Genomic DNA, 55,958 nt, shown 5'->3' with positions numbered 1-55,958 from the left:
TTTCGAAGAAGCCGCGCATCAGCTTGCGGTTGTTCAGCTGGATGTTGAAGTCACCGATGCGCAGTTCCGAGAACACGGCGTGGATGACCGCCAGCACTTCGGCATCATAGCGAACGCTCAGGCTGTCCTTGCCGATCACGTCGATGTCGCACTGGTAGAACTCACGGAAACGGCCGCGCTGGGCGCGCTCGCCGCGGTACACGCGCTGCATCTGGTAGCGACGGAACGGGAAGGTGAGTTCGTGTTCGTGCTCGGCCACGTAGCGTGCCAGCGGCACGGTCAGGTCGAAGCGCAGCGCCATTTCCGGCAGCGAACGGTCGCCCGATTCGGCCGCATTGGCCAGCGCACCGGTGGACTGCACGAAGTACACCTGGCGCTCGGTCTCGCCGCCGGACTTGGTCAGCAGCACGTCGGACAGTTCGAACACCGGCGTCTCCACCGGCAGGAACCCGAAGCGCTCGTAGTTGCGGCGGATCACGTCCAGCATGCGCTGGAATGCAATCTGCTCGCGCGGCAGCAGTTCAAGGGTGCCGGGCGGGGTACGGGGCTTGATCACGGGCGGAACTCCTGCTGGAACGGGACGTGGGAGGGGGCGACATTCTAGCGCCCCCGCCTCGGGCAGGGTCGAACGGCCGCTTGAAGTATCATAAGGCCCTCCCCGCCCGCGATACGCCCCCGCAACATGTCACGGCCTTCCGGCGCTCCGCCCGCCACCAACGATCCCGCCTCGCCGTCCTGCAACACGCTGGACTGCCTGCACTGCTCGGTTCGCCACCTTGCGGTGTGCTCGGCGCTGTCGCCCGATGAAGTGCAGGCACTGGAACAGGTCACCGTTTCCCAGCAGGTCGGCATGGGCAGTACCCTGGCCCGCACCGGCGAAGAGCGCGACCATGTCTATACATTGACCGCTGGCGCACTGCGACTGGTACGCACCCTGGCCGACGGCCGCCGCCAGATCAACGGTTTCGTGCTTCCCGGCGACTACCTCGGACTGAGTGGCAGCGACCATCACCGCTACGACATCGAAGCCATCGCCGACAGCCGCGTATGCCGCGTCGCGTTGCCGCAGATGAAGGCGCTGCGCAGCCGCTTCCCGCACCTGGAGCGCAAGCTGCTGCAACGTGCCTGCCAGGAACTGGATGCCGCGCAGGACGCTGCACTGGCGCTGGCACGCCTGCAGCCGGCAGAGAAGCTGGCTGATTTCCTGCTGCGCCTGGCCGCGCGCGAGGCCAGGCTCGGTGGTGACGGCCTGCGCGTATCGCTGCCGATGGGGCGTGGCGATATCGCCGACCACCTGGGCCTGACCATGGAAACGGTCAGCCGCACCTTCACCAAGCTGCGCCAGCAGGGGCTGATTGCCCTGCCCCACCTGAACGTGGTGGAGATCCTCGACGAGGACGGGCTGCGCACGCTGGCCGGTGAAGGGTTGATCTGACCGCATCGCGGTTGGCTGGGTTGCCGGCCAGCGGCCGGCACTACCCGTTTTGCGCGAAGGGCATTGTAGAGTCGAGCCATGCTCGACTCATCGCGCCGTGCGCGAACAGCAGCCGAGCATGGCTCGGCTCTACATGGGAGCCAACACCTCACGCAACGCCGCGTAATCGGCGGCCAACGGTTCGGCGTGCGCCGGCCGCTGCAACAACGCATCCAATGCAGGCGGCACGGCCACGGGTTCGCCGATCAACGGTTCGACCACAGCCTCGAACTTGGCCGGATGGGCGGTAGCCACCACCGCCCAGTCACCCTTGGCACCACGCGCCCGCAGGTCCTGCAGCACCTTCACCGCTGTGGCCGTATGCGGGCAGAACAGTTCGCCGTTGCTGGCGTGCGCCGCCGCAATCGTCGCGCGGATGGTCACGTCGTCCACCGCGAACGCACGGAACGCAGCGCGCAGTTCGGCATCATCTCCGTGGTAAAGCCAGCGCAGGCGTTCGAAGTTGCTTGGCGCCCCTACGTCCATTGCATTGGCCACGGTGGCCACACTGGCCTGCGGCTGGTAGTCGCCGCCGCTGAAGTACGCTGGCAGTACCACATTGGCATTGGTGGCCAGCACGATCTGTCCGATCGGCACACCCAGCGCACGCGCCAGCACCGCAGCCATTGCGTTGCCAAGGTTGCCGGTCGGCACCACCAGGTTGAGCCGGCGACGGGTTTCAGCATGATGGGTCAGTGCCGCATGCGCGTAGTAGCTCATTTGCGGCAGCAGGCGGCCCAGGCTGATGCTGTTGGCCGAGCTCAGCGGCACCTGTGCCTGCAGTTCGCGGTCAGCCAGCGCCTGCTTGACCATCGCCTGGCAGTCGTCGAAGGCACCGGCCACGCGCAGGGCCTGGACGTTGTCACCGAAGCAGCCGAGCTGGTGCGCCTGGCGCGGTGACACGCGGCCATCCGGATACAGCACCACCACGCGTACGCCGGGCTGGCGATGGAAGGCCGCGGCAACGGCGGCGCCGGTATCGCCAGACGTGGCGACGACGATGGTCAGATCACGGTCCTTGCCGGCCTGCAGCCGCGACAGCGTACCGGCCAGGAAACGCGCACCAATGTCCTTGAACGCCGCCGTCGGCCCATGGAACAGCTCCAGCACATGGTCACCGCCGCCCAGTGGACGCAGCGGCACCTGAAAGTCGAACGCCTCGCGGCAGATCGATGGCAACGCAGACTCCAGCGTGTCGCCAGAAAAGAACGGCGCCAGCAGATCGGCGGCGGTATCGGCCAGCGTTGCGCCGGCCCGCAGCTCACGTGGCGCCGGCAGCACCTGCGGAACATACAGCCCTCCATCGGGCGCCAATCCTGCAGCGATCGCCGCACTGAGGCCAACGGCCGGGGACTGACCCCGGGTCGAAACAAATTGCATGGGTTCGGTATCCAGTAAAGGGGAAGGATTCAGCACAAGCGGGCTCCCGGTGCATCCAGCGGCGACACCCAGGCATCGCTGTCGAAACCGGCGGCGGCAAATGCGGCCTGCACCGGTGCGGCAGCGGCGCGGGCCTGGTCGGCGTCCTCGAACCAGGCGAACACGCTGGGTCCGGCACCGGAGATGCCCGCACCCATTGCATGCGCAGACAGCGCCGCATCGCGTGCGGCCTCGAAGCCCGCAATCAGGCCGGCGCGGCGAGGCTCCACCAGCACATCACGCAGGCCTGCGCGGACCAGCGCGGCGTCGCTGCGATGGCAGCCACTGAGTACCAGCGCAAGGTTCGCACTCTGTGCCACGAATTCACCCAGCGCATAGCTGCCCTGCAGCGCCTGGCGTGCGCGGCGTGTTTCCAGGACCGCGTGCGGATGCACCAGCAGGCTGTGCCAGGTAGCCGGTACCGGAATCGGCAGCAGGCGGTCGGCCGTGCACAGTGCAAGCCCGCCCAGCAGCAATGGCCCCACGTTGTCACCGTGACGGCCACCACTGGCCACCGCCTCGCCATCCAGCGCAAATGGATACAGCGCCTCGCGCGTCAGCGGCGCATCCAGCAGTGCATTGGCGGCGACCAGCGCCGCGACACTCGACGCGGCCGAACCGCCCATGCCGGAACCGAACGGGATGCCCTTGTCGATCTCGACTGCGAAACCGAAATCCAGGCCCAGGCCTTCGCGCAGCGACATCAGCGCAGCCCCGGCGGTGTTGCCGGCTGCGTCCAGTGGCAGCGCGACAGCACTGCCACGGATCGCATCGATGCGCACCGCAGGCTCGTCGATGCGGCGCACGCTCACGGTATCGCCGATACCGGCAATGGCATGGCCGAGAATGTCGAAGCCCACTGCCACGTTGGCCACCGAGGCAGGCGCGAACGCACGTGCGATCACAGCCGCGCTCCTTCACCGGCGGCGACCCGCAGCAGGTCCGCGAACACACCCGCTGCCGTCACCTCCGGACCCGCACCCGGCCCCTGCACCACCAACGGGTTGTCGCAGTAGCGACGGGTACGGAACTGCACCACGTTGTCGGTCAACCGAAGGTTGGCGAAGGCGTGGTCGGCGGGCAGTTCCTGCAGGCCCACCGAGGCACCGTCAGCGCCCAGCTGTGCCACGTAGCGCAGCACCGCGCCACGCGCCCGCGCGTCCTGCAACCGCTGCAACAGGCTGGCATCGGACTCGCCCAGCCGCGCCATGAAGTCATCCACGCTGCCGTCGCGCAGCAGCGCCGGCACCAGGCTTTCCACCTGTACCTGTTCCAGGCTGAGCGCGTGGCCGGCCTCGCGGGCGAGGATCACCAGCTTGCGCGCCACGTCCACGCCCGAAAGATCGTCACGCGGGTCCGGCTCGGTGTAGCCCATCGACCGCGCCTGCGCGACCAGCTGCGAGAACGGCTGGCTGCCATCGAAGCGGTTGAACAGCCAGGCCAGCGTGCCGGAGAAGATGCCTTCGATCGCCAGCACCTCGTCGCCCGTATCGACCAGATCACGCAGCGTGGTGATCACCGGCAGGCCCGCGCCCACCGTGGCTTCGTAGCGGAAGCGCGCACCACTGGCCGCCGCAGCAGCGCGGATGCGCTGGTAGCGCGGCAGTGGGCCAGCACCGGCTTGCTTGTTCGGGGTCACCACGTGGATGCCGGCTGCCAGCCAGCCCTCGTAGCGCTCGGCCACCTCGGCGCTGCCACTGCAGTCGATCACCACCGCATGCGGCAGGTGCGCGGCCAGCAGGTGTTCGGTGAAGCGATCCAGTTCGCTGGGCTCGCCCGCGTCCTGCAATGCCTCCCGCCAATCGGCGTGCAGGCCATCCACTTCCAGCCGCATGCGCGAACGCGAGGCCAGCGCGCGCAGGCGAAGATCCACATTGGCCTTGGCCAGCAGCTGCGGGCGGGCCGCCAGCAGCTGGTCCAGCAGTGCCGCGCCGACGTTGCCCGGCCCGATCACACCGACCGCGAACGTCTGCGGCGACAGCCAGAAGCCCGCATGTGCGGCCCGCAATGCGCGGGTGGCATCGGCACTGTCCACCGCCACAGAAATATTGCGCTCCGACGAGCCCTGCGCGATCGCCAGGATGTTCACCTGCGCGCGTCCCAGCGCCTCGAACAGGCGCGCCGCCACACCGGGCTGGCCGGCCATGCCGTCGCCCACTGCCGCCAGCACGCTGACGCCCTCGCTGACCTGCACGCGCTGCACCTGCCCTACCGACAGTTCATGCGCGAACGCATGCAGCAGTGCCTCACGGCCACGCGCCGCTTCGGCGGCGCGAACCACGCAGCAGATCGAATGCTCTGATGAACCCTGCGAGATCATCACCACCGACACCTGCGCCTGGCGCAGCGCCGCGAACACGCGCTCGGCCGTACCGGGTACACCGATCAGGCCGGTGCCTTCCAGGTTCAGCAGGGCCAGCCCGGGGCTCAGGGTCAGTCCCTTCACTGGCCCGCGCGGCGAGCGCTCGGCACTGATGCGCGTACCCGGATGTGCCGGCTGGAACGTGTTGCGGATGAAGATCGGCAGGCCCAGGCGGATCGCCGGCGACATCGTCTGCGGATGCACCACCTTGGCACCGAAGTAGGCCAGTTCGCAGGCTTCGTCGTAGCTCAGCGATTCCAGCTGCACGGCTTCAGGCACCAGCCGCGGGTCGGCCGACAGCACGCCGTCGACGTCGGTCCAGATGTGCAGTTCATCGGCGTTGAACAACGCGGCGAAGATCGCGCCGGAATAGTCGCTGCCGTTGCGGCCTAGCGTGGTGATGCGGTCATGGCGGTCACGGGCAACGAAACCGGTGGCGACCAGGCGCATCTGCGGATGCCGCAGGCGCCACTTGGCCAGGCGGTCCGCGCTGGACTCCCAGTCGACATCCACACCCAGTTCGCCATGCCCGACCACCAGCACGTCACGTGCATCGAGTACCGCACAGTCTTCGCCCAGGGCACGCAGGTGGCTGCCGAGCAGCTGTGCGGAAAACACTTCGCCCAGGCCCTGCACACGGTCGAGCACTTCGCGCGGCAGCTCGCCGATCACCGCCAGCGCCGCCAGCACTTCGGCCAGCTGATCGAAGCGGGCGTCGATCCATTCGACCGTCTCGCCGACCTGCTCGCCCAGCAGCGCCACGGCGGCGCCGCGATGGCGCGCGCGCAGGGCATGCCACGCCTCGCGCCAACCTTCGTCGCCCTTGGCCGCCAGCTGCGCCAGATCAATCAGCGCGTCAGTGACGCCCTTCATCGCCGAGACGACAGTGACCTGCAGCGGTTCGGGGCGGGCCAGCAGCAGGCCGGCAACATGGCGATAGCGTTCGGCATCGGCCACCGAGGTGCCGCCGAACTTGTGCACGACAGTGGACGGCGCAGCCAGATCGGCCGGGGAAACGGGATGGGCGGGGGCGTGGGAAGACATGCAGACCTCGGCAGGAGGCCCCGTCGCATGCAGGTGTCGAGTTTCCCCGCCACCTGGATGGTGCGGGGCCGTGGTTTTCGGGAGTTACACGAAGACGACGGGCCGCACCAGGGCAGTGGTGACGGTGGTGGTGGTAATGGTGGTGGTGGCGACCGGCGCAGTCGAACGGCCCGCAGTGGCGGGGGCGATCAGGCTGGCGTGGGCGGCATCAAGGACCATGGCGCACAGAAAACACTGCGCATGGGCCTGCTGTCAAGTGTTGCACCGCAAAAGACCACTCCCGCGATCATCGGCTAACGTGCGTACATTTGGTTGCAACTGAGACCAAGCGCGCATCAGCACGCTTGTCGACCGGATTCAGCCGGCATGTTCGGCGATCGCCCGCGGCGTGCGATGGGCATGCGCGCACAGCATCACGCCGGCCATCAGCATCACGATCGCCAGTGCTTCCAGCAGCGTCGGCCAGCGCTGTTGCCAGGCGAAGGCATACAGCAGTGCGAACAGCGTCTCGAACACGATCATCTGGCCAGTCAGGGTCAGCGGCAGCAGGCGGCTGGCGCGGTTCCAGAATGCGTTGCCGAGGATCGAGGCCACCACTGCCACACCGGCGCTGATCGCCCAGAACCCACTCCACTGCGCCGCCGAATGGCTGCCGGTGTGACCGATGAAGGCCATCGGCACCAGCAGCAGGGCCAGGCCGCCGGTAGTGACGCCGGTCAGCAGCGACCAGTCATGGCTGGACAGGTCCGGCCTGCGCGCCAGCCAGCGGCTGTTGCCGATCGAGTACAGCGCCCACGAGAACAGCGCGCCGAACGCGCACAGCAGGCCGATCAGGCGCTGCCGCCACGGGGTGGCCAGATGCTCGGACATCAGCGCTTCCCAGCCAACCAGTCCCACGCCGAGCACGCACAGGCCCAGCGCCGGCAGCAGCTGCCTCAGCGGCACCGCCCCCTGCTCGCGCACGCCAACGAGGGTGACCACCACCGGGATCAGGCCAACAATCAAGGAGGCTGCAGCGCCACCAGCCCACTGCACCGCCACGGCCAGCAGCAGGAAATAGACCAGGTTGCCTGCCAGGCTCAGCCACAGCAGGCCGATCCATTCGGCGCGGCCCAGCCGCGGCGCCAGCCGCTTCCATCGCGGCAGCAGCAGGGCTACGGCGATCAGGCCGTAGACCAGATAGCGACCGGCCGACAGTTGCAGGGCGTTGAACGACTGCAGCACGGCGGGCGCGAGGAAAACCACGCCCCACAGTGCGCCAGCGGCAACGCCATTGGCGATGCCCAGGGCCATAGGGTTGTTGCGCATTCGGGTTCTTCGGGGGAGAGAGACCAGGCCGCGCAGTGTAAGCGCTGGCCGGTAGGGGCTCTTGACCCAGGCTATTGCCTTGTCATCTCTGTAGAGCCGAGCCAATGCTCGGCTGCGATTGGCCGCTGTGCAGATAAGGGCAGCCGAGCGTGGGCTCGGCTCTATAGATCAGCCGGCGCTCCTGCGCCACGCAGCCGGGGTCTGGCCACACTCGCGGCGCAGCGCACGGGTCAGTGCGCTCTGCTCGGAATAGCCTGCGGCCAGCGCGATATCGCTGATCGGCGCCGTACTGGTGCGAAGCTGGTGCTTGGCCCAGCGCAGCCGGCACGCGCTGAGCCAGGCCTGCGGGCTCAGCCCGAACTCGCGCTGGAACAATGCGTGCAACCGGCTCTCGCTGACACCGACAAATCCGGCCATCCGGGCAACCGGCCAGGCCCGGCCGGGGTCGGCCTGTACCGCCGCACACAGGCCCTGCATGCGCGCGCCACTGCCCGCCGGTGCAAACACCTGCAGCAGCTGCGGCAGCAGCGCCGGCATCGGCTGCCCTGTCTGCACGTCGGCCAGGCACCGGCGCAACGCCAGTGGCAGATGCAGCCAGCGCTGCCGGCACAGATGCTCCTGCGTGCCGTCATCAAGCACGCCTGGAGGACAATCAACGATCACGAAACCATTGGGGCCGTCCGCCATCTGGTCATGCGCTTCGCCGGCAGCAACAAATACCCCCTGCAGCAGGTCCAGCCGACCGCCGCGCCCTTCCATCTCGAACTGCAGCTCGCCCTGCAGCGGCAGAACCCACTGCGCGTAGTCATGGCGGTCCAGGCCGGTGGCCTGCCCGTAGTGCCGCAGATGGAAGATGGCGCCCATCCGGGCAGTGTGCGCGTGTAACAACGGCCGTGCAAACCGCTGCTATAGTCGGTCCGTCATCCAACGCAGGGAGTGCAGGTCATGACCCATCAGCAGCTGTCCCTGGTGCTTGCCACCAGCCTCGGCCTGGCGCTCACCGCCTCGGCCTCCGCGCAGGAACGTACCCCACCGGCGCCGCACTGCATGGACGCGGTCGGCGTCCAGGAAGTGGAGCAGGCGTCACCGCGTTCAATCGCCCTGCGAGCCGCCTCGGGCCAGGCTTATCGGATCGACTTCAGCGAGGAGTGCCCCGGCGTCCGCGGTGCCACCACGCTGAAACTTGAGGCGCCCGCTGGCTGGGCCTGCGGTCGCCCCAGCGAGCGTGTGGTGGTCGATGGCCGCGCCTGCGCGATCAGCGCGGTGACCCCCGTGCAGGATCGCGACTACGCCAACGTGGCCCGCGACAGCGACCGCCTGCGCATGGCCACCCTGCCCGCCCTGACCATCCGCGAGCGCAGGGACATCCGCCGCAGTTTCGGTGGTTCGCCGTCGTACTGCTTTGCCACGCGCAACGTGCGCGCGTGGTCGTCCGACCCGCAGGGCATGCTGGTGGAGACCAATCCGCATCGCAATGGTGGTCACCGCTACTATCGCGTGGAGCTTGGCAGCCACTGCCGCCAGCTCGACCGTGCGCCACAGCTGAGCTTCCACTCCGGCATGCAGAACGGCCTGATCTGTGGCAATCCGGGCGATCGCATCCTTACCGCCGGATTCGAGAAGGGTGACCTGCGCAACGATGCACTGGCGCCGCTGCCGCAGTACACCCACGGCGGCTGCACGATCCAGGCGGTCTATCCGGCTTCCAGCCAGGCGTCGAACTAACCGTCGACGCCGAGGAAGGTGAACGGTGCGCTGGGTACGAACTGGCCCAGCGCATCGCCGGCAAAGGTGTTGCGCTGGTCCTTGCCGAGGTCCAGCTTGAGGACCTGGCCGCCGAAGTCGACCTTGTTCAGATCAACCCAGAAGGTGTTCGGGGTCAACGCCGACTCGAAGAAGTACAACCGCCGCTTGTGGTCGGCTACGGTGCGCCAGCGCGTGGAAGAAATGTTCGGCTCGCCTGGCGTGGTGATGCCATACGGCACCGATGCATTGCGGATCACGCTGAACACGCTGGCCAACGCCATCACCGGGTCTTCGACCTTGGGAATGGCATTGATGTAGAACGAGGCGCGGGCGAAGCGGTCGGCGGAACGGTTGGTGCCGGGCAGCATCACCGTGCCACCGATCTGCTGCCAATAGCTGTTCAGCGCCAGCTGGTGCTCGAAGATCGGCGAGTTGGTCATCACCTGGTAGCGCCGGTCATGATGGATCACCTGGCGACCGCCGATGTATTCGACGATCGCGCTGTCGCCGCTGGCATCGGACAGCGACAGGTGCAGCGTCGCCTGGCGGTCTTCGCCGGGCACCTTGTCGGTGACGATCGAGTACGGCTCGCGCTTCAACGCGGTGACCGCCTCTTCGACGGTAGCGAAGTTGTCCAGCACATACTGCGCCCACAGCGAAATCGCCAGGCCCGGCTTGTTGCCACGCTTCTGCGGATACTCCGATTCGACCAGCCACAGCAGGTTGGCCACCAGGCCCTTTTCGTTCATGCCGTCGGTGGTCGACACGTCGTAGCCGGTGGCCACCACGCTGCCGTAGCGCGCGGTCCACGCCAGCGACTTCGGGCCGGCCTGGCCGGTGCGCGCAATGCCGCGCGGCAGTATGTAGAGGTTGGTCGCCACATCGACCTTCCAGTCCATCGAGCGCGCGGTGATCACATCGCCGTTGTCACCCAGGTACACCGCACGCGTGCAGGCCAGTGCCGGCGTGGTCGCGGACGCCAACGCCACGGCCAGCATTACCTTTCCTTTCCAGTTCATCCGTGCCATGCACTACGCTCCTTTCCCCGTGATGCATGATCTGATCCGATCCAGGGTGACACCGGAGTGAAGCCTCAGCGCACGAACCGATCGTGCGCCCAGAAGCCCAGGACCATGGCAGGCACGAACCACAGCGCCTCGCGCGATGCCGCCGCCAGCCCCGCGATGGCCGGGCCCGGGCAGTAGCCGGCCCATCCCCAGCCGATACCGAACAGTGCGGCACCCAGCAGTAGACGCGTATCGACATCGCGCGCGGTGGGCAACTGGAAGCGCATCGCGAACCACGGCCGCGCGCGCCGCAGCGCCCAGCGCTGGCCGGCCGCACTGACCAGCAGCGCCGACCCCAGCACCCATAGCAGGGTGGGATCGAAATCCCCGGTGACATCAAGGAAGCCGAGCACGCGACGCGCATCGGTCATGCCGGAAAGGGCCAGGCCTGCGCCGAACAGCGCACCCGCTACAGCGGCAGCAGCCCTCGGACGACTCATGCCAGGGCTCCACCGTGCCGGGCCAGGAAGGTCGTCAGCATCGCGAACGCCATGAATAACAGCACCGCCAGCGACGATCGCTTCGAACCGCGCGCCAGGCCACACACGCCGTGGCCACTGGTACAGCCGCTGCCCAAGCGGGTGCCGAAGCCGACCAGCAGGCCGGCGCCGACCAACTGCCAGGCCGGCAATGCATCACGCAGCAGTGCGCGTGGCGATGCCGCGGGCACCGACTGCCACCACAGCACCAGCCCCGCCGATGCCAGCAGGCCGGCCAGGAATGCCCAGCGCCAGCCACGCTCGCCTTCGGCTGCCCGCAGGCTGCCCGCGGCGATGCCGCTGATGCCCGCCACGCGCCCGATGCTGGCCAGCAACAGCACCGCAGCGGCACCGATCAAGGCGCCGCCGGTGACCGCACCCCAGGGCAGGTTCATGCCCCACCCTCTTCGCCACCGCACATGGAATTGCTCTTTAATTTAGACTAATCTAAATTAGATCATCCTAAACAAAGGAGTCAACATGGTCCGGTCCCTGCCCGACGGCGCAGCCATGGCCGAACACGCTTCAGAGGCAGCCACGCTGCTCAAAGGCCTGGCCCACCCCGCCCGGCTGCGGGTGTTGTGCCGCCTGGTCGAAGGCGAGGCGGCAGTAGCGGAGCTGCAGGCGCTTACCGGGCTGAGCGCGTCGGCGCTGTCCCAGCACCTGGCGGTACTGCGCGCGATGAAGATCGTGGCAACCCGGCGCGAGGCACAGGCGATCCACTATCGGGTGGTCGAAGGGCCTGCGCTGGGTGTGCTGCAGGCCCTGCACGCTGCCTACTGCGGCCGGGCGTGAGGTTGAATGTCAGCCGGCATGCAGCGCCGGCTGCACCACCGTGTCCAGCAGGTCGACCGGTGTCGGCGCCGCGCGATCCCCCTCCAGCGCCCGGCTGAAACCGGCCCAGTCGCTGGATGACAACTGGCGCAGCAGCGCTGCCTCCACCGGCAACGCCCGCATCGACCAGTAGGGAAACTGGCGCTGGCCGAGGCGGCCTCGCGCCAGCTCGATGATGTCGATGTGACTGCCGGCCTGGAGAATGCGCTCATACACCGAGTCGATGCCATCCGGCGGCCCCTCGATGTACTGCAGGAAACGATTGCCATCGTGCAGCAGCACTCCGGTCACCCCCGCCATCTTGTTGAAACGCGCAGCGTCTTCGACCAGCGCCTGCAGGCGTTGGCTGGAGAGCTCCGGCAGCGCCCGGCTGATGTAGGCGATGGCGCGCAATGGCATGGTGCTTCCTTGGCTGGGTGTGAACGCACGGTAGCAGTTGCGGACGAGCCCGTCTCAATACGCCCGCCCGTTCCCTGAAGAATTCAGGTTGCGATGGCGCCCGCCCCGTCCCACCGCCGCGGCAGCACGGCCTCGAACACGACCTGGCCTGCCTCGTTGCGCGCCGCGATCCGGCCGCCGTGCGCGCGCACGAACTGATCCACGATGTACAGGCCCAGCCCCAGTCCCTTGCTCTGGTGGAAACTGGCCTTGAACGGCTCGAACAAGCGCGGCAACAGCGCGTCATCGATATGGCCGGCATTGCTCACCCGCAGCACCACCGCGCGGGCATCGTTGCCATCCAGCTGCACGTGTGCCTCGCTGCCATGCGTCAACGCATTGCCCACCAGGTTTGCTGCGATCTGGCCCAGGCGGTCCATGTCGCCTTGCAGGCGCGTGTCGCCGACGGCGTCGAAACGAATGCGCTCCTGACCGTGGGCACTGCCCGCTTCGGCGATCACCGCACGGGTGACCTCACGCAGGTCGCAGGCGGTAGCCTGCAGCCGCAGGCCACCACTGCGGATCCGCGAAAAGTCCAGCAACTGCTCGACCATCCGCGCCATGCGCAGGGTACTGGCCTCCAGATGCGCCAGTGTCTGCTGCGCGCTGCTGTTGTTCGCCGGAAGCTCCAGCGCCAGCTTGTCGGCACACAACAGGATCGCCGACAGCGGCGTGCGCAGGTCGTGGGTCAACACGGCGGCCATCGTCTCGTTGAGCTTCAGCGCCCGCTCGAGCGCCTCGTTGCGGGCCTTCAGCAGCTGGCGCTGCTGGTACAGCTCGATGAAGACGTTGACCTTGCTCAGGATGACCTGTGGTGCCACCGGCTTGTGCAGGAAATCCACCGCACCGGTTTCGTAGCCCTTGAACGCACGCAGCGGATCGTCCGGCGAGGCGGTCAGGAAGATGATCGGCACCGTGCGGCTGCGATGCGAGCCGCGCATCAGTTCGGCCAGGGTGAAGCCATCGATCTCGGGCATGTGTACATCGAGCAACGCCAGCGCCACCTCGTGCTCCAGCAGCAGCTCCAGCGCCTCCGCGCCCGAACCGGCCAGCAGCAGGTTCACGCCCTCGCGCTGCAACAGCGCCTGCATGGCCACCAGATTCTGCGGCACGTCGTCGACGATCAGCAGGTTGACCGGGGACTGCGACTGCGCAGGGTCCGGCGGCAACAGGTTCATGCAAACAGCTCCTTCAGGCGACGACACATCAGTTCAAGGGGCAGCACGGCATCGGCACCAGCGTGCTGCAGGGCGGAGGCCGGCATCATCGATGCCTCGGCCTCCTCGGGACATTGCAGCCAGGCTCGACCACCGGCGCCACGCACTGCGGCCACCCCTTCACTGCCATCGCTGCTGGCGCCGGTCAGCAGCAGGGCCAGCACCTGGTCGCCGAATACGGCCGCTGCCGATTCGAACAGCGGATCGATGGCCGGGCGCGAGAACAGCACCGGCGCGTCCACCGACAGCGCCAGCGAGCCGGCGTCTTCCACCAGCAGGTGGTAATCCGGCGGCGCGAAGGTCACCGTGCCACGCAGCAACGGCTGCTTGTCTTCGGCCTCGCGCACCGGCAGCGCGCAGTACGGTGCCAGCACTTCGGCGATGCGGCTGCTGCGATCGCGTGGCAGGTGCAGCACCGCCAGCACCGGCACCGGCAGCGTCGCGGGCAGCGCGCCGAGCACCGCCTGCAGGGCCGCGACGCCACCGGCCGAAGCCCCGATCACCAGTACGGCCGGGGGTGTCGGCGTGGCCATCAGGCCACCTTCCGGTACAGGCGATGCTCGCGCGAACAGACCTCGAACGCATCGTGGTGGCACCCGAACTGCAGCGACTCCTTGCTGCCCAGGCCCAGGAAGCCGCGGTGCACCAGCGCTTCACGGAACAGGCCCACCGCGCGGTCCTGCAGGTCGCGGTTGAAATAGATCAGCACGTTGCGGCACGACACCAGGTGTACTTCGGAGAACACCGTGTCGGTGGCCAGGCTGTGGTCGGCAAAAACCACGTTGCGGCGCAGCTGCCGATCGAACACCGCGCCATCGTAAGCCGTGGCGTAGTAATCGGACAGCGACGCGGCGCCACCGGCCGCCAGATAGTTGCGGCTGAACTGCGCCATCCGGTCGATGCCATAGGCCCCGGCTTCCGCGGTGGCCAGCGCCGCTGGATTGATGTCGGTGGCGTAGACGATGCTGCGCTCGAGCAGGCCTTCTTCGTGAAGCAGGATCGCCAGCGACCAGACTTCTTCGCCCGTGCTGCAACCGGCCACCCACAGCTTCACCGACGGATAGGTGCGCAGTACCGGCACTACCTGCTCGCGCAGCTCACGGAAATAGGCCGGGTCACGGAACATCTCCGAGACCTGCACGGTGAAGAACTGCATCGCCTGCGCGAACAGGTCCGGCTCGTGCAGCAGGCGGTGCTGCAGATCGGCCAGCCGCCCGCACTCATAGCGCTGCATGGCCTGGCGGATCCGTCGGCGCAGCGACGACACCGCGTAACTGCGGAAATCGTAGTGGTAGCGCTGGTACAACGCTTCCAGCAGCACCTTCAGCTCCAGGTCGAACAGGGCCTGCTCGTTCATTGCCGCGAGCACCAGACCCGGCACAGCGATACCAGCTTGTCGACGTCGATGGGCTTGGCGATGTAGTCGTTGGCACCGGCCTGCAGGCAGCGCTCACGGTCGTCCGGCATGGCCTTGGCGGTCAGCGCGATGATCGGCAGGTCCTGCAGGTGGCGTTGCGCGCGGATCTCGCGCATTGCGGCCAGCCCATCCTTCTCCGGCATCATGATGTCCATCAGCACCAGGTCGACCTCGCGCTCGGCCAGGCGATCCACCGCTTCCTGGCCATTGCGCGCGATCTCCAGGGTCACGCCCAGCGGTTCAAGCACACTGGACAGTGCGAAGATGTTGCGCACGTCGTCCTCGGCCAGCAGCACCGTCCGACCGTCGAGCACAGTATCGCGACGGCGCGCCTCGCGCAGCAGGCGCTGCTGGTCGGTTGGCAGGCTGGCCTCCACGCTGTGCAGGAACAGGGTGACCTCGTCCAGCAGGCGCTCGGGCGAACGTGCGCCCTTGATGATGATGCTCTTGGAATAGCGACGCAGGCGCTGCTCTTCCTCGCGGCTGAGCGCGCGACCGGTGTAGACGATCACCGGCGGGAAACCGACATCGTCGTTGCCGGCCATGTGCTCGAGCAGGTCGTAGCCACTGCCGTCGGGCAGCGACAGGTCCATCACCATGCAGTCGAACGTGACCGTGCTGAGCTGTTCCAGTGCGCCGGCCAAGGTGCCCACCGCGACGATCTGCAGCTGGTCGCGGCCCAGCAACAGTTCCAGGTTGCGGCGCAGCTCGCTGTCGTCCTCGACGATCAGCAGCCGCCGCACGTCGCGTTGGCTGGTCTGTTCCAGCTGCTCGATGGCCGTCACCAGCCGCTCGCGCGTGGTCGGCTTGATCGCAAACCCGATCGCGCCCAGCTCGCGCGCCACCTGGCTGCGATCCGTGGCCGAGACCACATGCACCGGGATATGGCGGGTATCCGGGTTGCGCTTCAGCCGCTCCAGCACGCTCAGCCCGGACACATCGGGCAGGCCGATGTCGAGCAGGATGCCATTCGGGCGCAGTTCGCTGGCCAGGGCCAGCGCCTCTTCCGCCGTGCCCGCTACCACGCAATCGAAGTCCAGTTCATGGGCCAGGGCCACCAGCGCTTCGGCAAACGTGGCATCGTCCTCCACCGCCAGGATCAGGCGACCGGCGCGCTGCCGGCGACCACGGTCGTCGGCCACGCCGGCCGTCGCAGTGACCGGCGCTGCCGCGCTCGCAACGCGCACGGGCGCGGCTGGCAGCACCGCCGGTGCCGCCGGCGGCGCTGCCAAGGGACCCTCGGCAGCGTCAGCCGCGCTCGCGGCGGGCGCACCCTGCAACGGCAGCTCCAGGATGAAGCAGCTGCCGCGTCCGGGCTCACTGTCGACCTGGATGCCACCGCCCATGCGCTCGGCCAGATCGCGCGAGATCGACAGGCCCAGCCCGGTACCGCCGTAGCGACGGCGGGTGCTGCCGTCGGCCTGGCGGAAGGCTTCAAAGATGACGTCCAGCTGCTCGCGGGCAATGCCGATGCCGGTGTCGCAGACCTCGAACCGGATGCGGCCGTTGCCGCCGGCACGCACGTGCAGGCTGACCTTTCCATGCTCGGTGAACTTCACTGCGTTGGCCAGCAGGTTCTTCAGGATCTGCTGCAGCCGCTGGCTGTCGACCACCAGCTGGGTCGGTGCCAGCGCGTCGGCTTCGATCTGCAACGCCAGGCCCTTCTGCCGCGCCATCGGTTCGAAGGTCTCGCGCAGGCGCTGCAGCGCGCTCTCGACCACCACCACTTCATCGGACAGTTCGACGTGGCCGGCCTCGATGCGCGACAGGTCCAGGATGTCGTTGATCAGCGCCAGCAGGTCGTTGTTGGACGAGAGGATCGCACGCGCGTACTTCACCTGCTCCTCGGTGAGCGTGCCATCCTTGTTGTCGGCCAGCAGCTTGGCCAGGATCAGCGAGCTGTTCAGCGGCGTGCGCAGCTCATGCGACATGTTGGCCAGGAACTCGGACTTGTAGCGCGAGGTCGCGGCCAGCTCGTTGCTGTTGCGCACCAGCTGGCTCTGCGCCACCAGCAGCGCCTGCTTCTGCGCCTCCAGCTCGTGGGTGCGCTCTTCCAGCTGCACGTTGCTCTGTTCCAGCTCGGCCTGCTGCTCTTCCAGGTGGCTCTGCGACTGGAGCAGGCTGCGGCTCTGCTCTTCCAGTTCTTCGTTGGCCACGCGCAGCTCTTCCTGCTGGGCCTGCAGCTCTTCACCCTGGCGCTGCGACTCTTCCAGCAGCACCACCAGTTGCGCACGCAGCAGCGATGCGCGCAGCGCCATGCCGACGGTCTCCGCACAGCGCTCCAGAAGTTCGCGATCCAGATCACGCAGTTCGCCCACCTTGGCGCGACCCAGCTCGATGACCCCGACCACCGCGCCATCGCTGCTGATCGGCGCCAGGATGCGCTCGCGCACCGGCAACCGGCCGAGGCTGGTCTGCAGTTCAAGCACGGCGGCATCATCGCCGTGCAGGTGGCGGATGCGTTCATCACGAGCGACCTGCCCGGCCAGCCCTTCGTGAAGGGCCAGCGACGCTGGCGTTCCCGCAGGCAAGGCGACGCCACCGGTCAGCTGCAACCGCCCGCCTTCCAGTCGGTAGACCGCACCTACCTCCGCGCCGAGCTGCGCGGCCAGGCTTGTCGCTGCAGCCTCGGCGATCTGTTCCGGCCCCAGGTCACCGCGAAGGCTCGTCGCCACCGCGTTCTCGGCTTCCTGCAGCCAGAGCGCGCGCATTGCCTGGCGCCGGGCCTGGATCGCGCGCGAGACGATCAGTGCGATCATCAGGAAGGCACAGCCGCCAATGGTCCGGTTGACGAAGGAGAACGCCGAGTTGGAACTGGCGGGCGCGACGTTGAAGCCGATGACCAGCAGGAGGCAGGACAGCAGGGCCACCACGAACGGCGCCCGCGCGCTGCGCTGGAACACCGTGACGCCAACAGCCAGGAAGTAGGCCAGCCATACGGCATAGCCGAGCGGGACGACCAGTTCCAACGCGATGGTCGCGGCCAGCAGCACAGCGGACGTCATCCAGATCCAGCGGTCACGCGTAGTCGCACCAGGACGCATGCAGGTCGGTTCCAGAAGGCAAAGGGTGGAAGATGGTACTCCGTGTCGCATTCAGCCGCACAGGACAAATGGCACGTGTCAGGTGTGCACGCATCCTTCACACTTGACTGCCTAGCTTCACGTCCCTCACAGGGGTAACACTTATTTACACGTGGACGCAGCTGCCTGTACGACGTCCGTGCTGACGGACCCTTCCCGACAACTGCGACTGCTGATCGACAGCGTGCGCGATCATGCGCTGTACCTGCTTGATCCTGAAGGCATCGTCTGCAGCTGGAACCCCGGCGCCGAACGCATCAAAGGCTATTCAGCCGACGAAGTGGTGGGAACCCACTTCAGCCGCTTCTATCTGGCCGCCGACCGCGAGGCCGGCGAACCACAGCGCCTGCTCCGCGTCGCAGCGCAACAAGGGCATGTCGCCAGCGAGGGCTGGCGGGTACGCCGTGATGGCTCGTCGTTCCGCGCCAGCGTGGTCATCGAGCCGGTCGTCGAAGCGGGCGAACTGCTCGGCTTCGTCAAGATCACCCGTGACATCACCGAGCAGTGGCAGGCGCAACGGCTGCTGCGTGATGCCCAGCGTGCGCTGCGCAATACCCAGCAGTTCGAAACGGTCGGCCGGCTCAGCCGCGGCCTGTCGCACGAGTTCAACAACCTGCTGACCACCATCGGCAACGCGCTGGACCTGCTGTCGCTGCGCGTCAGCGGGGACGATGCACGCGCGGCCGAGCTGCTGGATGCCGCGCAGGCGGCCACTGACCGTGGCGCGCTGCTGACCCGCCAGCTGCTGGCCTTCAGCACCGGCCAGACCCTGATCCGCGAACCGGTGGACATCAATACGCTGGTGCGGCAGTGGCTGCCGGACCTGCAACGCGCCTGCCCGCCCACGGTGACGCTGGATGCCCATCTCACCCCCGGCCTGCCGCAGGTGAGCACCGATGCGATGCAATTGCAGACCGCCCTGGCAAACCTGGTGGCCAATGCCGTGGAGGCCACCGCCGATGGCGGCCGCATCCTGATCGGCACCGCACTGGAACATCGCCTCGACCCGGATGCGGACACCACGCTGCAACGCGGCTATGTCACCCTCAGCGTCTGCGACGAAGGCCACGGCATGGCCGCCGACATCGCCGAGCGGGCCAGCGAGCCCTTCTTCACCACCAAGGACATCGGCAAGGGCAGCGGCCTGGGCCTGAGCCAGGTGTTCGGATTCACTACCCAGAGCGGCGGCTTCGTCGATGTGTCCACCACCCCCGGTGTCGGCACCACGGTCAGCCTGCTACTCCCCGCAACAGAGGATGCAACCGATGACCGATGAACCGATCCGCGTACTGATGGTGGAGGACCAGAACGATCTGCGCGAGATGATCGGCATGGCCCTGCGCGATTTCGGCATCGAGGTATCCACCACCGCCGACGGCCATGAAGCCGCCGCGTTGCTGAAAGGCGACGCACGCTTCGACGTGGTGTTCAGCGATGTCAGCATGCCCAACGGCATGTCCGGTATCGAGCTGAGCGAGCATGTGGCGCGCGAACAGCCGCAGGCGCGGATGATCCTCTCATCCGGATATGCGCGCTCGCAGCTGCCGCCATTGCCCGATCAGGTGGAATTCCTGCCCAAGCCGTATCGTTTGCGCCAGCTGGTGGAGCTGCTGAAGCAGGATTGAGGAAGGCCGGTCCAGCGGTCGACTGCCCTCATCCCTGACACCCCAACCGCTTGTGGTCATCCCGCGAGCAATGATGTGCCCTGAAAGACGCCACGCCGGAACAGCGTTCAGCCCGAGGTGCGCTGCATGAACAGAAGGTCGGGGGTCGAGAACGCTTCAACCTGCTGGAAACCGAGGTCCCGGTACAGCGCCACGGCAGCCGTGTTGTCACGATAGACGCGCAGGCTGAGCTGCTGCACATCCGCTTGGCCCAGGGCCTGTGCACTCAATGCCTGCATGAGCAGCCGGCCAAGGCCGCGCCCGCGTGCCAGCGGGGAAACGATGATGCGGCCCAGATGTGCGGTGCGGGCGTCAGTCATCCAGTATTGGCCGAATCCAACGCAGGTACCGTGCTCGTCCAGCAGCGCCCAGCCTGGGCACGACCCGAGTTCGAGCACCTGCGCGAACCGTTCCGGCAGCAGGGGAAACGGCACACCGGGGCCTGCCCAGCGCCGGGTCGCCTCGGCTGATTCAGGCCAGTTGGCCACGATGGCGTAGTGCGACGGCTGGACGGGGCGAAGCTGGGGGCTCATGGCGTTCATGGTGCGTCATCTGCGCCAGGCCTACACGCTGCGCGGCCGCATTTGGGATCTGCCATAGGGCAATAGATTCCAGACGCGCCGCCATCACGCCCCGTGTGCCGCCGCACCCAGCCCAGCCCGGTTTCGGGAATCCCCTCGTTCAAAGGCCTCGGCGCGTTTCCCCGTCAGCCCGCCCTCTGAAGCGGGTGTTTTCGCGACTGATCGGGTGCGTGACCGGCAGCCACGCCCACGTGGATTCACGTCATGGCCTGCGCGGCGGCGGCGCTGGGCTGTCTGGGGAGGACTGCCTGCCGCTGCCGTCCGGCGAGAGGTTGCCATGCGGCTGTAGCAGATGGTGACCCCGGCCCGATTCGAACGGGCGACCTTCCCCTTAGGAGGGGGACGCTCTATCCAGCTGAGCTACGGGGCCATTGGCAGCGGAGAAGGATACCTCGTCTGGCTGAATGGACCAAGCGCCGGGCGTTCTGCAGTACGCCCACCGTCAGTAATCTGTGCGCATCTCCCCGCTGCACTTGCCGTCGCCGCATGATGACCTTCTGGCAGAGCCTGTCTGCACTCGGCGACAGCCGCGTCTTGTTTCCGTTTGCCGCTGTACTCGCCTTGTTTCTGCCGCCTTCTCACCGACACTTACTATGGCGCTGGGCAGCGGCAATGATTGTAGTTGCCGCAAGCACGCTAGCGAGCAAGATTGCCTTCATGGGTTGGGGTTTCGGCTTGAAGCATCTGGATTTCACCGGCGTCTCCGGGCACGCTGCCATGTCCAGCACCCTCTATCCCGTGGCCTTCTGGCTGCTAGCCAGCGGACGCAGCCTACAGCTGCGGGCCTGGGCCGTCGTGGGCGCAGGCCTAGCGCTCGTGATCGGCTACTCTCGACTGCCATTGCGAGCCCACTCCCCATCCGAAATCGTCATGGGACTCAGCTTCGGCCTGGCCGCGTCGGCATGGGTGCTGCGTGGCGGACATACTCTGGGCAACACGCTGGTCGTGCGTGGCCGCGCCGCGCTGCTGGCCATTGCCGCCGGCGTGACCTCCCCGATACTGCTTGCAGACTTGCACACCCATGACATCGTGAAGGCCGCGGCGAAGACACTGTCCGGCCGTGCGCAAGCGTTCGAGCGCCCCGGCCTACGCGGCCATTCGGTCCCAGTCAGCGGCCATCATGGCGATAGCAATCACAAACCTTGACAGCAAGGATTCATCCGAAGAACATGTGAAAGGAATTTTCCCTGACGGAGCAGGCCTCCCATGTTCAAGAAGACGATCGCAGTTGTGGCACTGGCGGCCCTGTCCGCCTCCCCGATGATGAGTTTCGCGCAGGAAGCGCAGGCTACGGCCGGCACGGAGGCCACTGCGGCGGAAGTTGCCGGAGCGGAAGCTGCAGGCGTCTCGACCGCTGCTGTCGTGGGCACCACCGTAATCGGCGTGGCCGCCGCGGCCGTTGCGTACAGCATCGGCGGCGACAGCACCAGCGGCAGCAATGACGGCGGCGGCGGCACTGATCCGGGCGGCCCGGGTCCGGGCGGCCCTGGTACGGGGGGCACCGGCGGTACGGGCGGTACGGGCGGCACCGGTGGTACAGGCGGCACCGGCGGCTGATCAGCGCACTGCGTACCACTCAGGCCCTCGCCGGGCGCGGCCCGGCGGGGGTTTTTTATGCCTGCCAGACTCTCATCCCCATGAATAACATCACCCCTCGCCTCCTTGCCGCTGCGTTGACCGCACTGGCACTGTCCAGCTGTGCGCTTGCGCCGGGACAGCACCTGCGCCGCAGCGACGTTGCCGTCGACCGCAAGAGCGGCGATGGTCAGCTGGAAATCGTTAGCATCACGCCGAAGCTGATCGCCCAGGAAAACGCCGCGCGGACGCAGAATTCACTGCCAGCTGCGTTGTTCGATTACCAGCCTGCACCGTACACGGTCGGGGCCGGCGACATTCTCTATGTCACCGTATGGGATCACCCTGAATTGACCGTGCCGGCCGGTCCACAGCAGCAGGGTGCTCTGGCAGGGCGCCTTGTGCAGAGTGACGGCACGATGTTCTACCCATACATCGGCAAGGTCACAGCCTCGGGAAAGACGCCGATGCAGCTCCGTGAGGAAATCAGTACCCGCTTGGCCAAGTACGTGGAATCGCCCCAGGTGGACGTATCCGTCCTCACCTATGGCAGCCAGCGGGTCTGGGTGACAGGCGCTGCCCAGCGATCCTCGCCGATTGCTCTGGGCACCTCGCCGCTGACGCTGGCAGATGCTATCAGCCAATCCGGACTGGACAACCAGCAGGCCGACTTGTCGGGCATCCAGCTCAGCCGGGAAGGCATCACTTACACGATCAACCTGGAAACCCTGGCTCGCGAGTTTGGCGGCCGCCAATTACTCCTCAAGGATGGCGACTCCATCTTCGTGCCCTACCTTGATCGCAAAGAGATCTTCGTGGTGGGCGAAGTGAATCAGCCCGGCGCCTACAGCTTCCGAACCGGTGATGTCTCGCTGAACCAGGCACTCGGCCGTGCTCGCGGCCTGCTTCAACAGACCGCAAACGGCAATGCCGTGTATGTCATCCGGGGCAGCACGGACCTGCAACAGGAGCCCTCGATGGTCTATCAGCTGGAGGCGCGCTCTCCGACCGCTTTTGCCGCCGGCAGTCAGTTCCATCTGCAGCCGGGCGACGTCGTATTTGTCGGCGCAGCCGGCGTCAGCCGTTGGAACCGCTTCGTGAATCAGCTGCTGCCCTTCACCAATATCCTGTACAACGCGGCGCGTACCGGAACCGAAATCAAGGACAACTGACATGGCTCGCATGGATGCGGCCTGCCACCGCCCTGCACATCGCGCCCATGGCGCGCTGTTGCTGGTCGCCGTCGCCGCCCTGCTGTTCACCGGGTGCACCACCGGCAGCCGCTCCACACTGGATACCTTCCGGCTGATCACCCATCGCCCGGCACAGGCGACCGCAGAAGGCGTGGCCAGCAACCGCTTCCCGCAGATGCAGGTGGAAACTTCCGACCTCACCGCAGTGGCTGTTCTGGGCTACGTCGATGGAGGCCGCCAGCAGTGGTTCGCGGGTTCACATGCGGTGTTCGAAATGGACGCCCACGGCCTGCTGCTGGGTGGCAGCGGCCTCGGGCAGCAATGGCACGCGCGTATCGATGGACCCTCGCCGTTCGATGACCTGCGTACAGTGACCACGCCCGTTGCGGTGCAGCGCCGCTACGACTGGATTCCCGCCTACCAGGTCGACGTAGCCGTGACCGGGATCCTGAGCAGGGGCGAACTGGAGCAGGTGGAGATACTGGGTTCGCGCCGGACCCTGCAGCGGTTCGACGAGCAGCTGCAAGGCGGTGGCATGAGTGGCCGCAATGTCTACTGGGCCGATCCTGCCACAGGCTTCATCTGGAAGAGCCGCCAGCATCTGGCGCCCGGTCGTGTTGCTGAGCTGACCCAGCTCAAACCCTATCGCCCGGCCAAGGACTGAGCCATGACGTTCAGATTTATCAACCTGGTAGTGCTTGCCGCGCTGTTCGCTGCCACTGGCGTCCAGGCCGCGCAGGTACATATCGAAGGTGCCGTTGAAGCAGCAGGGCAGTACGAGCTGCGTACCGGCGCCCGTCTGGCCGACGGCCTGCTGCTGGCCCGTCCCAAGGCCGACGCCTACCTGCTGGGGGCAAGTCTCGAACGCCCGCAGGCCCTGCCGGCCCAGGTGCGGCTGCGCGCGGGGCTGCAGTATGGCGCCGGGCAGCTGGCAGAGTCTGCCGACGCACAGGTCGTGACGCTCGCGCAGGCATTGCAGACCTGGCTGGAGACACATCCGGCCACCGGCCGGACGCCCATCTCCGGGCCCGCGCGACTGATCCAGGTCCAGCCTGCGAACAACCCGGTGCTAGCCACAGGTGACAGGCTGCGGTTTCCGCTACGGCCACGCACCGTCACTGTCATGGGCGCAGTGGAGCAGGAGTGCGAGCTGCCACACGGTCCGCATCGCGATGCACGCGACTATCTGCGTGACTGTCATCCCAGTCCCCTTGCCGACCGCAACGACATCTACGTGATCCAGCCCGACGGGCGAATCCAGCAGTTGGGCATCGGCCTGTGGAACCGCGCAGATCCCCAGGCTGTCGCGCCCGGGGGTACGGTTTTCGTGCCCGTGCGCGCCTCCCTGATCAAGCGCATCGACCCGCTGTTCAACAGCGATTTCGCCGCGTTCATCGCCACCCAGCCCGTCAACCCGTGATGATCCAGTCCTGCCTGCGCGCGCACCCAGTGCGCCCCGCCCGTTTTGCACTGAGCGCGCTTGCGTTGTCGCTGTCCTGCGCACTGCATGCCCAGGAGGCACCGCCCCCCACTGCCAACGAATGGGGTGGGATCGGTCTTCTGCAGACACCTACCGCGCGCATGGCAAGCGACGGAGACCTGAGCTTTACGGCGTCATACAACGCTCCGTACGCCCGCTATAACCTGACCATGCAGCCATTCCCGTGGCTTGAGGCCTCGTTCCGTTACATCAACGTCAATAGTCTGTATTACGGACGAAGCTATGCTGGCAACCAGCATTACAAGGACAAGTCGATCGACTTCAAGCTGCGCCTTTGGGATGAGTCCCGCCTGCTACCAGAAGTAGCCTTCGGCGTGCGTGACTTCGGCGGCACCGGCTTCTTTTCGAGCGAATACCTGGTAGCCAACAAGAACTTTGGCCCTATCGACGCGTCGATCGGACTGGCCACGGGCTATATTGGCAACCGTGGCGACTTTTCCAATCCGCTTGGCGCGATTGATGATCGTTTCAGGAATCGGCGCCGCGGAGCCATCAGCAGTACCACCGAAGCCGGAAAGTTCGGCCTGAGCAACATGTTCAAGGGCCCGGTTGGTATCTTTGGCGGCATCACCTACCAGACGCCGATGGATGAGCTGCTGCTCAAAGTCGAATACGACGGCAACGACTACCGCCGCGAACCCCGCAACAACAACCTGCGCCAGCGCACGCCCCTCAACGTGGGCCTGGTCTATGTGCCAAACCGCAATGTAGAGCTGACTGCAGCCTGGGAGCGCGGCGACGCGGCGATGTTCTCGCTCACCCTGCGTGGCAACCCGGGCAATGCGCCTGCTGCACCGAAGCCGTTCGACCCGCCACCGCAGCGACTGCTGCCCGAGACGACCGCCGTCGATCAGCGCGCATCAGTTGCCAACAGCGACGCTTCTGGTGAAGCACCTGGCACCAGCACCGATTGGGCAGCGATCAGCACCGAGCTGCAGCGCAATGCCGGCTTCCGTGTCGAACGCATTTCGCGCCGCGGCGACGAACTGTATGTCGACGGTTACCAGACCCGCTACCTGCATGCCGCCAAGGGCCTGGGACGCGCCACGCGCATTCTTGCCAACGCGACCGGCGATGACTACAACTGGTTCACCCTGCGTACCACCCGCGTGGGCATGCCGATTGCCGATCTGTCGATCAACCGCGAAGCGTTCGCGGGATATCTGGATGGCACCGTCAGCGAAGACATACTGCGGCGGAGCACGGAACTGCAGGCGCCTGACGCGCGCGCGCGCGAAACGCTTTACACACCCAAGCGCAACCCGTTCGGCGGCGGCTTCAACATCGGCTACCGGCAGAACCTTGGCGGCCCCGATGGCTTCATTCTGTACCAGGTCGCAGCCAACTATACGGGCAGCCTTTTCCTGCGCGACAACATCTGGCTGACCGGCACCATCAGTGCCGATGTCACCAACAACTACCACAAGTTCAAGTACAACGCCCCAAGTCGCCTGCCGCGTGTACGTACCGACATCCGCCAGTACCTGACCACCTCCGACATCATGCTGCCCAACCTGCAGGCCAACATCGCCGGGCGGCTGGCACCGGACTTGTATGGCATCGCCTACGCAGGCTACCTGGAGTGGATGTATGCTGGCGTAGGCGGCGAACTGCTGTATCGCCCAAGCGGCGAGCGCTGGGCGGTTGGCGCAAATCTCAACCGGGTGCAACAGCGCGACTATGACCAGCACTGGGGCCTTCGTGACTACCGCGTCACCACCGGCCACGCCACGTTCTATTACGCCCTCGACGCCCGTGAACGCATCATCGGCTCGCTGTCGGTCGGCCAGTATCTGGCCGGCGACAAGGGCGCCACTCTGGACCTGGCCCGCGTATTCGACAACGGCGTGACAATGGGCGCGTATGCGACCAAGACCAATGTCTCGGCGCGCGACTTCGGTGAAGGCAGCTTCGACAAGGGTATCTACTTCAGCATTCCGCTCGATGGATTCCTGCCACGCTCCACGCGTGGCCGTGCGGCCTTCAATTGGAACCCACTGATCCGCGATGGTGGCGCCATGCTCGGCCGCAAGTACGGCCTGTACGGCATGACCGGTGATCGCGATGAACGCTTCTTCTATGACAATATTCGAACGATCAGCGACTAGTCGCCCAATCATTCCAGGCTGATCTCAGCATCAGTTCCGGGTTGCCACCAAGAATTCGATTGAACCCGGCAGCGCCCGAAACTCCGCGGCACGAAAGTAGGCCAGAAATCGACCATGGTGCACACCAGGCGGGATACCTCGTCTGGTCCTGCGTCGGCAGCTTGCCTTGTCCCGGATTGAACTCGTTATCTCCTGCCGCAAGTTTTCTCGTCATCGACCGCAGCCCCGAGTTCTGCTTGTAGGTGATCTCCAACTGATCAATCCCTTGAAATGCGGTCCCCCAGGAAAGGGCGGCCAGAGCATACTCATTGTAGAAGCGAGTCCTCGCACCCCGTCGCTCGCTTTCAAAACCATTCTCGGAGATTCTCGACCATCCTTGCGCGATCACCCTTCCCCCTTTGTCAACGAGGTCAGGACGCGACACCAGTCGACCGGCCAGCATAGCTTGCGTGGCTGCCCAGTAAGTCAGATTGTTCGGGGAACGGCGACTGAAAAAATCCAAGCTCTCGCGCGCGTCCGCGACAATCCATGCATCAATCTCACTGCATGAGCTAGCCGCCCGACAGTGTGAGCGGACCTGTCCGTAGGCTGCGGCGAAACTCAGACCATACATCATTGCCGAAACACGGGCCTGAAAGCCCCTCTGCCCTCCCCGCACTGGACCCTTGCGCGCTAGTGTCACTAGTGCCGCAAGAACCGCATCCGCGCTGCTGGCGTCCCGCGTTGCCACATATCTATTCGCGCAATCGGCAAGCCTGGTAGCAAGGGAATCCACCTTCACCATCGACTCCCGGTACTCTGCATAGCTTTCGTGGTCAATAATCGAGTTGGAATCCTGCGTATAGAACGTCCGCACAGACGGGAATGCGAAGCTGTCGGCGGAAGCGCCAAGGCCTTGGAGACAGCTCTGGTCATCGCCAGCAAAAACCTGCCCCGGAGCCCAGCAAAGCCCGAGAACAAGCACAACACTGACGACCAAACCGTAGTCACCAATGCACCTGGCGAAATTCATCATATAACTCCCGCAGCCTTTGCTTCAGTCATCCACACCTGCTCTCGCCGGCGACTAAGAACGAATGACTTTGCTTCCAATACCGCCTTCTCCTCCAGAAGCCTGCGGGCATTCATCGCCAATTGCTGGGCATCATTGGATGTAAACAACGCCGCATCTGCGAACATTGCCCTCAAAATCGCCGTACTGGACAGCAATAGCGCCTTTCCGGCGCCAATTGCCTCATTCCCAACACTGAGCTGAATACCCTCCATGGTCGTCAAGCCAATTACACCACCGACCCGACAAAAAAGATCATTGTATGAGTCCAAAGACAGGTAGTCAGTGAAAACAACGTTGCTCGGCGCATTGGTTACGAATCCTTTTGCTTGCGCTTTCTTTCGGCTACCCGTTATAAACCACGTAATCTCAGGGCTAAGCTGAGCCGCCCCCAAGATTGCATCAATGGGTTCATCTTCTGCAAAGGAACAGGGAACCACAACGGAAACCGGCGGAACGACGCCGAAACACATCCCCGCAGCCTGTAGGCGCGCCGGAGGGTCAGTTATCACGTAGGCATCCCCGGGTGAAACTGCGAACGCTCCAAGCGCCTTCAAAATCTCCCGATTATGCACAACAACACGACCAAGCCGCGCCGCAAGCCAAAATGCACCAGGCAACTTCGACCAGACCCCACGAAACGCTGAATTGTGGCAATCTAAAACAAAGCGGGTCCTGTGCAACAGGGGCCGAACCAGGGCCAACAAGTGAACCAGGAACGTCGGAGGTACTTGGACCCACACATTTTCCGACGACCTGTTTCGCCACAAAATATGGACAGTGCGAACGGACTGGACAATGTAACTAAATGGAAGCAGGTACCCGCGATTTGAAATACGAGGGACGTAGAACAACCTCAACCCGAGCACCCTCGATATCGATTCGGCTCGCCGCTGGAACGGCACCCAAGCGATGTAGATTCCATTATTTCCTTGTACCATCTTAAACTCCAAACCATACGGGGAATGCAGCGCAATATCTCTGATCCCTCTTGCGCTCACGAATAACCCGAGCGGGATTGCCGCCCACTACCGCATAGGCAGGCACATCCCTGACGACGACCGACCCCGGATAAAGAACAGCGCCTCTCCCGATGGTTACACCGGGCATCACAAGGCACGACGGAAAAATCCACGCATCATCCTCGATGACTACAGGATCCGAGAACACCGCGCACTCTGGATCATCAACATCGTGGCCCATGCTGTATATTCGTACGGAATGGGAGATATTTACGTTATTGCCAATCTTCAGCCCCCCCCTATTGTCAAGGAAGCACCATGGGTTGATCGTGGTATTGGCACCGATTTCCAAGGATCCAAATTCGAACAGGCGAACCGAGCGGTGAATGGTCACACCTGTTCCGACCTTTGCTCCCATCAGACATAAGATCAACCGTCGCAGCCAGAACAGAGTCGCCAGGCTCAGCAAAAAGTTGGCCATTGCCAGTAGTAGCTTCTTCACATTCAACCGCGCAAATTTCATCGGGATCTGACTCCAGTAGAGTCAATCCAAGCAAGAAGTGAAGCGACGCCACGTTTTACCTTTTCTGAGTTTTCACTAACATCGGCGGCGACGCCCTCCTCCAGCGCCAGCCGGCCCACGTGGAACTCATCAATGCAGTCGCAGATCGCTCTCGGTCCGGGCTGCCTGACCAAGAGCGTGCCATTGGGAAGCATATTGTGCACTTCCTCCAGCTTGTTCTCGATTCTGATTGCAATGCTCGGCACACCTAAGGCCGCAGGCAGCCAGACACCGTGTGCTCTGGCGCTGACGATAACGCAGGATTCATTGCAGAAGCGATCCATGAACTGACGAATTGTCATTGCCGATGGCTCCCAAATCAGCCATTCGAAATCTGCATGATTTGCGATCAGATGTGCGTCACGCTCCCGGTACAAGGAGACCATTCGAACCTTCCTGCCTTGGCTGCGCAGGTCTCGGGCTGCCGTCACCATGGCACCAATTGCGGCGGCACCGGCTTCATCAAGAGGCCAGTCGCGAAGAACAAAGGAATGATAGCCGCTCTCGACATCCGCCAGCTTCAGTGGCGCGGGACACGACCCATACCACAACTCAGGCAGCAAACTGGGATCGCTAAAAACTTCTGCACGTACGCCTGAGAGCTCCTTGCAGTGCTCTGCGCTTGTCTGATCACGCACAGAAACGTAACTGGCGAGAGCCAGAAATCTCTCAGCCCTGGACTTGCCCTTCCCGTCCACCTGAAACGGTCCGAGACCGATGCAGAAAGTTCCGATGTTATCTGCGAAATACAGCCCGTCCACCGCTCCGCGCGCCTTCATGATCAAGCGGATCAGGCCAGAGAGAATGCTGCTTTGCGCTCGAACTGACTGGCCAAAGCGAGACAATAGAGATCTCGAGTTCAACGCCGCGCGTCCAGCGAATGAAAAGAACTGGCCTCCGCCCCCAAGCACGACCAATTCGGCCGAAAATGGGCTCTTGAGCGGAAGCCACTGCACCTCGGGATCGAACGCGGATGCTTGAACAGGATGATCCACGCCAATAGCAATCTCAGACGAAGAAAATCGGCTCTTGATCACTCCGAGCGTGGCAACCATCAGAATATCGTCTCCAAGATTCCCTGGGCCGTAGGCTCCGCGGATATAGGCCTTAACTCGCTTCACTTGATTTCCTTATTGGCTCGCAGCAGATACCAGGTACCGAAAACGATACCTACGATTCCCAAGAACAACGCACCTGTACGGACGACCAATCCATAGCCAGAAAGTCCGACGCCAGCGACCAAGATGACTGAACACCAGACTCCGATTGCGCCAGGCGAGACGAGGTATCGCCAGTGCATCAGGCCCATTCGTGCAAAAAATGGAAGGCCTACGACGAAGTGACCAAGGTGGGCAACGAAAAAAGCAAAGGCAATGCCGGCAGCGCCATAAGGCGCCATCAGCCAAGCAAGGATTACGAACCCGATCAGCCATCCCGCATTACTTACCACGCTGAACCACGAGTAGCCCTTGGCAACAAGCTTGCGGCCGATACCTCCCTTAAAGGCCATCAGAATGGCAGCAATGGAAAGGAACTGCACCACGTGATTGAAGCGCTGCGACACATATTGCCCGCCAAAAACGCGCCCAATGACTTCTGGCCACAGTAACAGGGGTAGTGCGCATACCAGAACCGCAATCCATCCGGCCAACATGTTTACTGCGTCGATCTGATCCTCCCCCAGGCCCGAGCTTCGAGTCAAGCGCGGAACAAGAACCACGGCAAGTACCACCGACAACTGAGAGAAGACAGCAAGAATCTGACTGCCAGCCGAATAAAGTCCGACCTGAGAAATGCCTCCGCCCATTTCGTGGAGAATTCGCGTAGCTATCCAGCCAGTGGGCGCTACCATGACCCCGGTAAGCAGGACGGGAACCGTCACCAGCCATAGATTCCTCCCCGCCGAGGTAGCGCGAGTGGTCACAACCCCACTCTCGCCGGGAGATCCAACTAACATTGACAGCATCCGGAGAGCAGTATAAGAAAGTGCAATCAGTTGCATTAGAAATGCAAGACAAAGCGCCCACGCCGCCCCGACACTCCCGGCCATTGCACCGCCAAAAGCAACAACCAGCGCCCCAGGCAATGCGGCCAGCGCATTAGCGAGCGTCTGTTCTCGGAATCGACCCAATGCAACAAGCACCCCGTTTGCAACGGCCGCGAGAACGGTGAAGAGAATGGTCAGGCCCACAGCATGCAGGATTCCCTGGCCACCAAAGCGAACGATATTCTCACTGCTCCAATCAGGCGCTACGAGAAACACCACACCCGGCAAAGCCGCGACACAGAGCGAAAAGATCAACAGCATCCTGAGGTCACGAATTGCCGGCCTCCGCCCGTCCCTGATCACCGCGGATAGATGAGTTGCAGACCCCATGGATGCTGCTTGCGCCGGCACCGCGCTGAGCATAACTATCACCGCTTGCACCAGCCCAAAGTACCCAGCCTCGTCCGCCCCCCACGACCGCGCGACCACAACAGCAGAGATTATGTAGAGGGATCGACTAAGCACGGTGGAGGCCATGCTAAGCAAAAGCTCCCAAACCAGTCTACGTAACATGACGGGAACCGTCGGAAGCCAGGACTTCTGTGCGGACACGGAGTGCATTGAAGCAGAAGAGCGCCAAACTCAGACCAACCGCGTACGGCTGGTATGACGTCGTCGATACGCAGAACATGCACGCGACGAAGACACCAATTGGAATACGAAAGGATGTCTTCATTGGGGCCTGAACGAAGTAGTAGGCTAGAAGCATCAAGGGCCCGAAGATGCCGTATTTAACGTAATACGTCAGATAGGCGCCATCAATCGATGCCGCATCGCTCTCCAGCCCCCGGTACTCGAACCAAGGAATATCAAACGGTGTCCCCTGCCCCATTCCAAAGATGAGCTGGAATGCCGACATTTCGTGGATTCGCTCAAGAGCAGGCGAATACCGGCTGACCACCTGTCCAGACAATCCCTCCCAGGTCAGCGCGCCAAGGACCCGCTCGATGCCAGCGTAGTAGCTGGCCAAAACGAATACCGAGACAGCGCAAGCGCCAAAGAGCGCAAGGCCGATCCTTCTTGCCGCGCTAATGTTGGACACAAAGAAAGCGCCAGCAACGAGTGAAAGAACAATGAACCGCGAGTTGGTGATCAGTACAGCAACAATCGACGATGCCAACGCGATCCAAGCGAGCCATCTCAATCGCTCAAATTGAGCTCTATCAGAGAAGTAGAAGAGAATGAACGCGGCGCAGAAGTAGGCACTGGCATCCAGATAGCGATAGGACGAGTCCTGATAGTAGACATCCGCCTGCTGATAGATGCCGGTCAGAATAACTCCATACTTGAGCAGCACTGAGGCGCCTGCCGTGATTGCCAACCAAGAGACAAATCGCGGAGTGACGACTTCACGGCGAACATGAAGTGCGAGATAGACCAGCACGACGATCTGCAGCAAGAAAATGAGAGGACGGAAGTCGCGGATGTAGAACTTGTCAGCATCGGCTAGGCCAAGAATTGCATAGGGGACAGCGAGAAGAATCCAGAGCAACGCCCACGAACGGGTAGACCGCCACCATTTTCGACGAGGTTCATTGAACTTCGGGCGCGCGCCTGCGCAGATGCGCAGCAGCAGCGCGATCACCGCTCCCACAGCGAAGAAATCGTAAAAGTAGGCGCCAGACCAAGTGCTGATCTCCTTCATGTAGTGCCCAGATGGCAACACACAAACCATCACAAGATAGGCTCGAATGGAAGCTCTGGGCGCGACAACCGCCACGAGGCCAAGCAGCAGAGAGAATGATGCAACGAGTGCAAATAACACGTGGTCAGATCCGGATCTTCACGTTTCAGCGAACCGCATGAATAATTGCAGCGAGATTCGCAATCAGCTTTTCGTGCTCAGCACCCAAGCCTGTGCCAGCCATGAGGTCGGCCCGACTGATCAGCAGCTCCCTCAGCTCCCGATCATTCCATGCCACTCGAATACCCTCCGCAGCCGCAAGCTGTCGTGCAGTCGCCGCCTGATGATCATTACGATGTTCCCTCAGCTCACTTCTCCTCGGATACAGAATGATAGGCCGGCCTACTCGCCGCGCGGAAATGATTGAACCCACCCCCGCGTGGGAGACCACCACATCCGCCGCTTTAAAGTAGCCTTCAAACTCTTCGGGGGTCAGCTTCTCGAAACACTTAATATCGGTGCTCCAGGCAGGCATCCTATGCACTTGTGCGACAACATCAAGACCAAGTTCCCGGGAGATGGTGTCCATTCCCTTCATCAGCCTATCAAAGGGAAGCTGAGTGCCGACGGTCACAAAGATCAAAGTACTCTCCCGCAATACTCTGCCCCGCTTGCTTGGGCAACCGTAGGCCATTGAGTAATCCAGTGGTCCGCGAACCATCGCGCGTACCGGCCCGACATGGACATTCCCTCCACGTTCGCCAGGCTGTCGATCCAGATTGTCCGCGCTCCGAGCACACGGCCGAGCGCCAAAGCTGCGAGACCCGGCAGCGCGCCTGTTGAAATGACAACCTTGGGCCGAAACTTCAACAGAACCCCCAATAGTGCAATCACGCATGCCACGGACCTGAGAGGTTCGTTCCGGTTGCAATCCGGAATGATGGAGAAGTGCTTCAGACCAAATTTTTCGGGCAAGCCGCTCATGGTGGTCGCGTAGAACGTCTCAGCCTCAGCGAACGCCGGCCGCATCGCCATGAGTTGCTCCCAGTGCCCTCCGCCGGATGCAACAGCGAGCATTCTAACCTTCCCATTCAAAGCTACACCCTCCAATCCATGACCACATAAATACCTGCCTGAAGAACGTATGTATCCCATGCCCTTGAGATCCGGCTCTGCCCGGAAGCCTCTCAGGCCTGAAGTGCCCCATCCTCAGAACTCAGCGGCCAGAGGAGCTACTGCGTTGACTTGTACTCGTAGTAGCCGTAGCTGTAGTAGCCGGCCGCTCGACGCTGCACTGCATTGAAAATCGCACCTCGGATACGAACGTTGTTCTGCTCGAACCGGCGCTTTGCCAATGCCAGCTCCTTAGCCTGATTCAAACCAAATCGAGCGACCATCAGGCAGGTACCGGCGTGGTGCGCAATGATCGCTGCGTCCGTGACCGCAAGAATCGGCGGAGTATCAATAATTACAAGATCATACTGCGGCGATAGCTCTTCCAGAAGCCGGGTGAAGTTGGCATGCATAAGAAGCTCTGACGGATTTGGCGGCACATCGCCTCGCGTCACGAAGTGGAGATTATCCAGTCCGGGAAGCGTACGAAGGACCTGCTCTCTGCTCGCCTTGCCAACCAGAAGATCCGAAAGCCCCGGAGCCTGAGAAGCGCCCAGCGCTTTATGCAACGTGCCTTTGCGCATATCCGCATCAATGATCAGCACGCGCTGCCCCGCCTGCGCGATCACCGCAGCAAGATTCGATGACACGAAGGTTTTGCCTGCGTTCGGACTCGCCCCCGAAATCAGAACGATGTTGTTCTTCGCCTCAAGGCGGGCGAAATGGAGGCTCGTGCGAAGACTGCGGACCGCTTCAATGGCGAGGTCCGCCGGATCCTTCACTGCCAGCAGATGCAAGCGACCATCGGCACGGAACTTTCCTCGCACCGAATCACTTTCCTGCTGAGGACTGACCGGAATGGACGCATACACGGGAAGCCCGATCTCTTCGATCTGCGCCGGATCCTCGACGCCGCGATTGAGCAGCTGTTTAACGATTACCACGGCAATCGACAGGAATGCGCCCAGCACCGTGCCGATCAGGACTACCATAGATTTCCATGGCTTGACCGGCGTTGCGGAATCGACCTCAGCAGCGTCGACGATCCGCACATTACCAACGGTACCTGCGCGGGCAACGTCGAGCTGCTGTGCTTGATTCAACATACCAGTGTACATCTCATTGCTTACCTGCATGTCTCGGGTGAGGCGAAGAAGCTCCTGCTGCGCCTCCGGCAAGCGCTTTACTTGTCCCTGAAACTCGCTCTTGCGGCCTTCCAGCTCGCCAATTTGCCGCAGCAATGCCTGGTAGGCCGGATGATCACGAGTAAACTTGCGGTCCAACTCGGCTTGCTGCAGTCGCAGCTGCTGAATGCTGGACTCAACAGCGACCTCCTGATCCAGTAGTCCTTTTGTCTGCAGCGTCAGATCCACAGAGTTCGCGCGAGTCTGATATGCGCTCAGCGCCTTCTGCGCAGCGTCTACTTGGTTGCGGACATTCGGTAACTGCTCCTTCACAAATGCGAGCTGAGCAGAGGCTTCCGCAGAGTTCCGCTCGACATTCTGCCGAACGTAAGCCTGTGCGACCTGCTGGAGGAAGCTCTGGGCCAGTTCGGGGTCAGAGTTTTCGTATGCCAGCGTCAGAATGCCAGAGTCCTTGCCTGACTCATTGACGACAATCTGCTTCTGCAGGTCGTTAACCATCGTTAGATGACGGTGACGGAGCAGCCTGAAACGCATGCCCGGATGGGCTCGCATTTCTGCAACCTGCGCAGTTACCCCCTTGCCGGTGGCGACCTTGCCGACCTGCCCCTTCAACAGAAGATTGTCGTCTTCATCCAACAATTCATAGCTGCTGTTCTCGCCGACGACCAGGGTCATCGGTCGCGCCAGCAGCGCGCGAGGCACGTCCAGCTGAAAGATCTCCAGCTTTTCACCACCCCAGCCGAAACGGCTCATGCCAAAACGCATATCAGCCAAAGCATCCGGGTCGGCACGCTCGGCCTTACGGGCGAAATAGCCACCCAGGATCGGGAATCGATTGGGTTCAATCACGATATCCAGCTTCAGCGCATCAACCGCACTGCCCACCACCGCGCGCGAAGTAATCAGAGCGATCTCGGTGGTTGCCTCCGCCGACCCTGTACCCATCCCCAACGACTGGCTGATGTCGGATAGCCCTGGCAGCGAGGGAACCTTCGATTCAACCTGCACGATCGCATCTGCACGATAGATCGGCGTTGCCAGCAAGGCGTACGCAACCGAGACCACGAAGAACAGCCCGGTAATGCCGACGATCCACCACTTGTAGTCGATCAGGGTTCCAAGCAGTTGGCGCAGATCGATCTCGTCGGTGTCTTCCGGTACAGAGGTTCGGGCTTCAGTGGTCATGGATTGAGGGTCTTTAATGCGGGGGAGGGGCTACAGGGGTGGAATACGCAGCGGGACTTCAGAGATGCCGCGCCCAACTCTCCACGCCCTCGGCCATCAGCTTGTAAACATGCTCGAACGCCGGGCGCTGCTGGCGATAAGGATCAGGAATCTCCCGATCCTGCTGCCACTTGCCCAGCAGGAAGGTCTTGCCGGACGCCTGGGGAGCGATCTCGGCAATGCGGCGAACGTGCTTTCGCTCCATGGTCAGCACCAGATCGGCTGCGCCAAGGATGGCGTCATCGATCTGGCGGGCACGATGGGCCAGGCCATCCAGCCCCTGCTCTACCAGCAGCTCCTGCGCGGTGGCATCAATACCGTGCCCAACCAGCGCACCGAGGCCAGCCGAAGACACCTGGATGCCCTTGCCAGAGACAGCCTCTCTCAGCATGACCTCCGCTGAAGGGCTGCGGCAGATGTTGCCCACACATACAAAAAGAACGTTCTTGAACACTGATCTGGATCCTGTGGCATTCCTTGCGGCGCACGCAACCAGAAACAACCTGGAACGGCAGCAGCCGCACAGCATACCTTACACGCGCATTACAGGCGATGAAATCGCCAACAGATTCATGGGATTACGTCGCAGTTCTAGGATCAAGCTGCCTTAATAGGCCGACTTCTGCCCCAGCACTTTCAGCGCCGTCAGCACGATGATCCGCACGTCCAGCGTCGGGCTCCAGCGCCGGATATAGTCGATGTCGTACTGCACGCGCTTCTTCATCGAGCGCAGCTCGGGGGTCTCGCCACGCAGCCCGTGCACCTGCGCCCAGCCGGTGATGCCCGGCTTGACGTAGTGGCGATGCATGTAGCGCTCGATCACCCGCTCGTAGTGGTTGTTGTGCTGGATCGCGTGCGGGCGCGGCCCGACCACCGACATGTTTCCACCCAGCACGTTGAAGAACTGCGGCAGTTCGTCCAGGCTGCTGCGGCGCAGGAAGGCGCCGAACCGGGTGACTCGCGGATCACCGCGCCTAGCCTGGGTAATCTGCCCCTCTCCCTCTGCATGCACGCGCATGGAGCGGAACTTGAGCATCCAGAACTCCTTGCCACCCAGCCCGTGACGCTTCTGGCGGAACAGCACTGGCCCGGGCGAACTCAGCTTCACGCCAATGGCGAGCACGACAAACAACGGCGCCAGCAGGACCACCGCGACACCAGCCACGAGGATGTCCTCGATCCGCTTGAACAGGCGAAACCGGTGGTCTGCCAAGCCCTGCCGCACACCGATCATCGGCACATCACCCACTTGGTGCAGACCGGGGTTGAGCGCCCCCAGGCCCGTGGTATCAGGGATCAGACGCACAGGCACCGGAAATCGCTCGATCTGCTTGAGCATGTCCCTGACCGCGGCGGCATCCCCCATCGGCATCGACACCCAGACCTGATCGAATTCGCCGCGGTGCTGATCCATGTACTGCGGAACCTCAGCCAGCAAGCCCAGTCGGCGCGGCGCATCACCGCCACGGCGGGTGGCGATATCGCCTGCACCGGCGAAGTAGCCAATGACTTCCTTGCCCAGCTCCGGCTTGCCACGCAGCAGGCGGTGCAGCTTCAGGGCCGGGGCGCGAAGTCCGACCAGCAGGACCCGCTCGCGGTCCATCCCACGCGAGCGCAGCCGATGCAACTGCACCCTCAGCAGCACACGCAGCGCCGCCATCGATCCCAGGCCAAAGGCATACCAGCCAATCAGCCACGTCGACGGCACCACATCGGCAAGCCCGACCAGGACGACGTAGAGCGAGAACAGCGCAAAAGTGGCAGACCACGCCAACAGCAGCAGCCAGAGGTCAGCGAGCAGCCCCCGCATGCGCCAGTTCCGATACAGCGGCGCCACGGAGAAACACACGATGGCGCTGAGAATCACTGCGCCAAACACGATTCGCTGGGAGGAGTCTGGCGCAGCTGCTCCATACAACACGATATGGGAAAGTACTGCCATGCCTGGCAGTAGCAACATGTCGCCCAGGCGTAGCCCCAACTCCAAGGCAGCCCGGGCTTCGACGCGGCGGCGGCCAGCCCGGGCCCGCTCTGCGGAAAGGTCTTCTACTGATCCCTGTAGCAACGCACATCTCCATTCTCGGCTCGACGGGACGCGGAATTGTCTGCGTCCACGTGCGCGGACTCCCCAGCCAGCACGGAATCGTCGAGGTTGTGTCAATCAAATGTGGAGGAATTGTGGATGAAGTCTGGGCCAAAAGATAGGAATCCCGACTGGGCACAGGCTCGGACGAATGCCATGAAATCACCCTATCCAATTGAAAATATTGACAATTTCCAGTGTGTCAATTTGCATCAACATGCGTCATTTAGCGTCAAAAAATGAACGTCATTGCCCACTTCATGTCAGTTCACTGGCGCTCAATCCACCCCGCACCGCACCAAAGCCCAACCAGCACCCTCTGCTACCATCGGCGGTTCTGTTCATCGCGTCCCCCACCTGCCCGCGATGGCGCCAAACAACGTAACGAAACACAGGAGTCTGCATGTCTTCCGAGCTGCTCAAGTCCCTTGGCCTGGACGCGATCAACGCTGGCACGTACCTGGGCAACGGGGAGTGGTCGAGCGCGACCAGTGGTGAGCTGATCACCCCGGTCAACCCGACCACCGGCGAGCCGATCGCACAGGTCCGCGCGACCACCGAGGCCGAGTACGAGACCGTCGTCGCCCGCGCCCAGGAAGCCTTCAAGGTCTGGCGCACCACGCCTGCCCCGCGCCGCGGTGAGGCCGTGCGCCTGTGCGGCGAAGCGCTGCGCAGGCACAAGGATGCGCTGGGTTCGCTGGTCGCCCTGGAAATGGGCAAGAGCAAGCCGGAAGGCGACGGCGAAGTGCAGGAGATGATCGACATCGCCGATTTCGCCGTGGGCCAGAGCCGCATGCTGTACGGCTACACCATGCATTCCGAGCGCCCCGGCCACCGCATGTACGAGCAGTACCACCCGCTGGGCCTGGTCGGCATCATCTCGGCCTTCAACTTCCCGGTGGCGGTCTGGAGCTGGAACTCGTTCCTGGCCGCCATCTGTGGCGACGTGTGCATCTGGAAGCCGTCCAACAAAACGCCGCTGACCGCCATCGCCTCGCTGAAGATCTGCAACGAGGCCCTGCGCGAAGCCGGCTTCCCGGATATCTTCTTCCTAATCAACGATGCCGGCACCGCGCTGTCGGAGAAGATGGTCGATGACCGTCGCGTGCCGCTGATCAGCTTCACCGGCTCGACCCAGGTCGGCCGCACCGTCAACGAAAAGGTCGCGCGCCGCCTGGGCCGCTGCCTGCTGGAGCTGGGCGGCAACAACGCCATCATCCTGGACGAAACCGCCGACCTGAAGCTGGCCGTGCCGGGCATCGTGTTCGGTGCGGTCGGCACCGCCGGCCAGCGCTGCACCACCACTCGCCGCCTGATCGTGCACCGCTCGATCTACGCCGACGTACTGGCCACCCTGGTCAAGGCTTACAAGCAGGTGGAAGGCAAGATCGGCGACCCGACCGATGCCGCCAACCTGATGGGCCCGCTGAACAGCGAAGGCGCCGTACAGCAGTTCCTCGATGCCATCGCCCAGGCCAAGGCCGCCGGCGGCACCATCGAAACCGGCGGCACCCGCATCGACCGACCGGGTAACTTCGTACTGCCCGCCATCGTCTCCGGTTTGAAGAACAGCGACGCCGTGGTCCAGCACGAGACCTTCGCGCCGATCCTGTACGTGATGCCGTACGACACCCTCGACGAAGCCATCGAGATGCAGAACGGCGTGCCGCAGGGCCTGTCGTCCTCGATCTTCACCCAGAACCTGAAGACCGCCGAGAAGTTCCTGTCGGCGGCCGGCAGCGACTGCGGCATCGCCAACATCAACATCGGCACGTCCGGTGCGGAGATCGGCGGTGCCTTCGGTGGCGAGAAGGACACCGGCGGTGGCCGCGAGTCCGGTTCGGATGCGTGGAAGGTCTACATGCGCCGCCAGACCAACACCATCAACTATTCGGACTCGCTGCCGCTGGCCCAGGGCATCAAGTTCGACCTGTAACGCAATCTGTAGTGCCGGGCCATGCCCGGCAGGATGCGCCATGAACACCGCAGGAAATGCAGCCGAGCATGGCTCGGCGCTACAGGGTGGCAAGCCGGTGATTGATTTCACCGGCCGCCGCGTGCTGATCGCCGGCGGCAGCAAGGGTATTGGCCGTGAAATGGCACTGGCCTTTGCCGGTGCCGGTGCGCAGGTCTCGGCCTGCGCCCGCGGCCAGGCAGGCCTGGATGCCCTGCGTGCCGATGCACGGGCGCAGGGCTTCGAACTGCACGCGTTCTCTACCGATCTGGCCGATCCCGGCCAGATCCAGGCCTGGCTGCAGGCCGCCGCCGATGCCCTCGGCGGTATCGATGTACTGGTCAACAATGCCACGGGCTACGGCATGGTCGACGACGAGCACGGCTGGGCCGCCAGCCTGCAGATCGACCTGATGGCGGCCGTGCGTGCCTCGCGCCTGGCACTGCCATGGCTGCGTGCCTCCAGCGACGCCTGCATCCTCAACCTGTCCTCGATCGCCGCCCAGCAGCCGCGTCCCGGTGGCGCGCCCTACGCTGCCGCCAAGGCCGCGCTTTCGCACTACACCACGTCACAGGCGCTGGCGCTGGCCAAGGACCGGATCCGGGTCAATGCCATCGCACCGGGCTCGATCGAGTTCGATGACGGCCTGTGGGACCGCCGCCGCACCGAAGACCCCGCCCTGTACCACGGCACCTTGGCGAAGATCCCGTTCGGCCGCTTCGGCCACCCGCGCGAGATCGCCGACGCTGCCCTGTTCCTGTGCTCGCCGCTGGCGCGCTGGATCACCGGTCATGTGCTCAACGTGGATGGCGGCCAGGTGTTGATGGGCTGAATCTGTAGAGACGAGCCCATGCTCGGCTTGCACGCAAGACGCGGTCGATCCCGCATCAGCCCAAGGGGGCAGCCGAGCATGGGCTCGGCTCTACAGGGCACTGCCCATGGGATTGCCCGGGCAGAGGCACTATCATGTGCACACTGCCAAGGAGGACCCCGATGAGCGTGGCACCCCGACAGACAAGCGCCCTGGCCGTGGTCAGCCTGGTCATGGGCATCGCCAGCTGGACCGTCCTGCCCTTCGTGGCCAGCATCGTGGCCATCATCACCGGCCACATGGCCCGCGCCGAGATCCGCCGCCGCCCGCTTGAACTGGAAGGCGATGGCATGGCCGTCACCGGCCTGGTGCTGGGCTGGGTGATGGTCGGCGCCGTGATCGCCGCCATCCTGGTCTTCATCCTGTTCTTCGGCGGCCTGGCATGGCTGGCGGCAGTGTCGAAGTGACGCCATGACTGCCTCCGACAGCACTGAACGCTTCAGCAGCCGCGTTGCCGACTACGTCCGCTACCGGCCCGGTTACCCGCCCGCACTGCTGGACTGGCTGCACGGCCCGATGGGCGCCAGCCGCGAGGCGATGGTCGCCGACATCGGCGCCGGTACCGGCATTTCCAGCCGCCTGTTCCTGGCCAGCGGTCACCCCGTGATCGCGGTGGAGCCCAATGCGGCCATGCGGGGCGCGGCCGAACAGTGGCTGGCACCGCAGTATCCGCAGTTCCGCGCGGTCGACGGGCGCGCCGAGGCCACCGCGCTTGACGCGGCCAGCATCGATCTGGTCAGCGTCGCGCAGGCCTTCCACTGGTTCGACACCGTGGCGGTGCGCGCCGAGTGGCAGCGCATCCTGCGCCCGGGTGGCCTGGCACTGATCTACTGGAACTCGCGCCTGCTCGACGCCAGCCCGTTCCTGATCGGCTACGAACAGCTGTTGCTGGACTACGGCACCGACTACACCGCGGTGGCCGAGCGCTACCAGGACGACGCCACCATGCAGGCCTGGTTCGGCGCCGGGCTGCGCGGCATGGTGCAGCTGCCGAACGTGCAGCATCTGGATTTCGACGCCCTGCGCGGGCGACTGCTGTCCTCCTCCTATGCTCCCCAACCCGGTCACCCGCGCCACGCGCCGATGATCGACGCGCTGCAGGACCTGTTCGCCGCCCACGCGGTCGACGGCCAGGTTGCTTTTGAATATCGAACCCGAGCCTTCCTCGGCACGCTGGACTGAACCGACGCATGTATTCGCTTGCCCGCCCCTTCCTGTTCTCGCTCGACGCCGAGCGCGCCCACGGCCTCGGCCTGTCCGCACTGGACCTGGCCTACCGCACCGGCACCACGCCGCTGCTGGCCGCACGCATCGCGCCGATGCCCAGCACGGTGTTCGGGCTGACCTTCCCCAATCCGGTCGGCCTGGCTGCCGGACTGGACAAGAACGGCGAGCACATCGACGCACTGTTCGCGCTGGGTTTCGGCTTCGTCGAGATCGGCACCATCACCCCGCGCCCGCAGGCCGGCAATCCGCTGCCGCGCCTGTTCCGGCTGCCGGCGCACAACGCGATCATCAACCGCATGGGCTTCAACAATGCGGGCGTGGACGCGCTGGTGCGCAATGTCGAGCGCGCGCGCAACCGCCGCGGCCTGCTCGGCATCAACATCGGCAAGAACAAGGACACGCCCAACGAACAGGCGGTGGACGATTACATCGCCTGCCTGGACAAGGTCTATCCGCTGGCCGACTACATCACCGTCAACATCTCCTCGCCCAACACTGCCGGCCTGCGTGAACTGCAGGAGGAAACCGCGCTGCGCCAGCTGGTCAGCCAGTTGCGCGACCGCCAGGAAGCACTGGCCGCGCAGCATGGCCGCCGCGTCCCGATGCTGGTGAAGGTGGCGCCGGACCTGAGCGAGCGCGACATCGATGCCGCCGCCCGCGTACTGGGCGAACTGCAGGTGGACGGCGTGATCGCCACCAATACCACCATCGACCACAGCAAGGTGGCCGGCGATCCGCTGGCCAACGAAGCCGGCGGCCTGTCCGGCGCGCCGGTGCTGGAGCAATCCACGCTGGTACTGCGCCGCCTGCGTTCGCGCCTGCCCGAATCGGTCCCGCTGGTCGGCGTCGGCGGCATCCTGTCCGGTGCCGATGCGGTGGCCAAGATGGCCGCCGGCGCGGCGCTGGTGCAGTGCTACAGCGGCTTGATCTTCCGTGGCCCGGCGTTGGTCTCTGAATGCGTGGAGGCGATCCGTCGCCGCCGCGAAGCGCCGAGCCGCGGCGCGGTGGCCCCACTGTGAGCGCGCCCATGGATACCGTCGACGGCAACGCCCCGCTGCGCTGGACGCTCACCCGCAATGCGCCGCTGCAGGCGCTGAACACCTTCCACGTGCAGGCCAGCGCCGCGCAGCTGCTGGAACTGCACGATGCCGCACTGCTGCCGGACGTGCTCGCGCTGCCCGAGGTGGCCAGCGGCCCGCTGCTGGTGCTGGGCAGCGGCAGCAACGTACTGATCGCCGAAGACCTGCCTGGCACCGTGCTGGTGTTCGGCAACCGGGACATCAGCTTCCTGGAGCACCGCGCCGACCATGCGGTGATCCGCGCCGGCGCTGGCGTGTCCTGGCATGGCCTGGTGATGTGGTCGCTGCAGGAAGGCCTGTCCGGCCTGGAGAACCTGGCGTTGATTCCCGGCACGGCCGGTGCCGCGCCGATCCAGAACATCGGTGCCTATGGCGCGCAGGTCGGCGAGTTCATCCAGGCCGTTGAAGCCTGGGACTGCCAAGAGCAGGCCTGGGTGCGGCTGGACAACGAACAGTGTGGCTTCGCCTACCGCGACAGCGTGTTCAAGCAGCAACCCGATCGCTACCTGATCACCGCCATCGAGCTCAGGCTGCCGCTGCTGCACGACCTGCGCATGGACTACGCCGGCATCCGTGAGGAACTGCAGGCACAGGGCGTGGAGCTGCCCAGTGCCGTGGACGTGGCCAATGCGGTGATCGCGATCCGCCGCCGCAAGCTGCCCGACCCGGATGTGCTGGGCAACGCCGGCAGCTTCTTCAAGAACCCGGTACTGCCACTGGAACAGGTGGACGTACTGCTGCAGCACTTCCCCGAGCTGCCGGTGTTCCCGGCCGAACAGGACGACAAGCGCAAGGTCTCTGCGGCCTGGATGATCGAGTCCTGCGGCTGGAAGGGCTTCCGCGAAGGCGATGCCGGCGTTGCGCCGAGCCACGCGCTGGTGCTGGTCAATTACGGCAACGCCACCGGTGCTGAGCTGCTGGCGCTGGCGCGACGCATCTCGGCCTCGGTGCTGGAAAAGTTCGGCGTGCCGATCGAACCGGAGCCCCGCCTGCTCGGCGCACAGTGGTGAACACCCCCGCCCTCTCCCCCAGCGCCTCCCCGATGCGGGCGGCGCTGCTGATGCTCGGCAGCACGATGGCATTCGGCCTGATGGCCGTCGCCATCCGCTACGCCACCCGGTACGTACCAACCCAGGAAGTGGCGTTCTTTCGCAATGCCTTTGGCCTGCTCGCGTTGCTGCCGATGCTGCTGCGCCCCGGCCATGCACCACTGAAAACGCAGCAGCTGCCGCGTTATTTCGTGCGCAGTGCGATTGGCCTGGGTTCGATGCTGTGCGCATTCTGGGCACTGGGCCATCTGCCACTGGCGCAGGCGGTTTCCCTCTCGTACTCCACGCCGTTGTTCGTCACCATCGCCGCCGTGCTGTGGCTGGGCGAGACCGTGCGTGTACGCCGCTGGGCTGCGGTGGTGGTTGGATTCATCGGTGTGCTGGTGATCGTGCGCCCCGGTACCGCCGGCTTCACGGCGGGCAGCCTGGTAGCGGTGGCAGCCGCCGTGCTCAGCTCATTGGTGGCGATCCAGATCAAGCAGCTGACCCGTGTCGACAGTGCTGACACCGTGGTGCTCTACACCTACGTGTTCTGGGTGCCGCTGTCGCTGGTCCCGGCACTGTTCGTCTGGGTCTGGCCCTCCGGCATGGCGTGGCTGTGGCTGCTGGCCACCGGCGTGCTGGGCACCGTCGGCCAGCTGTTGTGGACCCGCGCGCTACGGCTGGGCGAAGTCTCCGCCCTGACCCCGATCAGCTTCCTGCAGCTGCCACTGGTAACGCTGTTCGGCTGGCTGCTGTTCAACGAAACGGTGGACCGCTGGACGATCATCGGTGCCGGCATCATCCTCGCCGCCAACGCCTACATCGCCCACCGCGAAGCCGTGCTGTCGCGGCGTGCCGCAAGTGCAGCGGCCTCGGCAGCGGCCAAGCCCGCCGAGTAGATCCACGCCACACGTGGATGACGCTGCACTCCTCGGTAGAGCCGAGCCTACGCTCGGCTGCTCTTCGCGCCTCCACCGTTGACTGAGCGCGCAGGGTTCATCCACGCATGGCGTGGATCTACAGCGCGCGATACACCCGCTCCGCCGCATCGAACACATTGCCCGGCGCGAACTGCTCGCCCAGATAGTGCAACGACTGCCGGCGCAACTGCGGCGAACGCTCCTCGCCATCGCTGCCCAACAGCACCTGCTGGAACTCGATCAGGTCCTGCAGGATGCGCCAATGCCGGTACCAGGCGATCCAGCGCGGATCGCCGCGGTCGCTGCCGTAGCCCTCCTCGAAGCCCAGCGGATTCTCGCGCCCCCAGCGCCCACCAACCGCCGCACCAATGAACATCAGGTCGCGCTCGCGCGGGGCCAGCGAAAGGCCGTCCCAATCGATCAGGTGCAGGCCCCCGTCATTGCCCATCAGCAGGTTGCCGGCATGCAGGTCGGTGTGACACAGATGCAGATCTACCGGTACGTCCTGCAATGCCACGAGCAGCTCCCGTGCCTGCGCATGCAGCGCCGCGATGCGCGCATGCTGCTGGTCCCATACCGAAACAAATGCGCGGCCCAGCCCGTCCTTCGCGGCCGCCAGGCCTTCGCCGGCCAGCCATTGACCGACCGTCTCCAGCGCTGCGGTTTCCAGCCGTACGATCGGCAGCGCCTGCTGCAGTTGCGCTGGCAGTTGCGCGCCGTGCAGGCGCCGCAGTACCTCGCCCAACCGCTTCCACTGCGTGCGGCTCAACGCCGCCTCGAATCCGGACTGCCCTTCCACATAAGGGAACAGGGTGAACTGCAGCCCCCACCGCTGTACCGATGCGCCGCCGGTCAATGCTGGCCACGGCGCAACGATCTCATCGATACCCAGCGTGCCGCGCAGCCAATGCAGGCTGTCCCACACCGCTGGGGCGACCTGGTAGGTGCGGCATTTCAACCACCACTGCCCGTGCCGCGCATCGACGCGATACACGCTGGCATTGGCGTCGGCACCCACCGGGCGTGGCACCACGGCGGTGGCAGTGATGCCATAGGATTGTTGCAGGACTTCGCCGAGATGCTGCGCCGAAGCGAATGACATGGATGCAAGCGGAAAGTATTGCCTGCTGCCACTATCGCAGATGCATTCGCCGCGACACAGACATGTCCGTCACAACATCAGCTCGCCGCGACCAGAGAACTAGCCTGCGATGCGTCGCATCACCATCTCCAGCGGGCCGCGTGCGAACTGCCACGACCACAGCCAGGCCGCGCCCGTGGCCAGCATCAGGAACAGCATCGCCCACAGCAGCACCGATGCGAGCGACGCGCTGCCATCGAGCAGGCCCAGGCTTTCCAGCGTGCCCATGCCCAGCAGGATGTGGCCCACGTACAGGGTCAGGGTCATGCGCCCGGCCGCGGTGAACGGCTCCAGCCAGTCCCCGGGTTGCACACGCGTCAGCCACAGGCAGGCGGCAATGACACTGCACGCTGCGCCCGCACCCGTGAGTACGTAGGCTGGTCCCGGCGGCATCGGTTGCGTTCCCAGCCACACCTGCCAGGGCGTTCCCTGCGCAAGCTGCTGAACGCCATGGCCGGCCGCGATCAGCAGCAGCCCCAGCACCAGCAATGCTCGCTGCACCCGCGGTTGCGACAGCTGAAGGCGTGCCAGCAGCATCCCCAGCAGGAAGAAGCACAGCCACGGCAGCAGCGGATGGAAGCCGTTGAACAACAGGTTGCGGGCCGCGCCCGGCCATTGCCACAGGTCGGCGTATTCCAGCGTCTGCCAGTTCCATCCCTGGCTGTAGTCCCAGTGCAGCAACGCCCAGAACGAACACGCCGCCAGGCCCACGATGCTGGCCAGCAACACCCGCGGCGACGCACGCAGCCACACCACCGCCAACGCGAAATACACCGCGTAGTAGTGCAGGATATCGGCCGGGAACAGAGTCAGGTTGAGCAGGCCCAGCACCATCAGGAACAGCGCGCGCCTCCAGGTCTGCACGCTGGCCGGCCACCACCCCTGCCGCTGCGTGGCCAGCACCAGGCCAAGACCGGCCAGAGTGACGAACGTCGCCGAGGCTTTGCCTTCCAGCAGATGGAAGAACCCTGCCAACCAACTCGCACCCTCTGCCGGCACGGCCATCGCCAGGCGGACGTTGACCAGCACCATGCCGGCCAAGGCCAGGTAACGCGCCAGATCAACGCCGTGCAATCGCCGCTCAACCGCGCTCATGCGCGTGCACCGAGCAGCAGCGCGAGCAGGCCAGGGTCCAGCGGAGCCTCATCGGTGCCACCGGCTTCGCCCAGCCCCCGGCGCAGCGCATCGCTTTCGATGGCATCCAGCAGCACCTGCGCCTGCAGTGCCGGGGCCAGTACGGGACGCCGGCGCTCACGCTGTGCCACCTGCTGCAGGGCTTCGGCCAGCACAGCCTGCAATTGCCTGCGATTGGCCGCAAATGCCTCGGCCACGGCCCGATTGCGTGCGCTCTCGGCCAGCACTTCGACGGCGAGCGTCGCCCATTCCGGCTGGCAGCACAGCGCGTGGAAGTCCTGCAGGAACGCCAGCACCTGCGTGCGATCACCGTCGGCCGCGGCCAGCCGCTGCAGCAACGGCGCCAGTTCCTCGCTTTCGGCCACGGCCACTGCAAGGATGATCGCTTCCTTGCCGGGGAAGTGGTTGTAGAGATTGCCCAGGCTGACGCCGGCCGCCTGCGCGATGGCACGCATGCTGGTCTGGTGGAATCCCTTGGCGAGGAAGCACCGCAGGGCCGCGTGCAGGATCAGGGTCACGCGCTGCTCATTGCGGTCGATTCGGCTCATGCCACAAGCATGAACGAACGTTCGTCCATTTTGTAGATGTCGACCTGGCCACCATCGGGCTCCGTTCAGCCGGGCTTGACCTCAACTGCGGTTGAGGCCCGATGCTGCGCGACCTGTTCCATGCCCAACCCGGAGTTCCTGCATGCCACGGATGATCACCACCCTGCTCGACAGCCGCGTGCTGTGGTTCCTCGCCCGGCTGCTGCTGGCCGTGGTGTTCCTGTCCTCGGGCCTGGCCAAGCTGCAGGCGTGGGACAACAGCGTGGCCGAAATGCAGGCCGCCGGGCTGCAACCGCCTGTGCTGTTCAACCTCGCCAGCGCGGTGGTGCTGCTGGGCGGCGTACTGTGCCTGCTGCTTGATCGCCTGCTCTGGCTGGGCAGCGGCGCGCTGGCAGTGTTCATGCTGCTGACCATCGCCGTCGTGCATACCTTCTGGACCAAGCACGGCGCGGAACAGCAGCTGGCCCTGTTCTTCGCGCTGGAACACTTGAGCGTGGTCGGTGGCCTGATCTGCGCGGCCATCGCCAGCCATGCGCGGGCTCAAAAGAACTCGTCGAGCAACCGGTAGAACGCCAGCCGACGCTCGTCGGCCACCGCGCCATAGCGCTGGAACAACGGCGCCACCCAACGCGTGTCGCCGAAGTTGTGGACCAGGCTGCGCGCGGCCAGCGCCAGGTCCTGGTAGCGGTCGGCCACGCCCAGCCGCCCACAGTCGATGAAACCACTGAAACGCCCCTCGACCGCCATCAGGTTCGGCAGGCACGCATCGCCATGGCTGACCACCAGATCTTCATGGTCGGGCCGGGTGCTGCACAGTTCGGCGAACACCTGCTGTGCGCTCTGCCCCAGGCGCTCGTCATCGAAGTCATCGGCGTCGACCAGACCCGCCTCGACGCGGGCGGCGGCGGCCTGCAAGCGCGAGGCCAATCGCTGGTCGAACGGACAGGCTGCCACCGGCAACACATGCAGCCTGCGCAGCGCGTCAGCCAGCAGTTCCACCAACTGCTGCGGCGCAAGTTCCGGCGACGAGGCCAGGTCGCGGCCGGGCAGCGCGCTCATCAGCAACCAGCGCCGGCCCGCTTCTTCGGCGGTGGCAATCACCGTTGGCGCCGGCAGTCCCTGTGCCTGCAGCCAGCGCAGGCGCATGATCTCATCGCCCAGCTCACTGAAGGCGTCGATCACTTCCGACTTCACGAAGGCATCGGGCTGGCCTGGCTGCTGCACACGAGCAACATCCGCAGGCGACACGCCGATCGACTGCCGCTCGATGCGCGCATCGCCCAACGCTTCCTGCCACGCCCGCGGCAGCGGCAGGCCATCAGTGAAGGGATCGGGTGCTCCCATGTCGGGATGCTCCTGTTGCTGGGGACCCTACGGATTCTCGCCGATCCCGAAGCACACCGCCCAGCAGAGCGCGCAATGGAAGGAAGCAACATGAAATTGATGGTCATCGGCGCCAGCAGGGGCCTCGGTCGGGCATTCGTGGAAGGCCTGTGCAGTGCGGGCGACACCGTCATCGGCGTTTCGCGCAGCCGTCCGCGCGACTTTGAATGCCCCGAGGGTGTCACCCTGCAGTGGATCGAGGCCGATCTGTCCCAACCCACCCTGGCTGCCAATCACATCGCAGCGCAGGCACCGGCCGATCTGGATGTGCTGATCCACAACCTGGGCATCTGGGAAGAGACCGCCTTCAGCGACGAGTACGCCTTCCTCGACGAGAGCGATGCCGCGCTCACCCAACTGGTCGACGTCAACATCACCGCGACCCTGGTGCTGCTGCAGCGCCTGCTGCCGCGGGTACTGGGCGCACCACGCCCGCAGCTGGTGCTGACCGGCTCGACCTCGGCGCTGCCACGCAGCGGCCGCCCGGAAGTGGCGTTCGGCGCATCCAAGTTCGCGCTCAACGGCATCGCCGATGCACTGCGCGAGGGTTTCCGCGATCGCCGCCTGGCGGTGACCAGCCTGCAGCTGGGCTACCTCAACACCGACGATGCACTGTCGGTGCCGGTGGCAGAGGCCGCAGCACGCGGGGATGGCGAACTTGTCCCGGTACACGATGTGGTGACCATGGTGCGTGCGCTGCTGCAGCTGTCGCCGTCCGGCTTCGTACGTGAACTGGTACTGCCAGCCATCGCCGACCCACGCTACTGACCTTGCCGGCCGCCGCAGGGCACCATCAGTGGCCGCGCGCGCGGTCGTGGTTTACCCTGCTCCTCACCGGCCGTCGGTCACAGGCGGGAATGCTATGGATGCGCTGTCACGGGTCTCGGCCCAGGTCCTGGACGGTTCCCTGCCCAGCCTGCCGCTGTACCTGCTGCAGGCCACCGCAGTGATCGGCATGATCGGGGTGCTGCTGATCGCCACCCGCCGTGCCGGCCATGCCATTGAAGGCCGCCGCCTGTATGTGGGCGTGGCACTGGGCCTGATCTACCTGTTCAATTCCTGGTTCGTGGCCCGTTACACCCAGGGCGTGGTCAAGCTGCACCTCGGCTTCGACATTCTGCTGGTCAGCGGCCTGCTCGGCGGCTGGCGCGGTGGCCTGGTGTGCCTGGGCGCCAGCCTGCTGGCCCGCTACCAGTTCGCCGGCACCCAGTACTTCCTGCCTGCCGGCCTCGAGGCCACGCTGCAGATGCTGGCCGGCGTCTGGCTGCGCAGGCGCCTGCACCCACGCATGCTCAATGAACTCTCGCCGCGCATGATCCTGCAGGCCTGGGGCGTGCGTATCGTCGTCACTGCGTTGGGCCTGGCACTGGGCGTCGCAATCATCGGCGCCAATCAGCTACCCGTGGAGGAGTTGGCATCCAGCGCCTGCTGGCACTGCCATTATCGCTGCTGATGCTGGGCGCGGTGTTCGCACTGGTTTACAACGATGCGCAGATCGATGCACAGCGTCAGCGCGAACACGCCTGGCTGCGCATCGATCCGATCAGTGGCCTGCCCAACATGCGTGCGCTCGGCGAACGCCTGCAGCATTACTGGCGCGACAACGACGGTATCGGCAAGGCCTGCCTGATCGTGGCCGAGATGGGCAACCTGCGCGACCTGCGCCTGCGCTACGGTCCGCTGCAGGACAACGGCCTGTGGCAGCGCGACAGCACCGAAGAGGTGCATCGGCTGCTGCCCTCGCTGCCGGCCGGCCAGCTGGAGATCTACCAGTTCGGCGATGCCGCGCTGGCGATCCTGGTGCGCGACCTGACCTTGTCCGAACTGCGCACGCAACCGCAGATCACCGAGCTGGCCAGCAACCTGGCCGATCAGGTCGGCCGCGATTGGCCCGGCTTCCGGCCGCTGTTCCGCTGCGCGGTAGTCGAACTGAAGCCACCGGGCGCGGCAGACGATGGCCACCTGCCCTTCCGGGCAATCACCGTGGCGCTGAGTGCGATCGAATCCGGCGTCGTGTTCTTCGACGACACGATCCAGCGCGACAGCGAGATCGACGCCCTGATTGAAGTCGCCCTTGATCGCTGGCTGCAGCAGGGCGACGCCCCGCTGTGCTACCAGCCCAAGCATCGCCTGCAGGATCGCCAGCTGGTCGGCGCCGAAGCACTGCTGCGCATGCGCGACGGCGAGGGTCGGCTGATCGCGCCGATGCGGGTGATCTCGCTGCTGCGCCGGCAGGGGCGGCTGGCTGAACTGGAATGGGCCACGCTGCAGTCGGCCATCCACTTCCTGCAGCAGTGCCGACGCGATGGCACGCAGCTGAAAATCGCCGTGAATGTTTCGGCCGAGTCACTGCGCCTGCCCGGCTTCGGCCTGCGCCTGCAGGAACTGCTGCAGCTGCACGATGTGCCCGGCGTGATGCTGCGCCTGGAGATCGTCGAATGGACCGAGATCGTCGAGCGCGACGTGGTCGATGCCAACATCGCACAGCTGCTGGCGGCGGAGGTCACGTTGTCACTGGATGATTTCGGCGCTGGCTATTCAACCCTGATCCTGCTCTCGCAGCTGGCCATCGCCGAGGTCAAGATCGAGCAGGCGCTGATCGCCACACTGTCCGACGCCAAGTCGCAGTCGATCGTGCGCTTCATCGTCGAAGTCGCGCACCGCTGCGGTGCCATCGTGGTGGCCGAAGGTACCGAGACCCTGGCGCAGGAACAGCAACTGCGCGCACTGGGTGTGGATGTCGGCCAGGGCTATCTGTACTCGGCGGCGCTGCCGGCCGACGAGTTCCGCCGCTTCGCTGCCGGCTAGACCGCGTAGAAACCCAGGAACATCGCCACCGCTGATTCGGCAACGCGTGCACGCTCCTGTGCGCTCAACGGTGCCTGCCCCATCGTCACCTGTGGCCAGAACGCGAAGCTCTTCACCAGCCCGTGCAGCTGGTGGCCGGCAAAGTCCGGATCCACCTCGCGCAGGCGGCCATCGGCAATTGCTGCGCGGATCCAGGCACTCTCGCCACTTTCCTTCTCGCCCATGCGGCAGACGATGGCCTGCGCCCGCTCCGGTGAGTGGATGACCTCGGCCATCGCCACCCGTGCCAGGTCGATGAAGTTGGCATCGCTGAGCAGTTCCAGCTTCTGGCCCAGCAACTGCAGCAGCTGCGCCTGCAACGGCTGGTCCGCGCGATACGGCAGTGCGTCGCTGGCCACGCTGCGTTCCCACAACTCCTCCAGGATCATCGAAAACAACGCTTCCTTGCTCGGGAAATGGTTGTAGACGGTGCGCTTGGAGACCCCCGCCGCCTCTGCAATGCGGTCCATGCTGGTCGCCTCGTAGCCCGATGCACGGAACTCCTCCACCGCCGCGCGCACGATGGCATCGCGTTTACGGTCGGTCAGGCGTTGCGGGGCACGGGGCATGGCGGGAACCGGATAACTGAACGGACGCCACCATTTTACACCCATCAGTGTACTTTTGAAAAAGACGAAACTACACTGTGCAGTGTACCCAGCGGACGTCACCCATGAAGCGCCTGCTCCTTGTCCTCCTGCTTGGAATCCTCGCTGTGACCGCCTACACCTTCTGCAAGTCCTGGTCCCTCCCCGACTTCCCCGATTCGCCGCAGTACCGTGATGGCAAGTTCCGCAATGCCCTGCCCCGTCCGGCGATGGGCCTGCGCGACGGTGCGGAGATCTGGTGGACGTTCCTGTTCAACAAGCCCAAGGGCACCGTCCCGGCCCACCCCATTCCGGTGCAGCCGCTGGACCGCGCCACGCTGGACGCCGCACCGGACCGCAGCCTGTTCCGGCTGGGGCACTCCACGATCCTGCTGAAGCTGCGTGGCCAGTACTGGCTGACCGATCCGGTGTTCTCCGAGCGCGCCTCGCCGGTGCAGTGGTTGGGCCCGGCCCGCTTCCATGCGCCACCGATCAGCATCGACGCGCTGCCGCCGATAGCCGGTGTGATCCTCTCGCACAACCACTATGACCATCTCGACCATGCCGCGGTAATGCAGCTGGCCGGCAAGACCGCGCGCTTCATCGCCCCGCTCGGCGTCGGCGATCAGCTGATTGCCTGGGGTGTGGACGCCAGCAAGGTCGAACAGCTGGACTGGTGGCAATCGACCGAGGCCAGCGGCCTGCGCCTGACCGCCACCCCGGGCCAGCACTTCTCCGGCCGCGGCCTGGGCGACAGCGACCGCAGCCTGTGGGCGTCGTGGGTGATCCAGGACGACGACTTCCGCATCTTCTTCAGCGGCGACACCGGCTACTTCGACGGCTTCAAGGCCATCGGCGAGAAGTACGGCCCGTTCGACCTGACCATGATCGAGACCGGCGCCTATGATCCGCGCTGGGCGTTCGTGCACATGCAGCCGGAACAGACGCTGCAGGCGCACCTCGACCTGCGCGGCAAGTGGCTGCTGCCGATCCACAACGGCACCTTCGACCTGGCCCTGCACGCATGGCAGCAGCCGTTCGAGCGCATCACCGCATTGGCGGCCGCAAAGAACGTGCCGGTGGCTACGCCGATGATGGGCGAAGCGCTGGACATGCAGGCGCCGCAGGCGGGTACGCGCTGGTGGGAGACGGTGGAGTTGTAACGTGCGGTGCGCTTGACCTGCCGGAAACCATGTAGAGCCGAGCCATGCTCGGCTGCGTCAACCACAGAAGCGGCCTGCGACGCTGCAGTGCGTCATGTAACCGATTACATCCCTTGCTAGCGTAGCGCTCGCCCGATACCGGCCGAACCTGCGAGGCTGTACGTAATGACATTGCGCGCCGAACGCTACAAGGTCTCCCGCTCAGCCATTCCATGGCGAGCTGCCGCCACCCTGCTGTTGGCCGCCCTCGCCGCTGCCGCACAGGCACAGCCCCTTCCCCCGCGCAGCCAATGGCAGGCCAGCAGTTCCTCGCAGCAGGTGCCAGCGATGGCGATCAGCCACCTGATCGACGGCGACCCGAAGACCGTCACCGGCGGCGCCTTCAGCCCCGGCCACTGGTTCCAGATCGATCTGGGCACGCCAACCCGGCTGGCTGGTGCACGACTCACCTGGGATGTCTCCAACCCGGAAGGGTATTCACTGCAGACCTCAATGGATGGTAAGCAGTGGCAGACCGCGTACACGATGGCCGATTCACTGGGCGATGTGGAAACGCTGTACTTCGCGCCGCGGCAGGCGCGCTATCTACGACTGGCCAGTCCGCAGCGCACCTCCGACTGGGGTGTGTCGATCTTCGAGATGGAGCCGCTGGACAGCACACTCAGCGCACGCATCGCCGATGTCGATGCAACACAGGCAGCCGCGCTCTGGCAAGGCGGCGGCACCATTGCGGTTCCGACCGGAAAAGGTGGATCCCATGCGCTCGAGATCACGCTGCCGCAGGCTCAATCCTCGGCTGGCCTGGTGGTCGACTGGGCCGATGGCGCGCGCGGCGCTGCACGACTGCAGGCGCAGGATGCACAGGGCCGCTGGCAGGACGTCGCACACGATGCACAGGCGGCCAATCATCGGCAAAGCTGGCTGGCTGCTGACACGGCACAACCCCTGCGTGCGTTCCGGCTGAGCGTGGACGGCCCCGCACCGCAGGTCGCGCGACTGCGCCTGCTCGGGCCAAAGGCGGTAATGACGCCGATGAAGCGATACCAGATCACCGCCAGCGGCGCTCAGCGCGCGTTGTTCCCGGCATCGCTGCAGATGCAGCAGACCTACTGGACCGCCGTCGGTGTGCACGCAGGACGACAGAAATCGATCTTCGACGAATACGGCAATCTGGAAGCCTTCAAGGGCGCGCCGCTGGTGCAGCCGATCTGGCGTGGCGCTGACGGGCGTGCCGCTGGCGCGGCAGGACAGCCGATACAGCACGCGTTGCGGGATGGCTGGAAGCCGATGCCCTCCGCCATCTGGTCACCGCAGCCCGGCCTGGAGCTGCGCAGCGAGGTATTCGCCATCGAGCGCGACGGCCAGCCGGTAACGTTCTTGCGGCATCGCCTGCACAACACGGGCAGCGCCAGGATCGAAGGCACGCTCAGCCTGGTCGTGCGCCCGATGCAGATGAATCCGCCGTGGCAGAACGGCGGGCTGTCACCGATCCGCGATGTGACCATCGATGGGCAGGCGGTGCGCATCAATGGACGCACGCTGCTGCAGTCGCTCACGCCGGTGGCTGCGTCCGGCGCGGCGCCGTTCGGCAAGGATGGCGCAACGGAAATCACCGCGACCCTCGCTGCCGGCCAGCTGCCCTCCACGCAACAGGCGCGCGACGACGAGGGTCTTGCCTCGGCTGCGTTGAACTACCGCGTCTCGTTGGCGCCGGGAACCAGTGATGCCGTCGTGGTCGCGTTCCCGTTGGGC

Annotated in this window: 54 protein-coding genes, 1 tRNA gene and 1 pseudogene (2 of these 56 cut by a window edge); 24 read left to right on the top strand and 32 right to left on the bottom strand. The window is 64.8% G+C overall.

Translation table 11 applies throughout. From position 1 onward, the window contains the following. Positions 1 to 556, bottom strand: the beginning of a protein-coding gene (hisS, locus tag AC5P8C_RS13230; protein ID WP_019661411.1) for a histidine--tRNA ligase. Its footprint begins 839 nt before the window's first position; the window shows 556 of its 1,395 coding nt (coding positions 1–556); the start codon lies at positions 554 to 556; the stop codon falls past the left edge of the window. A 126-nt stretch (positions 557 to 682) separates the two neighbouring features. Between hisS and AC5P8C_RS13225 the strand changes: the two genes are divergently transcribed. Further along, entirely contained in the window at positions 683 to 1,435 is a 753-nt protein-coding gene (locus tag AC5P8C_RS13225; protein WP_019661410.1) for a Crp/Fnr family transcriptional regulator, read from the top strand. Positions 1,436 to 1,564: 129 nt separating this feature from the next. On the opposite strand, the gene thrC is transcribed toward AC5P8C_RS13225, so the two are convergent. The 3 genes from thrC to thrA are packed head-to-tail and all read right to left on the bottom strand — an operon-like array spanning position 1,565 to position 6,299. Beyond that, positions 1,565 to 2,854 carry a threonine synthase gene (thrC, locus tag AC5P8C_RS13220; protein ID WP_197576585.1) on the bottom strand — a complete coding sequence of 430 codons (1,290 nt, stop codon included), beginning with the start codon at positions 2,852 to 2,854 and terminating at the stop codon, positions 1,565 to 1,567. Positions 2,855 to 2,883: 29 nt separating this feature from the next. Continuing rightward, positions 2,884 to 3,798: a homoserine kinase gene (locus tag AC5P8C_RS13215; protein ID WP_019661408.1), complete on the bottom strand. Its 915-nt coding sequence runs from the start codon at positions 3,796 to 3,798 to the stop codon at positions 2,884 to 2,886. Next, on the bottom strand, positions 3,795 to 6,299 hold the full coding sequence (gene thrA / locus AC5P8C_RS13210) for a bifunctional aspartate kinase/homoserine dehydrogenase I (protein WP_019661407.1): 2,505 nt from the start codon (positions 6,297 to 6,299) through the stop codon (positions 3,795 to 3,797). The genes AC5P8C_RS13215 and thrA overlap by 4 nt, the downstream gene beginning before the upstream one ends. A gap of 27 nt (positions 6,300 to 6,326) precedes the next feature. Here thrA and AC5P8C_RS13205 point away from each other — a divergent pair, with 27 nt between their 5' ends. After that, positions 6,327 to 6,596 (top strand): hypothetical protein, encoded by a 270-nt coding sequence (locus tag AC5P8C_RS13205; RefSeq protein ID WP_195670307.1) that lies wholly within the window; start codon positions 6,327 to 6,329, stop codon positions 6,594 to 6,596. 60 nt (positions 6,597 to 6,656) lie between these two features. Here the strand turns inward: AC5P8C_RS13205 and AC5P8C_RS13200 are convergent, their stop codons facing one another. Both AC5P8C_RS13200 and AC5P8C_RS13195 read right to left on the bottom strand, forming a co-directional pair. Further along, entirely contained in the window at positions 6,657 to 7,607 is a 951-nt protein-coding gene (locus AC5P8C_RS13200) for a DMT family transporter (RefSeq protein WP_019661406.1), read from the bottom strand. Between the two features lie 168 nt (positions 7,608 to 7,775). Then, entirely contained in the window at positions 7,776 to 8,471 is a 696-nt protein-coding gene (locus tag AC5P8C_RS13195; RefSeq protein ID WP_019661405.1) for a helix-turn-helix transcriptional regulator, read from the bottom strand. 81 nt (positions 8,472 to 8,552) lie between these two features. On the opposite strand from AC5P8C_RS13195, the gene AC5P8C_RS13190 reads away from it, so the two are divergent. After that, entirely contained in the window at positions 8,553 to 9,332 is a 780-nt protein-coding gene (locus AC5P8C_RS13190) for a DUF6491 family protein (protein WP_019661404.1), read from the top strand. Here AC5P8C_RS13190 and AC5P8C_RS13185 read toward each other — a convergent pair. The 3 genes from AC5P8C_RS13185 to AC5P8C_RS13175 form a co-directional block, all read right to left on the bottom strand. Next, positions 9,329 to 10,381 carry a linear amide C-N hydrolase gene (locus AC5P8C_RS13185; RefSeq protein ID WP_019661403.1) on the bottom strand — a complete coding sequence of 351 codons (1,053 nt, stop codon included), beginning with the start codon at positions 10,379 to 10,381 and terminating at the stop codon, positions 9,329 to 9,331. The genes AC5P8C_RS13190 and AC5P8C_RS13185 overlap by 4 nt on opposite strands. Positions 10,382 to 10,446: 65 nt before the next feature. After that, positions 10,447 to 10,860 (bottom strand): DUF6691 family protein, encoded by a 414-nt coding sequence (locus tag AC5P8C_RS13180; RefSeq protein WP_019661402.1) that lies wholly within the window; start codon positions 10,858 to 10,860, stop codon positions 10,447 to 10,449. Next, positions 10,857 to 11,294 (bottom strand): YeeE/YedE family protein, encoded by a 438-nt coding sequence (locus AC5P8C_RS13175; protein WP_019661401.1) that lies wholly within the window; start codon positions 11,292 to 11,294, stop codon positions 10,857 to 10,859. Before AC5P8C_RS13175 ends, AC5P8C_RS13180 begins: the two co-directional genes overlap by 4 nt. A gap of 85 nt (positions 11,295 to 11,379) precedes the next feature. On the opposite strand from AC5P8C_RS13175, the gene AC5P8C_RS13170 reads away from it, so the two are divergent. Continuing rightward, a complete protein-coding gene (locus AC5P8C_RS13170; protein WP_019661400.1) occupies positions 11,380 to 11,694 on the top strand; it encodes an ArsR/SmtB family transcription factor in 315 nt (104 codons plus the stop codon). Positions 11,695 to 11,703: 9 nt separating this feature from the next. Here AC5P8C_RS13170 and AC5P8C_RS13165 read toward each other — a convergent pair whose 3' ends face one another. From AC5P8C_RS13165 to AC5P8C_RS13145, 5 genes are all read right to left on the bottom strand, one after another. Continuing rightward, positions 11,704 to 12,132: a BLUF domain-containing protein gene (locus AC5P8C_RS13165; protein ID WP_019661399.1), complete on the bottom strand. Its 429-nt coding sequence runs from the start codon at positions 12,130 to 12,132 to the stop codon at positions 11,704 to 11,706. Positions 12,133 to 12,215: 83 nt separating this feature from the next. Further along, complete coding sequence (locus AC5P8C_RS13160) at positions 12,216 to 13,349, bottom strand: hybrid sensor histidine kinase/response regulator (RefSeq protein WP_019661398.1); 1,134 nt, start codon at positions 13,347 to 13,349, stop codon at positions 12,216 to 12,218. Next, complete coding sequence (locus tag AC5P8C_RS13155) at positions 13,346 to 13,921, bottom strand: chemotaxis protein CheB (protein ID WP_019661397.1); 576 nt, start codon at positions 13,919 to 13,921, stop codon at positions 13,346 to 13,348. Before AC5P8C_RS13155 ends, AC5P8C_RS13160 begins: the two co-directional genes overlap by 4 nt. After that, the gene (locus tag AC5P8C_RS13150; RefSeq protein WP_019661396.1) at positions 13,921 to 14,745 is read right to left on the bottom strand and encodes a CheR family methyltransferase; all 825 of its coding nucleotides are present in this window, start codon (positions 14,743 to 14,745) and stop codon (positions 13,921 to 13,923) included. The genes AC5P8C_RS13155 and AC5P8C_RS13150 overlap by 1 nt, the downstream gene beginning before the upstream one ends. After that, a complete protein-coding gene (locus tag AC5P8C_RS13145; protein ID WP_233652916.1) occupies positions 14,742 to 17,849 on the bottom strand; it encodes a response regulator in 3,108 nt (1,035 codons plus the stop codon). Before AC5P8C_RS13145 ends, AC5P8C_RS13150 begins: the two co-directional genes overlap by 4 nt. 151 nt (positions 17,850 to 18,000) lie before the next feature. Here AC5P8C_RS13145 and AC5P8C_RS13140 point away from each other — a divergent pair, with 151 nt between their 5' ends. Together AC5P8C_RS13140 and AC5P8C_RS13135 are read left to right on the top strand one after the other, a co-directional pair. Then, entirely contained in the window at positions 18,001 to 19,164 is a 1,164-nt protein-coding gene (locus tag AC5P8C_RS13140; protein WP_495218908.1) for a two-component system sensor histidine kinase NtrB, read from the top strand. Next, the gene (locus AC5P8C_RS13135; protein ID WP_021202849.1) at positions 19,154 to 19,513 is read left to right on the top strand and encodes a response regulator; all 360 of its coding nucleotides are present in this window, start codon (positions 19,154 to 19,156) and stop codon (positions 19,511 to 19,513) included. Before AC5P8C_RS13140 ends, AC5P8C_RS13135 begins: the two co-directional genes overlap by 11 nt. A gap of 107 nt (positions 19,514 to 19,620) precedes the next feature. Here AC5P8C_RS13135 and AC5P8C_RS13130 read toward each other — a convergent pair whose 3' ends face one another. Further along, positions 19,621 to 20,085 carry a GNAT family N-acetyltransferase gene (locus AC5P8C_RS13130; RefSeq protein ID WP_495218928.1) on the bottom strand — a complete coding sequence of 155 codons (465 nt, stop codon included), beginning with the start codon at positions 20,083 to 20,085 and terminating at the stop codon, positions 19,621 to 19,623. Positions 20,086 to 20,426: 341 nt separating this feature from the next. Further along, positions 20,427 to 20,503, bottom strand: a tRNA-Arg gene (locus tag AC5P8C_RS13125). 116 nt (positions 20,504 to 20,619) lie between these two features. Between AC5P8C_RS13125 and AC5P8C_RS13120 the strand changes: the two genes are divergently transcribed. The 6 genes from AC5P8C_RS13120 to AC5P8C_RS13095 all read left to right on the top strand — a co-directional run bounded on the left by AC5P8C_RS13120 (position 20,620) and on the right by AC5P8C_RS13095 (position 26,510). After that, a complete protein-coding gene (locus AC5P8C_RS13120) occupies positions 20,620 to 21,279 on the top strand; it encodes a phosphatase PAP2 family protein (protein ID WP_495218907.1) in 660 nt (219 codons plus the stop codon). Positions 21,280 to 21,339: 60 nt separating this feature from the next. Further along, entirely contained in the window at positions 21,340 to 21,690 is a 351-nt protein-coding gene (locus tag AC5P8C_RS13115) for a hypothetical protein (protein ID WP_167649925.1), read from the top strand. Between the two features lie 80 nt (positions 21,691 to 21,770). Then, a complete protein-coding gene (locus AC5P8C_RS13110) occupies positions 21,771 to 22,880 on the top strand; it encodes a polysaccharide biosynthesis/export family protein (RefSeq protein ID WP_058982655.1) in 1,110 nt (369 codons plus the stop codon). A gap of 1 nt (position 22,881) precedes the next feature. Then, the gene (locus AC5P8C_RS13105; protein ID WP_495218906.1) at positions 22,882 to 23,565 is read left to right on the top strand and encodes a YjbF family lipoprotein; all 684 of its coding nucleotides are present in this window, start codon (positions 22,882 to 22,884) and stop codon (positions 23,563 to 23,565) included. A gap of 3 nt (positions 23,566 to 23,568) precedes the next feature. Next, positions 23,569 to 24,321: a capsule biosynthesis GfcC family protein gene (locus AC5P8C_RS13100; RefSeq protein WP_058982653.1), complete on the top strand. Its 753-nt coding sequence runs from the start codon at positions 23,569 to 23,571 to the stop codon at positions 24,319 to 24,321. Next, positions 24,321 to 26,510 (top strand): YjbH domain-containing protein, encoded by a 2,190-nt coding sequence (locus AC5P8C_RS13095; protein WP_495218905.1) that lies wholly within the window; start codon positions 24,321 to 24,323, stop codon positions 26,508 to 26,510. Before AC5P8C_RS13100 ends, AC5P8C_RS13095 begins: the two co-directional genes overlap by 1 nt. Here the strand turns inward: AC5P8C_RS13095 and AC5P8C_RS13090 are convergent. From AC5P8C_RS13090 to AC5P8C_RS13040, 11 genes are all read right to left on the bottom strand, one after another. Further along, positions 26,500 to 27,522: an alginate lyase family protein gene (locus AC5P8C_RS13090; protein ID WP_495218904.1), complete on the bottom strand. Its 1,023-nt coding sequence runs from the start codon at positions 27,520 to 27,522 to the stop codon at positions 26,500 to 26,502. The two genes, AC5P8C_RS13095 and AC5P8C_RS13090, sit on opposite strands and share 11 nt — an antisense overlap. Further along, complete coding sequence (locus AC5P8C_RS13085; protein ID WP_495218903.1) at positions 27,522 to 28,265, bottom strand: hypothetical protein; 744 nt, start codon at positions 28,263 to 28,265, stop codon at positions 27,522 to 27,524. The genes AC5P8C_RS13090 and AC5P8C_RS13085 overlap by 1 nt, the downstream gene beginning before the upstream one ends. 238 nt (positions 28,266 to 28,503) lie before the next feature. Beyond that, complete coding sequence (locus tag AC5P8C_RS13080; RefSeq protein ID WP_495218902.1) at positions 28,504 to 29,046, bottom strand: acyltransferase; 543 nt, start codon at positions 29,044 to 29,046, stop codon at positions 28,504 to 28,506. Next, positions 29,043 to 30,206, bottom strand: coding sequence for a polysaccharide pyruvyl transferase family protein (locus tag AC5P8C_RS13075; RefSeq protein ID WP_495218901.1), 1,164 nt, complete (start codon positions 30,204 to 30,206; stop codon positions 29,043 to 29,045). Before AC5P8C_RS13075 ends, AC5P8C_RS13080 begins: the two co-directional genes overlap by 4 nt. Then, positions 30,203 to 31,393, bottom strand: a complete 1,191-nt coding sequence (locus tag AC5P8C_RS13070) for an MATE family efflux transporter (RefSeq protein ID WP_495218900.1) — start codon at positions 31,391 to 31,393, stop codon at positions 30,203 to 30,205. Before AC5P8C_RS13070 ends, AC5P8C_RS13075 begins: the two co-directional genes overlap by 4 nt. A 241-nt stretch (positions 31,394 to 31,634) precedes the next feature. After that, on the bottom strand, positions 31,635 to 32,897 hold the full coding sequence (locus tag AC5P8C_RS13065; RefSeq protein ID WP_495218899.1) for a DUF6369 family protein: 1,263 nt from the start codon (positions 32,895 to 32,897) through the stop codon (positions 31,635 to 31,637). Positions 32,898 to 32,922: 25 nt separating this feature from the next. Then, a complete protein-coding gene (locus AC5P8C_RS13060) occupies positions 32,923 to 33,390 on the bottom strand; it encodes a glycosyltransferase (protein ID WP_495218927.1) in 468 nt (155 codons plus the stop codon). Between the two features lie 5 nt (positions 33,391 to 33,395). Continuing rightward, positions 33,396 to 33,833, bottom strand: coding sequence for a hypothetical protein (locus AC5P8C_RS13055; protein ID WP_495218898.1), 438 nt, complete (start codon positions 33,831 to 33,833; stop codon positions 33,396 to 33,398). Positions 33,834 to 33,988: 155 nt separating this feature from the next. Continuing rightward, positions 33,989 to 36,199, bottom strand: coding sequence for a polysaccharide biosynthesis tyrosine autokinase (locus AC5P8C_RS13050; RefSeq protein ID WP_495218897.1), 2,211 nt, complete (start codon positions 36,197 to 36,199; stop codon positions 33,989 to 33,991). A 58-nt stretch (positions 36,200 to 36,257) separates the two neighbouring features. Further along, complete coding sequence (locus AC5P8C_RS13045; protein ID WP_197617934.1) at positions 36,258 to 36,692, bottom strand: low molecular weight protein-tyrosine-phosphatase; 435 nt, start codon at positions 36,690 to 36,692, stop codon at positions 36,258 to 36,260. A 153-nt stretch (positions 36,693 to 36,845) separates the two neighbouring features. Then, entirely contained in the window at positions 36,846 to 38,303 is a 1,458-nt protein-coding gene (locus AC5P8C_RS13040) for an undecaprenyl-phosphate glucose phosphotransferase (RefSeq protein ID WP_495218895.1), read from the bottom strand. Between the two features lie 421 nt (positions 38,304 to 38,724). Between AC5P8C_RS13040 and amaB the strand changes: the two genes are divergently transcribed. The 7 genes from amaB (at position 38,725) to AC5P8C_RS13005 (ending at position 45,382) form a co-directional block, all read left to right on the top strand. Further along, entirely contained in the window at positions 38,725 to 40,257 is a 1,533-nt protein-coding gene (gene amaB / locus AC5P8C_RS13035; RefSeq protein WP_019661365.1) for an L-piperidine-6-carboxylate dehydrogenase, read from the top strand. 40 nt (positions 40,258 to 40,297) lie between these two features. Next, positions 40,298 to 41,107, top strand: coding sequence for an SDR family NAD(P)-dependent oxidoreductase (locus tag AC5P8C_RS13030; RefSeq protein ID WP_019661364.1), 810 nt, complete (start codon positions 40,298 to 40,300; stop codon positions 41,105 to 41,107). A gap of 161 nt (positions 41,108 to 41,268) precedes the next feature. Continuing rightward, positions 41,269 to 41,553 (top strand): DUF4190 domain-containing protein, encoded by a 285-nt coding sequence (locus tag AC5P8C_RS13025; RefSeq protein WP_180877250.1) that lies wholly within the window; start codon positions 41,269 to 41,271, stop codon positions 41,551 to 41,553. Positions 41,554 to 41,557: 4 nt separating this feature from the next. Beyond that, positions 41,558 to 42,328, top strand: coding sequence for a class I SAM-dependent methyltransferase (locus tag AC5P8C_RS13020; protein ID WP_019661362.1), 771 nt, complete (start codon positions 41,558 to 41,560; stop codon positions 42,326 to 42,328). Between the two features lie 8 nt (positions 42,329 to 42,336). After that, positions 42,337 to 43,392: a quinone-dependent dihydroorotate dehydrogenase gene (locus AC5P8C_RS13015; RefSeq protein ID WP_019661361.1), complete on the top strand. Its 1,056-nt coding sequence runs from the start codon at positions 42,337 to 42,339 to the stop codon at positions 43,390 to 43,392. An 8-nt stretch (positions 43,393 to 43,400) separates the two neighbouring features. Further along, on the top strand, positions 43,401 to 44,462 hold the full coding sequence (gene murB / locus AC5P8C_RS13010) for a UDP-N-acetylmuramate dehydrogenase (RefSeq protein WP_026347177.1): 1,062 nt from the start codon (positions 43,401 to 43,403) through the stop codon (positions 44,460 to 44,462). A 32-nt stretch (positions 44,463 to 44,494) separates the two neighbouring features. Then, positions 44,495 to 45,382, top strand: a complete 888-nt coding sequence (locus AC5P8C_RS13005) for a DMT family transporter (protein WP_019661359.1) — start codon at positions 44,495 to 44,497, stop codon at positions 45,380 to 45,382. A 118-nt stretch (positions 45,383 to 45,500) separates the two neighbouring features. Here AC5P8C_RS13005 and AC5P8C_RS13000 read toward each other — a convergent pair whose 3' ends face one another. The 3 genes from AC5P8C_RS13000 to AC5P8C_RS12990 form a co-directional block, all read right to left on the bottom strand. Next, positions 45,501 to 46,505: an aminoglycoside phosphotransferase family protein gene (locus tag AC5P8C_RS13000; RefSeq protein ID WP_019661358.1), complete on the bottom strand. Its 1,005-nt coding sequence runs from the start codon at positions 46,503 to 46,505 to the stop codon at positions 45,501 to 45,503. A 99-nt stretch (positions 46,506 to 46,604) separates the two neighbouring features. Beyond that, the gene (locus tag AC5P8C_RS12995) at positions 46,605 to 47,639 is read right to left on the bottom strand and encodes a DUF418 domain-containing protein (RefSeq protein ID WP_019661357.1); all 1,035 of its coding nucleotides are present in this window, start codon (positions 47,637 to 47,639) and stop codon (positions 46,605 to 46,607) included. Then, the gene (locus AC5P8C_RS12990) at positions 47,636 to 48,226 is read right to left on the bottom strand and encodes a TetR/AcrR family transcriptional regulator (protein ID WP_019661356.1); all 591 of its coding nucleotides are present in this window, start codon (positions 48,224 to 48,226) and stop codon (positions 47,636 to 47,638) included. Before AC5P8C_RS12990 ends, AC5P8C_RS12995 begins: the two co-directional genes overlap by 4 nt. A gap of 142 nt (positions 48,227 to 48,368) precedes the next feature. On the opposite strand from AC5P8C_RS12990, the gene AC5P8C_RS12985 reads away from it, so the two are divergent. After that, the gene (locus AC5P8C_RS12985) at positions 48,369 to 48,794 is read left to right on the top strand and encodes a DoxX family protein (protein WP_026347176.1); all 426 of its coding nucleotides are present in this window, start codon (positions 48,369 to 48,371) and stop codon (positions 48,792 to 48,794) included. Here the strand turns inward: AC5P8C_RS12985 and AC5P8C_RS12980 are convergent. Further along, the gene (locus AC5P8C_RS12980; protein WP_019661354.1) at positions 48,767 to 49,570 is read right to left on the bottom strand and encodes an APH(3')-II family aminoglycoside O-phosphotransferase; all 804 of its coding nucleotides are present in this window, start codon (positions 49,568 to 49,570) and stop codon (positions 48,767 to 48,769) included. The genes AC5P8C_RS12985 and AC5P8C_RS12980 overlap by 28 nt on opposite strands. Positions 49,571 to 49,660: 90 nt before the next feature. On the opposite strand from AC5P8C_RS12980, the gene AC5P8C_RS12975 reads away from it, so the two are divergent. Continuing rightward, positions 49,661 to 50,377 carry an SDR family NAD(P)-dependent oxidoreductase gene (locus AC5P8C_RS12975; protein WP_019661353.1) on the top strand — a complete coding sequence of 239 codons (717 nt, stop codon included), beginning with the start codon at positions 49,661 to 49,663 and terminating at the stop codon, positions 50,375 to 50,377. A 94-nt stretch (positions 50,378 to 50,471) separates the two neighbouring features. After that, positions 50,472 to 52,417, top strand: a pseudogene (locus AC5P8C_RS12970) (EAL domain-containing protein). Here AC5P8C_RS12970 and AC5P8C_RS12965 read toward each other — a convergent pair. Next, complete coding sequence (locus tag AC5P8C_RS12965; protein WP_019661352.1) at positions 52,414 to 53,025, bottom strand: TetR/AcrR family transcriptional regulator; 612 nt, start codon at positions 53,023 to 53,025, stop codon at positions 52,414 to 52,416. The pseudogene AC5P8C_RS12970 and the gene AC5P8C_RS12965 overlap by 4 nt on opposite strands. 104 nt (positions 53,026 to 53,129) lie before the next feature. On the opposite strand from AC5P8C_RS12965, the gene AC5P8C_RS12960 reads away from it, so the two are divergent. Together AC5P8C_RS12960 and AC5P8C_RS12955 are read left to right on the top strand one after the other, a co-directional pair. Further along, complete coding sequence (locus AC5P8C_RS12960; RefSeq protein WP_019661351.1) at positions 53,130 to 54,206, top strand: MBL fold metallo-hydrolase; 1,077 nt, start codon at positions 53,130 to 53,132, stop codon at positions 54,204 to 54,206. 165 nt (positions 54,207 to 54,371) lie between these two features. Beyond that, positions 54,372 to 55,958: the 5' portion of a discoidin domain-containing protein gene (locus AC5P8C_RS12955; RefSeq protein WP_019661350.1), read on the top strand. It continues 1,533 nt past the right edge of the window; only the first 1,587 of its 3,120 coding nucleotides appear in the window; the start codon lies at positions 54,372 to 54,374; the stop codon falls past the right edge of the window.

The sequence above is a fragment of the Stenotrophomonas sp. YJH_SMC_46 genome, assembly GCF_059370315.1.
The sequence above is the reverse complement of the archived record's forward strand: the minus strand, read 5'-3'. Positions and strand labels throughout refer to the sequence as shown.

Coding starts and splice junctions, on each gene's coding strand:
- AC5P8C_RS13225 (WP_019661410.1), top strand. CDS start 683: ATGTCACGGCCTTCCGGCGCTCCGCCCGCCACCAACGATCCCGCCTCG.
- thrC (WP_197576585.1), bottom strand. CDS start 2,854: ATGCAATTTGTTTCGACCCGGGGTCAGTCCCCGGCCGTTGGCCTCAGT.
- thrA (WP_019661407.1), bottom strand. CDS start 6,299: ATGTCTTCCCACGCCCCCGCCCATCCCGTTTCCCCGGCCGATCTGGCT.
- AC5P8C_RS13205 (WP_195670307.1), top strand. CDS start 6,327: ATGCAGGTGTCGAGTTTCCCCGCCACCTGGATGGTGCGGGGCCGTGGT.
- AC5P8C_RS13200 (WP_019661406.1), bottom strand. CDS start 7,607: ATGCGCAACAACCCTATGGCCCTGGGCATCGCCAATGGCGTTGCCGCT.
- AC5P8C_RS13195 (WP_019661405.1), bottom strand. CDS start 8,471: ATGGGCGCCATCTTCCATCTGCGGCACTACGGGCAGGCCACCGGCCTG.
- AC5P8C_RS13190 (WP_019661404.1), top strand. CDS start 8,553: ATGACCCATCAGCAGCTGTCCCTGGTGCTTGCCACCAGCCTCGGCCTG.
- AC5P8C_RS13185 (WP_019661403.1), bottom strand. CDS start 10,381: ATGGCACGGATGAACTGGAAAGGAAAGGTAATGCTGGCCGTGGCGTTG.
- AC5P8C_RS13180 (WP_019661402.1), bottom strand. CDS start 10,860: ATGAGTCGTCCGAGGGCTGCTGCCGCTGTAGCGGGTGCGCTGTTCGGC.
- AC5P8C_RS13175 (WP_019661401.1), bottom strand. CDS start 11,294: ATGAACCTGCCCTGGGGTGCGGTCACCGGCGGCGCCTTGATCGGTGCC.
- AC5P8C_RS13170 (WP_019661400.1), top strand. CDS start 11,380: ATGGTCCGGTCCCTGCCCGACGGCGCAGCCATGGCCGAACACGCTTCA.
- AC5P8C_RS13165 (WP_019661399.1), bottom strand. CDS start 12,132: ATGCCATTGCGCGCCATCGCCTACATCAGCCGGGCGCTGCCGGAGCTC.
- AC5P8C_RS13160 (WP_019661398.1), bottom strand. CDS start 13,349: ATGAACCTGTTGCCGCCGGACCCTGCGCAGTCGCAGTCCCCGGTCAAC.
- AC5P8C_RS13155 (WP_019661397.1), bottom strand. CDS start 13,921: ATGGCCACGCCGACACCCCCGGCCGTACTGGTGATCGGGGCTTCGGCC.
- AC5P8C_RS13150 (WP_019661396.1), bottom strand. CDS start 14,745: ATGAACGAGCAGGCCCTGTTCGACCTGGAGCTGAAGGTGCTGCTGGAA.
- AC5P8C_RS13145 (WP_233652916.1), bottom strand. CDS start 17,849: ATGCGTCCTGGTGCGACTACGCGTGACCGCTGGATCTGGATGACGTCC.
- AC5P8C_RS13135 (WP_021202849.1), top strand. CDS start 19,154: ATGACCGATGAACCGATCCGCGTACTGATGGTGGAGGACCAGAACGAT.
- AC5P8C_RS13130 (WP_495218928.1), bottom strand. CDS start 20,085: ATGAGCCCCCAGCTTCGCCCCGTCCAGCCGTCGCACTACGCCATCGTG.
- AC5P8C_RS13120 (WP_495218907.1), top strand. CDS start 20,620: ATGATGACCTTCTGGCAGAGCCTGTCTGCACTCGGCGACAGCCGCGTC.
- AC5P8C_RS13115 (WP_167649925.1), top strand. CDS start 21,340: ATGTTCAAGAAGACGATCGCAGTTGTGGCACTGGCGGCCCTGTCCGCC.
- AC5P8C_RS13110 (WP_058982655.1), top strand. CDS start 21,771: ATGAATAACATCACCCCTCGCCTCCTTGCCGCTGCGTTGACCGCACTG.
- AC5P8C_RS13105 (WP_495218906.1), top strand. CDS start 22,882: ATGGCTCGCATGGATGCGGCCTGCCACCGCCCTGCACATCGCGCCCAT.
- AC5P8C_RS13100 (WP_058982653.1), top strand. CDS start 23,569: ATGACGTTCAGATTTATCAACCTGGTAGTGCTTGCCGCGCTGTTCGCT.
- AC5P8C_RS13095 (WP_495218905.1), top strand. CDS start 24,321: ATGATCCAGTCCTGCCTGCGCGCGCACCCAGTGCGCCCCGCCCGTTTT.
- AC5P8C_RS13090 (WP_495218904.1), bottom strand. CDS start 27,522: ATGAATTTCGCCAGGTGCATTGGTGACTACGGTTTGGTCGTCAGTGTT.
- AC5P8C_RS13080 (WP_495218902.1), bottom strand. CDS start 29,046: ATGAAATTTGCGCGGTTGAATGTGAAGAAGCTACTACTGGCAATGGCC.
- AC5P8C_RS13070 (WP_495218900.1), bottom strand. CDS start 31,393: ATGCTGTTGATCTTTTCGCTCTGTGTCGCGGCTTTGCCGGGTGTGGTG.
- AC5P8C_RS13055 (WP_495218898.1), bottom strand. CDS start 33,833: ATGCTCGCTGTTGCATCCGGCGGAGGGCACTGGGAGCAACTCATGGCG.
- AC5P8C_RS13050 (WP_495218897.1), bottom strand. CDS start 36,199: ATGACCACTGAAGCCCGAACCTCTGTACCGGAAGACACCGACGAGATC.
- amaB (WP_019661365.1), top strand. CDS start 38,725: ATGTCTTCCGAGCTGCTCAAGTCCCTTGGCCTGGACGCGATCAACGCT.
- AC5P8C_RS13030 (WP_019661364.1), top strand. CDS start 40,298: ATGAACACCGCAGGAAATGCAGCCGAGCATGGCTCGGCGCTACAGGGT.
- AC5P8C_RS13025 (WP_180877250.1), top strand. CDS start 41,269: ATGAGCGTGGCACCCCGACAGACAAGCGCCCTGGCCGTGGTCAGCCTG.
- AC5P8C_RS13020 (WP_019661362.1), top strand. CDS start 41,558: ATGACTGCCTCCGACAGCACTGAACGCTTCAGCAGCCGCGTTGCCGAC.
- AC5P8C_RS13015 (WP_019661361.1), top strand. CDS start 42,337: ATGTATTCGCTTGCCCGCCCCTTCCTGTTCTCGCTCGACGCCGAGCGC.
- murB (WP_026347177.1), top strand. CDS start 43,401: ATGGATACCGTCGACGGCAACGCCCCGCTGCGCTGGACGCTCACCCGC.
- AC5P8C_RS13005 (WP_019661359.1), top strand. CDS start 44,495: ATGCGGGCGGCGCTGCTGATGCTCGGCAGCACGATGGCATTCGGCCTG.
- AC5P8C_RS13000 (WP_019661358.1), bottom strand. CDS start 46,505: ATGTCATTCGCTTCGGCGCAGCATCTCGGCGAAGTCCTGCAACAATCC.
- AC5P8C_RS12995 (WP_019661357.1), bottom strand. CDS start 47,639: ATGAGCGCGGTTGAGCGGCGATTGCACGGCGTTGATCTGGCGCGTTAC.
- AC5P8C_RS12990 (WP_019661356.1), bottom strand. CDS start 48,226: ATGAGCCGAATCGACCGCAATGAGCAGCGCGTGACCCTGATCCTGCAC.
- AC5P8C_RS12985 (WP_026347176.1), top strand. CDS start 48,369: ATGCCACGGATGATCACCACCCTGCTCGACAGCCGCGTGCTGTGGTTC.
- AC5P8C_RS12980 (WP_019661354.1), bottom strand. CDS start 49,570: ATGGGAGCACCCGATCCCTTCACTGATGGCCTGCCGCTGCCGCGGGCG.
- AC5P8C_RS12975 (WP_019661353.1), top strand. CDS start 49,661: ATGAAATTGATGGTCATCGGCGCCAGCAGGGGCCTCGGTCGGGCATTC.
- AC5P8C_RS12965 (WP_019661352.1), bottom strand. CDS start 53,025: ATGCCCCGTGCCCCGCAACGCCTGACCGACCGTAAACGCGATGCCATC.
- AC5P8C_RS12960 (WP_019661351.1), top strand. CDS start 53,130: ATGAAGCGCCTGCTCCTTGTCCTCCTGCTTGGAATCCTCGCTGTGACC.